This window comes from Bacillus sp. A015 (assembly GCF_053851875.1).
Genome location: NZ_JBSPZB010000023.1, coordinates 1 through 55,609 on the forward strand (window position 1 = coordinate 1; position 55,609 = coordinate 55,609).

Sequence of the window (55,609 nt, forward strand, 5' to 3'; positions counted from 1 at the left end):
ATTAGGCACGCCGCCAGCGTTCGTCCTGAGCCAGGATCAAACTCTCCGAGGTATGCAGAATGCATATCACACATGCGTTGCTACACGATGTAGCGAACTTAGTATGTGATCTTTCCTGCCTCGTCAGCTTGACTGACTACCTATGATGTATCATAGGATTTTTTATAAAAACTCGAATTAACAGGTACGTTTTGTCTTGTTTAGTTTTCAAAGATCATTTTTGTTATCGCTCAGAAGCGACTTTAATATCTTAACATTTCGTTTCGGTTAAAGTCAAGATTTTTTTCAATTTCTTTTTTTAACCTCGCTGCTGTTTTGCGGCAACGAATAATAATATACCACCTTGATTCTTTCCTTGCAATAGTTTTTTTAAAAAAAGTTTCATTTTATGAAAAATAAAAAGCGCCACAGATCAAATGGCGCTTTTATTGATGTATTACCGGTTTCTCATTTGTGGGAAAAGCAGTACATCTCTGATTGATGGGGAATTTGTTAATAGCATGATTAATCGGTCGATACCGATTCCTAGTCCGCCTGTTGGCGGCATTCCATATTCTAACGCTTCAACAAAATCGTCATCCATTAGATGCGCTTCGTCATTTCCTTCTTCACGTTCTTTTAACTGAGCTTCAAAGCGTTCTCTTTGATCGATTGGATCGTTTAGCTCTGTGAATGCATTTGCGTGCTCACGGCGTACGATAAATAGCTCAAAGCGATCTGTGAAGCGAGGGTCTTCAGGGTTTTTCTTAGCTAATGGAGAAATCTCCACTGGGTGTCCGTAAATAAAGGTAGGCTGAACCAATGTTTCTTCTACTTTTTGCTCGAAGAACTCATTGATAATATGACCCACTGTCATGTTTTTCGTAATTTCAATACCGTGATCAGCAGCATGCTGTTTTGCTTCCTCTACAGACATCTCCTGCCAGAAGTCTACACCTGTGGCTTCTTTAACCGCTTCAACCATATGCAGTCTCTTCCATTCAGGTTTTAGATCAATTTCATCTTCTCCATATTGAATCGTTGTTGTTCCTAGTACCTCTTGGGCAATATGAGCAATCAGATTTTCAGTCAGGTTCATGATGTCTTTGTAGTCTGCGTATGCTTCGTATAGCTCGATCATTGTGAACTCTGGGTTATGACGAGTAGATACACCTTCGTTACGGAATACGCGGCCAATCTCGTATACTTTCTCTAGACCACCGACAATGAGACGTTTTAAGTGCAGCTCGATCGCAATACGCATATAAAGCGGCATATCAAGTGCATTGTGATGAGTAATGAAAGGACGAGCTGATGCACCACCAGGGATGCTATGCATTGTTGGTGTTTCAACTTCTAAGTATCCCTTAGAATCTAAGTATCTTCTCATTGATTGAATGATTTTGCTTCGCATGATGAACGTCTGCTTACTTTCTGGGTTTACAATCAGGTCAAGGTAGCGCTGACGATAGCGTTGCTCCACATCTTTTAGTCCGTGATATTTATCAGGAAGCGGGCGAAGTGCTTTTGTGAGAACCTCAAAGCCAGTCGCTTTAATTGAAAGTTCTCCCACATTCGTTTTAAATACTGTTCCTGTCACACCAATGATGTCACCTAGATCTGAGCTTTTGAATAATTCGTAAGCTTCTTCTCCTACACTATCTTTACGAACATAGATTTGAATTTGTCCTTCTAAATCTTGAATGTGGCCAAAGCCAGCTTTCCCTTTTCCACGCTTTGTCATCATACGGCCAGCGATTGTCACTTGAGCCGCTTTTTCTTCTAAGTCTTCTTTTGAAAACTCGTCATATTCAGCAATAATTTTCGCAGATTGATGAGAACGGTCATATCGTTCACCAAATGGATCGATACCCTCTTCTCTCATTTTATTCATTTTGTCACGTCTGACCTGGAATTGGTCATTTAATTCTTCGTTATTAAGCCCTTCATTACTCATTTATATCACTCCAATAATGTATTTTGCAGAGAAAAGCAGAAAAACTGCCAGTACATGCACTAGCAGTGAGCTACAAAAAGAAAGATAGTCTTATCCTACTTTTATTCTTTGAAGCTCTTTTGCCTCGGCTTCGATCGTAAAGTCATCAAGAACTTGTACAAGCCCAGCTCTCGTTTCACTTTGATTGATTTGATTTCTAACGTCTGCGTTGCCTCGGACACCTTTTAAATACCATGCTGCGTGCTTTCTCATTTCTCTGACAGCCACGTGTTCGCCTTTCAGAGCAATGAGTCTGTCTAAGTGAAGTTTGCACACAGACATTTTTTCACGTACGTTTGGTTCTTCTTTCAATTCTCCCGTTTCTAAATAATGAACCGTACGATAAATCATCCATGGGTTTCCTAGTGCGGCTCTTCCGATCATCACAGCATCCACACCGGTTTCATCAAGCATTCGTTTTGCATCTTGAGGGGTTTTGACATCGCCATTCCCGATGACAGGAATGGAAACAGATTGTTTTACCTCTTTAATGATATCCCAATTCGCTGTTCCTTCGTACATCTGCACGCGGGTCCGGCCGTGAAGTGCAACTGCTTGTCCACCTGCTCGTTCAACAGCACGGGCATTTTCAATAGCGAAGATATGGTCTTCGTCCCAGCCCATTCTCATTTTTACCGTAACAGGTTTATCTACAGCTTCTACAACAGCGGAGACCATTTCATAAATTTTGTTTGGATCAAGCAGCCATTTCGCTCCTGCATCACATTTCGTAATCTTCGGTACAGGACAGCCCATGTTGATATCAATAATGTCCGCCGTTGTATGCTGATCTACAAACTTTGCCGCTTCTACGAGTGTGTCCTTTTCTCCTCCAAATATCTGGAGACTCAAAGGCTTTTCCCGTTCATCAATGTATAGCATTCCCATCGTTCTGGCATTATTGATCAGGATCGCTTTGTCACTGACCATTTCAGCGCAGACTAAGCCCGCTCCAAACTCCTTGACTGTGAGTCTGAAGGCAGAGTTACATACACCGGCCATTGGTGCGAGCACCACTTTGTTTTTAATCTCGATATCTCCGATTTTAAACATCTTTCCCCCTCCTTTCTTCCTCGAGTATTGGTGAAAGTTCTTCCACCGTTATATTTAAAGCATCTACTATTTGACCAACCATTTGGTTTGTTGGTAATCGATTGCCTCGCTCAATTTCTCCTAAGACAGAGACAGAGATGCCCAGTCTTTTGGCGAACCCTTCCTGAGTATACCCTTTTAGCTTTCGGTATGCACGAATTCTTCTACCCCACATGTCTTTTTCCATATGCTAACACCTTCTTGGTCTGTTACGGCATTTATTTGTACGTCGCCGATTTCTGGGCAAATCTCACTCATCGGAACAAGAACGAATAAGCGTTCATACATTCTAGGATGCGGCACTACAAGTTGTTCTGTTTCAATATTTTCACGATTATAAAGTAAAATGTCAAGGTCAGCCGTTCGCGGGCCCCATCTCACTTCTCTTGTTCTGCCTAACTCTTGTTCGATTTTCTGAGTAAGTGCCAGCAGTTCCTCTGGACGGAGCGAGGTGGAAATCTTCACGGCCATATTCAAAAAGTCATCTTGGTCCTCGTAGCCTATGGGTGTTGTTTCATATATAGATGAGATTGACTCCACTTGAACATCTGGGTGTTCGTGCAGTTTTTTGACTGCTTCTTTTAAATAAGTTTCCTTTTTACCTATGTTTGAACCTAAAGCGATATATGCTGTATTGTTCATGTGCGTGATCTCGTCATTTCAATTGCAACGGACTGATAGTGTCCTGGAATTGGCGGGTCTGGCTTGATCACCTTCACTGTACATTCCTGAACTGTCGGAAAGTGCTTTAACACTTGGTTTGCAATTCTTTCTGTCAGCGTTTCAACAAGGTTAACCGGCTCCCCTTCTACAATGCTTTTGCAGATTTGGTAGAGCTCTGCGTAGTTGATAGTCTCGTTTAGGTCATCCGTTTGTCCTGCTTTGCTTAAATCAAGTGAAGCTGTTAAGTCCACACGGAATCGCTGTCCTAATTTATTCTCTTCTGCAAACACTCCGTGATATCCATAAAATTCCATTCCGTTTACATATACTTTATCGATGATAAGCGCCTCCCTTATTCAGCATGGCATCCATCATTTTTGCCATTCTTGCAACTTCTTTCACATCATGCACACGGACCATCGCACTGCCCTTTTGAATCCCTAGGCAGACCGTGGCACCCGTTCCTTCTGTACGTTCTTCAGGCGGCAGGTCTAAGACAGCGCCGATGAATCGTTTTCGAGATGTAGCAAGGAGCAGTGGATAGCCGAGATGGCAAAAATGTTCAAGTTCATTCATCACCATCAGGTTGTCTGTTTTATTTTTTGCAAATCCTACACCTGGATCTAATATAATCATGTCATCACGGACACCCGCTTGTTTGACAATTTGAACACTTTCTTTCAAATCTGCAATCATATCTGGAATCAGATGTGTGTAGTTTCGCTCTAGTCGATTGTGCATTAAGATGATCGGAACATTGTGCTTCGCTGCTACATGTGCCATTTGAGGATCCGCTTTTGCTCCCCATACATCATTAATGATGGAGGCTCCAGCTTTCACCGCCTCATCTGCGACATGAGCTTTATACGTATCAATGGAAATAGGCACATCCAATTCTTTTGTGATCTTCTCAATCACAGGTATCACTCTTGAAAGCTCCTCTTGCTCTGAGACAAGTGCCGCTCCCGGCCGAGTCGATTCTCCGCCAATATCGATAATATGCGCTCCATCTTCCATCAGCTGCGCTGCATGAGCCAGCGCTTTATCCATTTGATTAAACTTTCCTCCATCTGAAAAAGAGTCAGGTGTGACATTTAAAATGCCCATGACCAATGTCTTTTCTTCATAACTAAGGGTGTGGCCCTTGGCTTGTATGATTTTAGGCTGTTTTATCACTTGTTGTGTCATTGTGTCCACCTACTCTTTATGTTCTTGACGTTCTTTTGTATATTGCGTTCTCAACTTTGTTGAGATCGTTCGGTTATTTTTGGGCAAGACGATTTCTCCTATACGCCTGAAAGGCACAATCCCCTGAACAGAATTGGTCATCCATGCTTCATCAGCTGAGAGCAGATGTGAGACTGGGTACCGTCCTTCTACCAGCGAGACCCCCAGCGCGTGAAGCGTTTCTATACAATATCGACGGGTTACCCCACTTAAGATACCTGTATCAAGTGACGGTGTATAGATCACATCTTCTTTTCGCCAAAATACATTCGAGGTAATTCCTTCTGCCACATCATCTTCTTTTGTTAAAAAGATGCCTTCTATCGATGGGTCGTTCCCTATTTCTCTTTTAGCCAGCAGGTTGTTCATATAATGATGAGACTTGAGGCGCCTTGGACCTTCTGGTGTGTTTCTCCTCGTTTGAAGAAAGATTCCCTGCTTTTCATCTAGTAGAGACTCCGGCCGGAATGGAGAGATCATCACAAAAACGACAGGCTCTTCATAAGGGTCTGCAGAAAATCCATTGCCTCTGCCCGCAGAGACATTGAAGCGAATCCTCGCACGACCATCGGCTATATGGTTTTGATTCAGTAAGGTATGAATGATGTCGAGTACAAATGGTTTCTCTATTGTGGATTCGATGCAAAGGTCACGTAACGATTGATTGAGCCTTTCAAGATGCCAATCTAACAGGAAGACTTGTCCTGACAGGCTGGTAAATGTTTCGAATACACCGATGCCATATAGAAATCCATGATCAAAAGGAGAAAGAGTCGCGTCTTTCTCCTCTATATACTGACCGTTCAGATAAATGATCATGCGTTTACTTCATGCCCCTCTTTACGATAGGTTTCAATGAAATTCTTGAGCATTTCTTTTCCGAAGGAAGTCATAATCGATTCAGGATGGAACTGAACACTTTCAATTGGCAGTTCTTTATGGCGAATGGCCATGAGCTCGCCTTCCTTCGTGCTAGCTGTTGCGGCAAAGCACTCCGGCAGCGTCTCGTTTTTAACAATTAATGAATGATATCTCGTTGCGACGAGCGGATTTTGGAGTCCAGTGAAGACACCTTTGCCGTCATGTTCGATCTCTGACGTTTTACCATGCATTAACCGCTCTGCGCGAATCACATCTCCGCCAAAGACTTGTGCGATGGATTGATGACCTAAACACACACCGAAGATCGGTATTTTTCCGGCAAAATGCTTGATCGCCTCCATACTAATTCCCGCTTCATCAGGACTGCATGGTCCTGGAGAAATCATCAGAAAGTCTGGCTTGAGCTGTTCGATTTCTTGAATTGTTACTTGATCATTCCGTTTCACAATCAATTCTTCTCCAAGCTCACCTAAATACTGGACCAGGTTGTACGTAAATGAATCATAATTATCAATCATTAATATCATACTCTGCTCACCTCTAACTCAAAATAGTCTCTTCTTTGCTCAACTGTAATGCTTTTTTTACTGCATAGGCTTTTTTAATGGATTCTTTATATTCGTGCTTTGGTACAGAATCAATCACAATACCGGCACCTGACTGCATAAAGGCTTTGCCCTCTGTACAGTACGCAGTACGAATGACGATATTAAAGTGCATATCTTGATTGAATCCAAACCAGCCTATAGATCCAGTATAAAGCCCACGTCTTGTTGGCTCAAGTTCTTCTATGATTTCCATCGTTCTCACTTTTGGAGCACCTGTGATCGTTCCGCCTGGGAATACAGCATGCATGACATCTACTGCATCACATTCAGCACGCAGCTCCCCTTGTACATTGGATACAATGTGCATCACGTGTGAATATTTCTCAATCGCCATAAACTCGTTCACCTGTACGGAGCCGTAAGTGGACACGCGACCAAGGTCATTCCGCTCAAGATCAACGAGCATCACATGCTCCGCGCGTTCTTTTTCATTTTCAATGAGTTCTTTTGCCAGCGCTTGATCCTCAGCGTCGTCCTTGCCTCGTGACCTTGTGCCAGCAATCGGTCTTGTTTCTAGTTGAATGCCTTTTTTCTTAATAAGCAGCTCAGGAGATCCACCAACAATCTGGAAATCTGGCGTGTGCAGATAAGACATATAAGGAGATGGGTTTACCTGACGTAATGTTTTGTATAAATCATACGGGTGAGTATGGAGCTGTTCATCTTGTCTGATGGATAGGTTCACTTGGAACACATCACCGTTTGCGATATATTGCTTAATTTTCTCTACTGCTTCTCCGAAGGTTTCTTCAGTAAAAGGTGCAGCTGGCACAAATTCTGAAGAAGATACGCTGACAGGTGAGTGTACGGATTCTTCTGAAGAGCTTGTCCAGCTTAGCTTCAATTCCTCCAACCTTTGATGAGCTTCACTCACAGGTTCCTCTCCCTCTGTGTGAGTAATGAGCCATAGCATATCTTTTTCGTGATCAAAGACCGCGACATCATTAAACACGAGGAAATACAGGTCAGGTGTCTTGAGATCATCGATTGACAGCATTTTAAAATGCTCGATATATCTTGCATAGTCATAGCTTAAAAATCCAATCGCTCCGCCTTGAAAGTCAGGGTACTCCTCGTTCGTTTCGGTATGGAGGGTTTGAAACCAATCAGCAAAGGCTCTGAATGGGTCACCTTCTTTAAACAGCACCTCATCTTGATAATGGATGGTTGTCATCCCGTCTTTCCCTTTCGCTTTAGCGATCGGGTGAATTCCAGCAATGCTATAGGTTCCGCCGCGTGCACTTTCAAGAAGGACATGGTGTGTTTCACGTGCAGCTAGTTGTTCGTATCTTTTCAAGAATGCATCTTTCGTAAAAGGAATTTTGATGCCCATCGGCCTGCGTTGTGTCATGTTATCATCCTTTTTCATTTTCATTAATCTTATTGTAATGCAATCCATTTTATTTAGAAAATAGTATTTGCTTTCCATCTTCAGATTTCATGAAAAAACCCCAGCAAATGCTGGGGCCTATCGTTTAATCGAATTGATAAAGAGGTGTACTGAGGTAACGCTCACCATTACTTGGGATGATCGCTAACACTTTTTTCCCTTTACCAAGCTTCTTCGCTGTTTGAAGAGCTGCATAAATGGCGGCTCCTGAAGAAATACCGCCAAGAATTCCTTCCTCTTTTGCTGCCTTTCTTGCAAGCTCAAATGCATCTTCGTTTCTTACTTTGATAATGCCGTCATATACTTCCGTATTCAAGATGGATGGAACAAACCCCGCTCCAATCCCTTGAATTTTATGCGGACCTGGCTTTCCTCCTGATAATACTGGGGAATCTGTAGGCTCTACCGCATAAAGTTGAATAGATGGGATGGCTTCTTTTAGGACTTCACCAGCCCCTGTAATCGTACCGCCCGTACCAACACCTGCAATAAACGCATCAAGCTCGCCATCAAACTGTTCAAGAATTTCCTTCCCAGTTGTACGGCGGTGAATCTCAGCATTGGCTTCGTTGTTAAACTGCTGAGGCATGAAATAACCATGCTCTTCTGCCAGTTCTTCCGCTTTTTTGATGGCACCTTTCATTCCTTCTGCACCTGGTGTTAATACAAGCTCTGCACCGTAAGCGCGTAAAAGGTTGCGGCGCTCCTGACTCATTGTTTCCGGCATAACCAAAATCGCATTGATTCCTTTAGCAGCCGCTACCATCGCAAGACCGATTCCCGTGTTTCCACTTGTCGGCTCAATGAGCGTGTCGCCAGCTTTTAATGTACCTTTTGCTTCAGCATCTTCGATCATGGCTAACGCAATACGATCTTTCACACTGCTGCCTGGGTTCATATATTCAAGTTTCAAGTAGACATCTGCACTGTCTTCTTCTACTAAACGGTTTAATTTAACGACTGGTGTATTTCCTATTAGTTCAAAAACTGAATTTGCAATACGAGCCATCACTAACACCTCTATCTCCGAGTAATTTTATTGTATTAATATTAAATTATCAATTTCAAAAAATTTTGTCAATGCTTTTAGTCCTGCTCTCCATCGTAAAACCATGTGACTTTTGCTTCTTTCCACAGGGTTTTGACATTCGCCTTTTCACCTAGATCTTCCATTGCAATCTGTCTTTTGATCTGATCTTTGACTTCTTTATAAGAGAAGGAGCGGCCATTTAATTTTTCTTTTAATTGGATGATGGCATACCCGTTTTTGGTCTCAATCGGCTCTTTCGTCCATTCATCTGGTTGAAGCTTTTGAGCTTCTTGTATGTATAGGGCTGGGATACTCTCTTGCTCTTCTGTCACAAAACCAAGATCTCCGCCGTAGGGTGAGGTGTAGCGGTCGATCGAGCGTTCAGCTGCCACGGCTTCGAAGCTAGATCCGCCTTTTAAATCTTTCAATACGTTTTCAGCCTCGTCCTTTGTCTTAACGACAATATGACGAATACGGTATGAATCATCATATTGATATAAGTCCTTGTTTTTTTCATAAAAGGCTTTTGCTTCTTTTTCAGAAACAACGGCATCTCTCGTTAAGAGCTGTTCTAATAAAATTTGATAACGAATCTGCTCTTTCCATTCCTTTTCACTTGTATGTCCATCTTCGTAGAAATTATTAGAAACCGCTTTAAGCATAAGTAATTCACGATTGATCTCTTTTGAAGACACCTCTAGTTTGTTTTCCTTCGCAAGCTGATTGACTACCTTCTGATTGATCATTTGTTCAAGTGTTGCCTTTCCGTAGCGGTCTTCCATCTTCTTTAACCATTCTTGACGCGTAACCTTCTCTTTTCCAATGGACGCAATTTCTTCACCGTTCTTCCCGTTTGAGGAAGCTTGCGACATTTGCGATTTTGTTAGTACATATGCAATGACAACAGCATTGATCATGAGCAAAACGAGGATAAATGTCCATACCACTCTTGCTTTTAGTCTCATCTTTCGTCTCCTTTCCATCCTAAAAAGAAAACCCGCTGCTGAGAGCTTAGCGGGTTATTTCTTCACGTAGCTCTTCTAGCTCTTCTTTTGTAAATACATACGTTTCGTTACAAAAATGGCATTGAGCTTCTGCTTGTCCGTCTTGTTCAATCATATCTTCAATTTCGGCTTTTCCTAAGCTGATAATGCCATTAGCAAACCGTTCTTTTGAGCAGTTACAAGAGAATTCGACAGGTACAGTTTCTAAAATTTGAGGTTTTTCACCAAGAACTTCTTCTAAAATTTCTTCTGGTGTCATCCCTTTTTCAATGAGTTTCGAAATCGGTTCAATTGTGGATAAACGTTTTTCTAGTCTTTCAATGACTGCATCTTCTGTTCCAGGCAGCAATTGAATGATGAAACCGCCTGCCGCGAGAATAGAGTTGTCTGGATTGACAAGGACGCCTACGCCTACAGAGGAAGGCACTTGCTCAGAAGAGACGAGGTAATAAGTGAAGTCATCTCCAATTTCACCTGAGACGATTTCTGTTTGTCCTGTAAAGTGGTCTTTCAGCCCAATATCTTTCACAACACTTAATGTTCCTGTTGTTCCAACTGCACGTCTGACATCCAGCTTGCCATGTTCATTTAAATCAAAGTGAACTTGTGGGTTTGAGACATATCCGCGAACCTGACCTTTTGCATTTCCATCAGCGATGATGGCTCCGATTGGTCCACCGCCTTCAATTTTGACAGTTAACTTATTCTCGCCTTTGAGCATAGCTCCCATCATGACTGTAGCCGTCATGGTTCTCCCAATCGCTGCTGACGCAGTTGGCCACGTATGGTGTCTCCTTTGTGCTTCGTTGATTGTATCTGTTGTGTTTGCAGCATATGCGCGGACTTTACCGTCATATGCTAACGCTTTAACTAAGTAATCCATTCGATTTAAACCTCCTATAGTACACCGACACGATTACGTTCATAAATTAATTGGAGTCCTTTTAATGTTAAGAACGGATCGACCATATCAATACAGTCTGATTCATTTCCAATCAATGTAGACAAGCCGCCTGTTGCAATGACTTTCGGTGTTTGTTTAGCTTGCTGCTTCATCCGTTTCACTATTCCCTCGACTTGTCCAACATATCCATAAAGGATACCTGATTGCATCGCACTGATGGTGTTTTTTCCAACGATGTGATCTGGGCGGACGATTTCAATTCTCGGCAGCTTAGCCGCTCTTGTATATAAAGCCTCCGTTGAGATGGTAATACCCGGTGCAATTGCTCCACCCATGTATTGTTTTTGTTCATTGATATAGCAGTACGTTGTCGCTGTTCCAAAGTCTACCACAATGAGAGGCGCCCCATATAGGTGAATGGCCGCCACCGCATTGACGATTCGATCAGCGCCGACTTCCTTTGGATTGTCGCACATAATGTTTAGTCCAGTCTTCATCCCAGGCCCTACAATTTGGGGTGTAATGTGAAAGTACTTTTCGCACATTCTTTCTAGTGCAAACATCATTGGCGGGACCACAGAGGAGATGATAATACCTTCTATTTGGTCAAACATCAGCCCTACATAGTCAAATAAAGACCGGATGGACATACCAAATTCATCTTCTGTTTTATGACGGCTTGTTTCAATTCGCCAATGGTAATTTAGATCGCCATTATGATAAACACCTAAAACGGTATTTGTGTTTCCTACATCTATCACGAGTAACAACTTCATCACCACTTTGAATAGTTTCTCAAAAAGATCATTTTTCGACTTTCTATCATACCATACACGAATCGAGTTCCATTTGTAAACAATTCGAAACCGATCCATTCATGAATCGAAATAAAAAAAAGCTGCCGGTGATCCCGGCAGCTTTCACAGAAGGAGATTAGATCTCCTCATCTTCTTTTTTCTTGATGTTCACTTTCACATCATCGTTTTTCCCTTCGTCATCCGCGTATATACGCTCTGGAAGCTTTCCAGTTTCGTAAAGAGATTTAATTTGCTCAGCATCTAATGTTTCAACTTCTAGAAGGGCTTGTGCGATGATTTCTAGCTTATCTTTGTTCTCAGTGAGAATTTGTTTCGCACGTTCGTAGCTGTCCTTGATGAAACGCTGAATTTCTTGGTCAATCTCGTAAGCAATGGCTTCACTATAATTCGGCTCGTTGTTAAAATCACGGCCAAGGAACACTTGACCACCTTGTGCTTGACCGAACTGAAGCGGACCAAGCTTATCAGACATACCGAACTCAGTAACCATTTTTCTTGCAATGCCTGTTGCACGCTGGAAGTCGTTGTGAGCGCCTGTGCTTACTTCACCAAACGTAATTTCCTCTGCAACACGACCGCCGAGTAAGCCGACAATTTTATCAAGAAGCTCTGGCTTCGTTTGGAAATAACGATCTTCTCTTGGAAGCATGACAGCATATCCACCTGCCTGACCACGAGGAACGATCGTTACTTTATGCACCATATCCGCTTCGTCTAGGATAAGTCCAATGACAGTATGACCTGCTTCATGGTAAGCCACGATATTGCGTTCTTTTTTCGAAATGACGCGGCTTTTCTTCGCTGGTCCAGCGATAACACGGTCAGTCGCTTCGTCGATATCACGCATATCGATTTTCTTTTTGTTATGACGGGCAGCAACTAGCGCTGCTTCGTTTAGTAAGTTCTCAAGATCTGCTCCAGAGAAACCTGGTGTTCTGCTTGCAATGGCTTTCAAGTTGACTGTATCATCAAGCGGTTTGTTTTTCGCATGAACCTTCAGTACTTCTTCACGACCAATGACATCTGGGCGGTCAACCGTAATTTGACGGTCAAAACGTCCCGGACGCAGCAATGCAGGATCTAAAATATCTGCACGGTTCGTCGCAGCAATGATAATAATCCCTTCGTTGGCACTAAAACCATCCATTTCAACAAGAAGCTGGTTCAGCGTTTGTTCACGCTCATCATGACCGCCGCCAAGACCTGCTCCACGCTGACGACCAACTGCATCAATCTCATCAATAAAGATTAAGCAAGGTGCATTCTTTTTCGCATTTTCGAACAAATCACGTACACGTGATGCACCGACACCGACGAACATCTCGACGAAGTCAGAACCACTAATGCTGAAGAAAGGAACGCCTGCTTCTCCTGCAGATGCTCTCGCAAGCAATGTTTTACCTGTACCTGGAGGTCCTACTAGTAAAACCCCTTTAGGGATTCTTGCACCAAGCTCCGCAAATTTACGCGGATCCTTCAGGAATTCTACCACTTCTACAAGCTCTTGCTTTTCTTCATCCGCACCGGCCACATCTTTAAATTTCACACGCTTCTTCTCTTCTGTGTAAAGCTTTGCCTTACTTTTACCAAAGTTCATGACTCGGCTTCCACCGCCCTGAGCTTGGTTCAATAAGAAGAAGAACAGGATAAAGATGATGATAAACGGAATGATGGTTGTCAGAACTTGCAGCCATCCATTTGTTTCAGGTGCTGGTTCTACTTTTACATCTGTATTCTTCAGTGCACTGTAAATTTGGTCAACACCTTGACCATCTGGAACATGGGTAATGAAGTATTGATCTTTCTTCGCGCCATCTAATTGACCACGAATTTCATAAACCCCTCTTACAGGCTGGATGGAGATGCTCTCCACTTTTCCCGCACTTAGATTTTGCGAAAATTTGCTGTAAGACATGTTCTCAGGCTTTTGATTAGGGGATCCTAACCAGCTAACAACCCCTATTACAAGTAATAAAATAAGTATATAAAAAATCGTATTACGAAAAACCCGATTCATTCCTTACCTCCTCCCACAGTAAGCACAACTATGTTCAATAGTATCATAGAAAATCATTCCAATACAACCAATAACCTCATGTATACGTATGCTGATTAGCCTTCGTAAACAGATGGTTTTAACACTCCAATATACGGGAGGTTTCGGTAACGTTCAGCGAAATCCAATCCATAGCCGACAACAAATGCATCCGGCACTTCAAATCCAACATAATCTGCTTTGATGTCTGCTTTACGACCGCTTGGTTTATCAAGCAATGTCACAATTTTAATGGAGTTTGCTTTACGGTATCGGAAAAGCTCTACCAGATAGCTCAAAGTTAACCCACTGTCGATGATATCTTCCATAATTAGAATATCTCTTCCTTCAACAGAAGTATCTAGATCCTTAATGATCTTCACTTCTCCAGAAGATACGGTAGACTTGCCATAGCTAGATACATCCATAAAATCGAGCTCTAAATATGTATCAATGTGTTTGATCAGGTCTGCCATGAATGGAAGAGCCCCTTTCAAAACACCAATAGCCAGGGGAAATTTACCATCATAATCGCTGGTTAATGTTGCACCCAGTTCCTTCACTTTTTGCTGGATCTCTTCTTCTGAGATCAAAATCTTTTCAATATCTTGTTTCATGCTTTTGCTTGCCCCCTACAAATTTTCGTGCTGTCTATATTGTAATACAATGAGATCGCTGTTTGTCATATCAATTTCTTCAAAAACGGATTTTTTCAGACCTGGGATCCAGATGATTTGATGATCCGAGTCAGTGACGATCGGCCAGCTGTCTCTTTCTGCAAGAGGCACTTTTTTATCAATAAATATATCCTTCACCTTTTTTGACCCATTCATCCCTTTAAGTTTGATTCGATCACCATTTTTTCGTGAGCGAATGATCAAAGGGAGACGAACATGATCTTTTTGAAGCAAGAAAAAATAGTTCCCGTTCCGTGCATCCTTCGGAACATGATTTGATACCACAATAGAATGTCCATTCGGGAGAAAAAGCTCCTCTCCCATCTCAACCTTTAAGTGATGAGCATAGGACTGATCTAATCCAAGCGATCGTTCAAAGGTAAACATACAGTGATCATAAGACTTGACAGCTTGTAAACCCTTTGGCAAATCTAATGATCCAGACGGTTGTTCCGTATGAGATAACCAGTCCAAAGTCCCTAGAATATGCTGATTTGAAAACGCTGATTGAGTGTTTTCATAAAGATAGTTTAATATTAGTTGAATGCCTCTTCTTTGTAAAGGCAAAGGCAGGTCAAGCAAAGGCTTCGTTTTGATCTCGATTTTCTTAGGCGTGTGACTGATCATCACTTGGTTCATTTGTTCCTTTGTTAATGCCTGCAAGTATTGCTCATCCTCAGTCAGCATCTCACTTACAAACTGAAAGCTTTCATGTACATGAGGCGCCTCTTCTTTTAACACGGGAAGAATGTGTCTTCTTATCCGGTTTCTCAAGTAGTCATCTGTGTGATTGCTTTGATCAATGACATAGGGAACATGTTCTTTTTCACAAGCTTTTAGCACGTCGTCCTTAGAATATCCAATCAGCGGACGAATCAGCCACCCTTCTTGAAAAGGGCGTTTTGCTTGAATACCTGCGAGTCCTATTCCAACAGTCCCTCTCGTCAGCCTCATCATCATTGTTTCTACTTGGTCGTCTCCATGATGTGCAAGCGCTATAAATTGAGCGTTGTACTGCTCCATCACTTGACGAAAGAAAGCATATCTGCACTCTCTTGCAGCTGCCTGTTTGTTTAAGTGATTTTCTTTTGCATATTGGATCACCTGTATGCGGGCCGATTCAAAAGGGATCTCTTGCTCCTTGCAGTAAGCCTCAACAAATGCCAAATCAGCAAAGGATTCTTCTCCTCTGAACATGTGATCTACATGGGCTGCAATCAGCTGAAAGGAACCTTTTCGACGCTTGTTTAGTTCATGCAGCAAGAGCATGGAATCCGGTCCGCCGGAAACCCCGACAATGACTGTCGTATTTTCAAGGAAAACATCATGTTTTTTCAAAAAAGATTCAATTCTATTCACAACTGCCTCCTCACAAAGAGCAGGTAATTTAAAGATATACATATCCTATCACTTTCAGTAGCTCCAAGCAAAGAAGAAGCCTGCTTTTTTACAGCTCTACAACAGGAATAAAACCACATATGCACAGTAAAGGGCGAGTACACTGCACACGATGAGAATGGTTTCAAAAAGCCCGCCTGACTTTTTACGTACTGACGTTCTTTTCCCCGCAGCAACTCGCGATCGTGAAGTCACCTGTTGATTTTGACTAACAGCAGGCTTTGGCCTGTTTTTTTGTGTTTGCTTCTTTTGAGGTGTTTTTCTTGAAGCAAGCAGCTGTCCTTCTTTCAGCATAGCACTTTTCATATCTCCCGCTGATTGGTACTTACCTTGAAGGGCTGCCTTCAACACCCTCTCATATCGCTTTAATAAAGGATGCCCTTCAATCGCTCGATAAAGCTGCTTTTCTGGTTCTGCCCCTTTTTTGAATTCCTTTTTATACGCACAGTTCACCATGACCATACTTATGGCAAATAAATCATAAGATGGTTCTGCCTTTCTTGTACCGAATCCCCAGTAGCCTCGATCAAAAAACTCGGTATACTCCTTGATTGCCCTACCTTCCTTCGTCGTTCCTCCAACGTCGATACATCGAATCGTGGCTGGAGGGCCCGAAACGATGAGATTATCCGGCTTCAAGTCCCCAAATATCCAGCCTTCCTTATGTAAATGAGCCAAGTTAGACAAAAGCTGAATCATTAAGACGACGATCCACTCATCACCTTTTTGTTTAACGAACTCGAGCAGCAGCGGGCCTCTGACATACTCCATCACATAAAACGAACGCTTTTGAGACATGCCAGGATACATAACATCATCCATATCATAAAAAGAAGGCCCCATGGTTTTCACAGGAGCCTTTGAAAAGGATTTTAATACATTGACTTCAGATGCAATAAGCATACTGTCATCACTCACTTTAAGGGCCACTTGCCCATTTGGCGATTCGGCCAGATAGACAACACCGTTCGCCCCTTTTCCCAGCTCTTTTACAATGCGGTAATGATGATGGTGCCATTTCCCTTTAATCACCGTGCCTAGCGGGATGTTAGAAACCGAATTCATCATCATGCTCTTCCTTTGCTTCAAGCAGCCCTTTACGTGAACGAACTGATTTGAAATGCTGGAGTGCTTCTCGGAGTGCTGGTCCAGTCGGAGTAATTCCTCCAGTCGTCAGCTTTGGGAAAATAGATGATAACGAATCGAATCGAGGCGTCCAATTCAACACAATTTCTGCATCTGAGTTTTTCCCGGGAAATACACACATCCCAAACTGATTTTCGCCAATTCTTGAATTTAAACTAATGGAGAGATCGATGAGTGCTTCTTTGACAGTCGGCAGCTTCGGTTTCATGCTTGCACTTGTATCAACAAGCACTAGCACTTGAAGATGAACAGTCTCCCCTAGCTCATCGACAACCTCCATCACTTCTCCACGCTTATCAGGCGGAAGCTCTTCAATTTCTGTATCTTTGCCGAGTATTTGCTGCAATTCTTTATTGACGACACCTTGCAATGTTTGTGTCATCGCCTTTTTTGTAACCATTTGTACCGTTTGAGACAATTGCTGTACGTAGACAACCTGATGGATGCCTCCGCCTGCGAGAGCAATCCCCTCTACTTCTTTCATCGCTTCATGATCTTGTCTGTTTTCTTCCATAATGCCAATGACATTGACTGTAATCCCTTGTTCCTTTGCCAATGAGGCAATCGCAAGTGGATCTTCCCCGTGATTTGAGCAGCCATCTGTAATCAATAAGATTTGGTTTACGTGACCTTTTCGCATCTTCATTCCTCCTGGGATTGTAACTGAATGCTTATATCCCCCATCATCGCCAGAAGAAATTCATATTATACGATATTTTAAGAAATCTCTTGATTCTCAAGATAGAATGTACCAGTCGGAATGGATGCCCATTTTGGCGTGTTGTGGTCGAGCCTAATGACAACAACCGTCATATCGTCGTCAATTTGACCCGCTCTTGTTCGAATGACCTCTTCCATTAATAAATCAGCAATCTCTTGCGGATCTTCTGTTTTAAAGCTTTTCATTTTCCGCTTCACCCATAAATCATGATTTTCAATATGCTTTGGTCCTTCAAAAATGCCATCGCTCATCATAATGAGCAGATCTCCTGCCTTCATCTGTTCGCTCACAACTTCCACTTCGAACTCATCAATAATCCCAATCGGCAAGTTGCTAGCTTGTACCTTCATCACCTGATCACCCCGTTTAATAAAGCTAGGGGTTGAACCAATCTTTAGGAACTTACAGCTCGCATCCTGTAAATCAATGATTGATAAATCTAATGTTGAGTAGATTTCATCAGTCGTCCGTAAAGATAAAATACTATTAATGGTCTTGATCGCCACTTTTTCATTGATACCAGACGCCAATATTTTTTCTAACAGCTTAATCGTTTCATTGCTTTCAAAATGAGCCCTTGCTCCATTTCCCATCCCATCACTAATTGCTGCAGCATATTTACCCGCACCCAACTCCATCATGCTGTAGCTGTCTCCAGATACTAAGCCTCCACCTTTCGCTGCATGCGCTACGCCTGTAGTTACTCGATACGATTTTGCAGAACCAAATACAACATGACAATAGCCTGTTGGATGCTCTGCGCACTGCTCTGCTTTTACTAAAATCTGTTCTTCTAAAATATCTGAGAGCATTGGAGCGATGATTTTTTCACATTCCCCATGACCTTGGCAATAGGGAATTCTCATTTCTATATCGACATTCCCCTGCTCCAAGCTATAAATTTCTACTTGCTGAATTTCAATTCCAAAGTGCTGAAGCGCTTCTATCATCTGCTCTTCCTGAACAAAATGCTGTTCTCTTTCTCGTTTTATTTCCCGGGAAAAATCATCCATCACTTGTGAGACGCCCATCAGCTGTTCTGCCACAAGGCGCCTGCTGTCTTGGACCTTTTTCTTAAGTGTCTGATTTGCTTTGTAGTAAGCGATCTCCTCTTCGATCAATTCCTCGACATGTTTTGATTTTGAGCAGTGCTGGCTAAATTTCTTTTTCAATTTCCGGTTATGCTCATACGTTTTTTCATCAGATTCATGCATAACTTGTTTCATCAGTTCATAGGTTGTATCAAAGTTCTGCACCCAGCATTTATTTTTCTTATAGCACGTTTGACAGGATCGTTCTGTGATCGTACTTAAAAAAAGATCTACATCCTCTTCCTGCTTCTTCTCTTCAGGAATGGAATCGTAAAATGTCGCAAAACTCTCAGACAGCGCATGAAATACATGAGAGAATTGATCTACTTTTTTTGCTGTGACATCTCGTACTTTCCGGGCATATTGCTGCTGTTCCTGTACATGCTCTACAGTACCAGGGATATATTTCGCCACCTTAGAGGTCACTGATTGTGGCGTGAGCAGAAACAGTGCAACAGCAATGAGTGATTCATATAGCGTGGTCATGAGACCTGCTGATCCTTCCCCGTACAATGAAATGAGTAATGAACCCACAATTAAGCCAATGGCTGCTCCTGCTTTCTTCCCCTCTTTGAGCAACCCGCCTAATAAGCCAGAAAAGGCAAGAAGACTCATCTGATAAAGGTTACCGATGTTTGCGAGACCGAGAATTAAACCTGTCACGACACCAACCGTACAACCAATACTGGCTCCACCAATAAAGGCAAATGTAAGCACAACATAACGTGACAAAATATGCTCTGCTTGCATCCCTTGGAAGGTAATGCCCGCTAAGCCTGTTAATACCGACGCAATTAAAATCATAAAACAAATGATTTCTTCGACCTTTAAGGAGTGTTTGATTTTCCTGACTGTAAAAATCGGTAAGCTTTGAAGAAAAATCAATGTCAATATGAAGGCAAGTCCTGCTTCAACGCCTGCCATGACGTAATCGTAGCTTTGCACAGCGCCTTGCTCTAGGTAAACAAAAGCCCCTCGGGTGATCAGCATCGAAAGAACAATCACAACCGGTAATGTTTTCACTGGATCTTTGATGATGAAAGAAACAACTTTTGACATGAGGAGAAACACGATCAATGACGCAAATACAAATAATGCATTTTGAGGTGATATGGTCATCGCCCCAGCGAGTAAAGCAAGACAAGCGAGCATCGCCTTATCTCTTTTAATGAGCCGCATGGAACCAAAGAAAGGCAAAGCAAACGGCATAATCTCAGATAAAATAAAGGCTCGTCCTAATAAAAAGCCGAGAACAACATAAATAAACCCTTTATAGAAAAAAAGAGAATGCGTATGATGAAGAAACAGGTTATTCATCTTTTTCAAACCTGCACTGATTCTTTCAAACCCCGCTCCTGTTAAATCAGTTCTTCTTTCTAGTTTTTCCATCTTCTCATCCCCCACCTGATATTCGTTGTTTGTCATTATAGCGAAGGTGAAAAAGAAATTTTGTCAAAAGAAGTTGTCGTTTCTATAAAACGTTCGACTCTTTATTCGTCAAAGAGGCATACTTTCATGAAAGTCGATTTCTTTCATCAGAATTTTATGAAGGCACAAAAAAACAGCTTTCTTATAGAAAGCTGTTCTGAAGATGACCCGTACGGGATTCGAACCCGTGTTACCGCCGTGAAAGGGCGGTGTCTTAACCGCTTGACCAACGGGCCTTGCTTGATGTTCTACTTAAAAGGATAGCGGCGGAGGGGATCGAACCCCCGACCTCACGGGTATGAACCGTACGCTCTAGCCAGCTGAGCTACACCGCCATAATGAAAAATGCGCTAAGAAGCACAAGAACTATAATACAAAGGATTCGCTTGTCCGTCAATAGAAAGTTTTAAATTAAATGACGAAATCTCAAAAAATGTCGAGTTTATAAAGAAAAAAAGCACCCGCTGAACAGCAGGTGCTTTGTTATAAAAATATATAGAAAGCAGCAACAAGTTAACCTCTTCTTGCTCCGCGCCCCCCACGTTTTGATTCCGTGTTACGTTTTAAAGATGTTAAGCGGTCTTCGCTATCTTTTAAGAATTTGTTCATTTTTTGCTCAAACGATTCCTTCGGACGGAAATCATTTCTGCTCGGTCTTGATTGTTGTTGAGGACGATCTTTTGCTTTTTTAATGGACAAGCCGATTTTACCGTCTTTTTCAACGTTAATCACTTTCACTTCAACTTGTTCACCGACTTTTAAATGCTCATTAATATCTTTTACATAGTTATCGGCTACCTCACTGATATGAACGAGACCAGTTGAACCTCCTGGCAACTCCACAAAAGCTCCAAAATTTGTAATGCCCGTAACTTTCCCTTGTAACTTGCTGCCAACTTCAATCGACATAAAAAAAGTGCTCCTCCTTAGACTTATCAAAAAATCTCATTTGTTCAATTATACATAAACTGAATTTTAAGTGTCAACAAGGCTAATCGCTCTTATTGCCCACATCAAAGATTTTTTCGCCTTTTTTGGACATATAATAGTCCCGTCGTGCCAGTTCGAGTACGTATTCCTTGCTTTTGAGCTTCTTGATCTCATCAGAAATATCTTCCTGCTTTGTTTGTAATTGCTTCAATTCTTTTTCGAGCGCAACCTTTTTCTCTTCTTTTTCTTTTAATGCGGACGATTGCGACCAGAGGGCACTTGTCACCAAAACAGCAAACATGAGCGCGATCACACCAAACACGGTAAGCCTTCTAAGGAGTCCACGGCGTTTGCGTTTTAAGAGCTGAGCTTGCTGTTCCATTTGTTTTTGGTAATCATTTTGAATTTGTGCGATATTTCTTTTTCTCTTGTTCAAGGATGAAGGCCTCCTCTCTTACTTTGTCCAGAATTGTTTCCATTTCGTTTTGATGGTACGAGATAATTTCTTGGTCCCTTGTAAAATTCCTGCTCCTTTTGCGAAAAACAATCTAACGGATGTTCGCCATTTTTCGGGAATCCGATGAATAATGGTCACATTGAGTAACCAGATGAGCGGATAACAAACAATTGATAGCACCTTCCACACGAGCCGAAACGTAAAACGAACAAGACGTAAGAGCGAGTGGAATAAGAACAGTATAGCACTTATGATCAATGTGACAATCCAACGAATCGGCTGGAAGACGATCGACATGACCAGCCTTTTAAGAACTAGAACGGTCTGATAAATACACATCATGATAAACTTGAGAATGTTGATATACAGCTGCTTCATCAATGCCTGATACATCGAGAAACCTAGCGCAACGGCCAGAAAAATATAAAGCCTGAATTCTCCCTCATTTGTTAACAGCAGCACATAAAAGAATAAGAGACCTTGCACCATCCAAAAAAGAAGATCGTGTATGACCAAAAGCCATTTTGCTGTTTTCTCCCGGTTCACAAACAGCTTGTACGTATCAAGCGATGCGCCCAGCCAGATGCCCATCGCCGCCATCGAAAGCATCGTATAAAACTGGACTGTCAGCGTCATTTAAACAGCTTGCTAAAAAATCCTTTAGCTTTCTCCCCGTGCTGCTCATCTACATAGATTAAGTCAAAAACACGCCCTTTGATGGACACAACGCCTTTTTCTACATCTAAGTTTTTCATTTGCAGATTTTCTCCGCGGATGGCGAGAATTCCCATGACCGTCTCAAGCAGAAATTCTTCATTATCAAAGCTTTCCACCTGTTTGACGCCGGTAATATCTAAATGCTTTCTGTTTCGCATTGTGACATTGTGCTCCGCTTCTGATGACAGCTTCGTGCCTTGAGGTTGATTATAATATTGATTCATTTTATACATCCCCCATATCTCATACTTGCATTGTTACTGCATTGTATGTGATAGGAGGGTCATTTAGAACAAGCCCTATTCTGCTGTTTTTTCTTCTTTTAGCACGGTATACATGCCAGCCGCTTCTTCTTTTTTCGTCGTGTCCTTTAACTCGTTGACTTGAACGGTCACAAGTTTTTGACCAAAGCGGATTTGAAGCTCGTCTCCTTCTTTTACGTCAGAGCTTGCTTTCGCCTGCATTCCATTAATGGAAATTCTGCCTTGATCGGCTACTTCTTTTGCCAATGTTCTTCTTTTAATTAATCGAGAAACTTTTAAAAATTTATCTAGTCTCATATGTGTTCACCTCTTTCTATGCGTTTGGCATCGTTCCACAGATCGTCCATTTCCTCTAGCGTCAGATCCTCTAGTGAACGTCCCATATCCTTTGCTTTTTGTTCGATATGTTGAAAGCGCCGCATGAATTTTGTGTTTGCGGAAGAGAGGGCCGTTTCAGGCTCCAGCTGATAGAACCTGCCAATATTGACAAGAACAAATAAAAGATCACCAAATTCATCTTTCATATGCTTCGTTGCACCTTCGTCCGTTTTCTCAGCCACTTCAACAAGGAATTCCTGCTTTTCTTCTTCGTATTTGTTCCAAATATCTTCTACGTCCGTCCAATCGAAGCCCACCTTAGCGGCTTTCTTTTGGAGCTTATATGCTTTTGTTAAAGCTGGAAGCATCGCCGGGATGGATTGCAAAATAGATGCTTCTCCTGACCGCTCCGGCTTCTCCTGCTGCTTGATTTTTTCCCAGTTGGCCACCACGTCTGATGCCTCAGAGACACTCGTATCACCAAACACATGTGGATGTCGACGAATCATTTTTTCTGTAACATGCTGGATGACGTCATCGATTGAGAAATAGCCATCATCTTCACCAATTTGAGCGTGAAGTAAAACTTGCAGCAGCACATCTCCGAGCTCTTCCACCATATGATCTGGGTCGTCTTCATCTATAGCTTCAAGCAGTTCATAGCACTCTTCAATTAAGTACGGTTTGAGCGAATCATTGGTTTGTTTTTGATCCCACGGACAGCCGCCAGGACCTCTTAATGTACGAATGATATCACGGAAAGTGTCAAATTGTTGATAGAGCAGCTTTTCATCTTGAATTGGAGGTACATAAACACTCGTTAAGTTATTTATCGACACATCTCGATCAAGTTCAAATAAAGGAACAGCTGTCATCTGTTCCTGACTGCTCCCAGCCGCAGTCACAATATAGACTTCATAGTCATCAGGCAGCTTCTCCATCAGCGTAAGCTTCACATTCGAAGCTGTCATCTGATCATACACCTGACAAATCAAAACATGCTGGGTTAATTTCAAATCCTCCGCTCTCATATCCCCTGCATCAACGAATTGCAGCCCTTCTATCGGATCAATCTGCAAGGAATTAAAGGTCGCATCAAGAAAGCTTTGTCCACCAGCAACGTACACCTCAATCCCGCGCTCTTTCTGCTGTGCGACAAGCAGCTGCACGGTCTTTTCTGCTACAAACGGATGTCCTGGCACTGCATACACAATATCCTTCTCTGCAGCCTCTGCGAATAGAATTTCTGTGATTTCCTGATACACCGAATCAAACTGATCGTGCTTTTCATAAATCTCATCAAAAAAGGTCAGAGATGGGATCTCCTGCATCAATTCTGCGGTAAGCGGATGATCCTGCGTTCTCATAAATACTTCTGTCGCCTGCTTCAGTTGCTTATATACACCGAGCGTCAGCTGATCCATGTCGCCTGCCCCAAGACCGACGACTGTAATCTTACCTGTCATTTCTATTCCCTCTCATCTGTTTAAAATATAAAATCTTTTCTCCTAATGGAATGAGTCTCCATTCCTCGTCCGTAAATACTTCTAGCTTAAGAATACTATATAAAAAGGCGAAACCACCAATAAAAACTGACGTCAGGCTCTCTAAAACGGAAAACGGGCGTTTTTCAAAGGGAATGACCCAAGAAAACAAAGCCTGATACCCTATTAAGACGATGGCCATGAGAGCCGCTGATAAAAGAATTTTCACTGGAAAAAGCTCTCTCATTGAAATCCATCCTTTACGCTTCAAGTAAACCGCATTGAGCACGGCTGCGGCGAGAAAACCACATACGGTTGACCATGCGGCACCGTGGATGCCAAATAACGGCACAAACGCAAGCGTCAGCACCCATTTCACGAGCACACTGAGGATCACCACAATAGCAGGATACACGGAATGCCCAAGCCCCTGAAGTAAAGCGGTTTGCGTAATGGCAATCGACGTAAATGCGATCGATATACAGAATATTTGCAGCGCATCTGTGCCTAGGTCATTACGAAAAAGCATTGTATTCACTGACGATAGAATACAAATCAGCCCGACCGCTGAACCAATCCCTAGCACCGACGTTGTCTTAAACGATGTACGGACTTTTTGCCGAATCGCTTCGTGGTGCCCTTTCCTCATGGCTGACGATAAAAATGGAACAAGAGAGGTTCCGATACTAATCGCAAACACCGTCCCTAGCTGCAAGAAAGGCTGCCCTCGGTCATACACGCCTTTTGCCGCCTTTGCTGCCGCTTCACTCAAACCCTCGCTGCGGAGCAAAGCATACAGGTGAAAGGCATCAATCATTTGCATCCATAAAATAAGCAATCCGCTTACACAAATCGTCAATGTATACAGGACTAAACTCTTCAAAACATCTTTTTTCCGCAGAGTCGCCTGGTGTAACGCACTGCTTAATGGCGACTGCCTCCGATAGGTCAGCCAAAGAAAAAGAAGCAGGATGAGTGAGGCCGCACTTCCCGCTATAGAGGAGAACACTGCACCCGCTCCTGTTTCATAAAGCGAATAGCCGTGCCTCACGAAATAAAAGGATAAAACAAGCAGGACGCCTACCCTAACGAGCTGCTCAACCAACTGAGAAATAGCGGTTGGGAGCATCATGCCGTCACTCTGAAAAACACCCCTCAGCATAACGGTGAGCGGCAGAAATAGAAAAACAAATGCACTCATCTGGATGAGCAAGATTAAATGGCTGTCCGCCATGAGGTTCGCTATCCTGCCTGCTCCTATGTATAGACAAAGAAATAAGACCAAGCTCAGTAAAGTGATATACATCAACGATACCCTTGTAATGATTCGCCGATTCTCTTCCCCATGCTCACTCAGGAGCTTGGACACCATGACAGGAAACCCTGTTGTTCCGAGCATGATGGCAATGCCCAGAAAGGGGTAAACCTGCTGATAAATATAAAAACCTGTGTCTCCTACGATGTTTTGAAAAGGGACACGATAAACGGCACTTAGTACCTTTGATAGCAAGCCTGCGATGGTCAAAATCACCGCACCTTGGAAAAGCCAATGCGGCTGATTCACAGCATTTTTCATGGATGACTCCTTTATGTTCAATCAAAAAATAGATCTACATTTAAACGCACTCATTATATCATACGTTACTGAAAAACCGTTCCTTTCTAAGGAGAAGACGACACATTACCCGTTTTGTTTCTTTCCATATAAAAAACGCCGATAAAATCAAATGATTTCATCGGCATTCTTTCGTTTGATCAAAATGATATAGAATTATTAGACCTAATGTTCCATTTGACGGGCTAAGAAGCCAGCTGCCGTTTCTGCCGCTTTATGCTCCACTTCTCCCATTGAACGCTCTTTAGAAAATAAGACCACGGCGCCAATTGGGTCTCCGTTTGCAACAATAGGTGCAATGGTATAAGCAGATACGTCATCATCAATACCATCGACTAGTTGGATTTCTTTCTTGCTTTCTTCTAACACAGAATTACGCTGATCCATTGTTCGTTCAAGTAAATCACTGATGGATTTGTTTAAATACTCTTTTTTCGAACTGCCGGATACAGCAATATACGTATCACGATCACAGATCAGGATGGAATGACCCAAACTATCGAATAATGCATCAGCATATTCCTTCGCAAAGTCTCCAAGCTCACTAATCGGTGAATACTTCTTCAAAATCACTTCTCCATCGCGGTCGACAAAAATCTCAAGCGGATCTCCTTCCCGGATACGCAATGTTCTGCGAATCTCCTTCGGAATAACCACTCTACCTAAATCATCGATACGGCGTACAATTCCAGTTGCTTTCATTCACTGCTGCCTCTCTTTCGTTTGATGATGTGTTGGGTGAATGGAACAAAAGCGTCCACTTTATGCAACATTCACCACTTGACCCTGAGTTTAGTATCCGTCACATCAAACGTAATATACACGAGAGACAAACAAAATTTTATGAAGATGGAATGGTTTCTTTTTTCACACTTTGAAGGCCTCGAAGCATGCTAAGAACGATCTCAAGCCATTCCCCGGTCTTCTTCCCTTTCGTTTGGACAGAAATAATCAGCTTGCTGCCTTCCATTCCTAAGCCAATGTCACGTCCATATTTACTGCCAAGCTCAAATAATTTTTGACCGTCGATTTCACTGCTTGCTTTCTCATCTAGGGTGAGTCTGACAATGCCTTTCTCCATCTTGATCAGCTCGACACGTTCCTGCACAGCGTACACCTTGATCGTCGCAATCGTGAACAAATCAGCCACTTCTTGCGGATATTCACCGAATCGGTCAATCATTTCATCCTGAAGCTCTTTTCGCTCTTCAATCGATCCAATGGCTCTAAACTGTTTATACATCTCGATTTTTTGCTTGCCATCAGAAATATATGTGTCAGGGATGTAGGCATCAATTTGCAGATCGATTTCCGGCTCAAATTTTTCTTGAGCTGTCGTGTCGCCTCTTCTTTCTTCAATCGCTTCTTTCAGCATTTGAGAATACAGGTCGAATCCAACAGAATCAATGAATCCATGCTGCTGTGCACCAAGTAAGTTCCCTGCTCCTCGAATCGTTAAATCACGCATCGCAATTTTAAAACCTGATCCGAGCTCTGTGAATTCTTTAATGGCCTGAAGTCTTTTCTCCGCTACTTCAGAAAGAACTTTGTCTTTTCGATAAGTGAAATAAGCATAAGCAACTCGATTCGAGCGGCCGACTCGTCCTCTTAACTGGTACAGCTGAGAAAGCCCCATTTTATCAGCATCGTGTACAATGAGCGTGTTCACATTTGGAATGTCGACGCCCGTTTCAATAATGGTTGTACTGACCAATACATCTGATTCGCCTTCAAGAAAATTGATCATGACCGATTCCAGCTCGTTCTCACTCATTTTCCCATGCGCATAGCTGACTTTCGCGTCTGGAACAAGCATCGAGATTTCATCTGCTTTCCGTTCAATATCCTCAACACGGTTGTAAAGGAAGTACACTTGGCCGCCTCGAGCTAGTTCTCGCTCGATCGCTTCTCTGACTAAAGCACCATTGTACTCTACAACATAGGTTTGAACAGGGAAACGATTTTCAGGCGGTGTTTCAATAACGGATAAGTCCCGTACACCAAGCATTGACATATGAAGCGTACGTGGGATTGGCGTAGCCGTTAATGTCAGTACATCGATATTGGCTTTCATCTGCTTAATTTTCTCTTTATGCGTGACGCCAAAACGCTGTTCCTCGTCAATGATCAACAGTCCTAAATCCTTGTAGACAATGTCTTTTGAAAGAAGTCGGTGTGTCCCGATGACCATATCAATGGTTCCGTTCTTCAGCCCTTTTAACGTTTCTGTTGTTTCTTTCCGAGTACGGAAACGGCTAAGCTGAGCGATTTTGATAGGGTAGTCTTGGAATCGGTCCATAATCGTGTCAAAATGCTGCTGTGCTAAGATCGTTGTCGGTACAAGCAGTGCAACCTGCTTCCCGTCAGCAATAGCTTTGAAGGCCGCACGAATGGCCACCTCTGTTTTTCCATATCCCACATCTCCACAAAGCAGGCGATCCATCGGACGTTCCCGCTCCATGTCTTGTTTGATTTCGTGAATAGAACGAATTTGGTCGTCTGTTTCCTGGTAAGGGAACGCAGATTCAAACTGGCTCTGCATCTCATGATCAGGCGAGAAGGCATACCCTTTGCTTGCCTCACGTTCTGCATACAGCTTAATGAGATCATCTGCAATATCCTGAACAGAAGATTCTACTTTTTTCTTCACGCGTTTCCAGTCACTGCCGCCTAGTTTGTACAGCTTTGGTTCTTTTCCTTCTGATCCTACGTATTTCTGCACCTGATCAATTTGTTCAACCGGTACATAAAGCTTGTCGCTTCCTTGATAATGAATATTTAAATAATCTTTATGAATGCCGCCGATCTCAAGCGTTTCGATTCCTAAATACTTACCGATCCCGTGGTTAATGTGCACCACATAGTCGCCGACTTGAAGCTCTGAATAGCTCTTAATTCGCTCAGCGTTGGTCAGCTTTTGCTTACGCGCCTGCTTCTTCACACGTTTCTTGAAGAGCTCACCTTCTGTGATCACTGCAATTTTTGATAATGGCAGTTCAAAGCCTGTTTGCAGCTCACCTTGTAAAATGTACACTTGCCCGCTTACAAGCTCAGCGTCCGGTTTAGCGAGAGCAGCTTCAATGTCATAATCGTGTAAGACAGACGAGAGCTTCTCTGTTCGCTCTTCATCCGCACCTAAAAAGACAACCGTGTAATGTTGTTTTTTGTAGCGTTCAATTTCACTCGCAAGTACATTCATCTGCCCATGGAAATTCTGCATTTGCTTACTAGATACATTGACGATATTTTGCGGATTTGTCTGCTGGACATGTCTCAAGAACAAGGAATAGTACAGAATGGATCTCGATTGCTGATTGATTAGCTCTTGGAACGGGAAGGAAAGAGATAAATCATGAAGAATATTGCCTTCTTCAAGCAGACTAATCGTCCAATCAGCTTCTTCCTTTTCAAGTTGCTCTTCCATCTCCTGAATTCTGCTAATTTCATCTAGAATGATAATCGTATCCTGCGATGTGTAATCTAGCAAACTAGCAGGCTTTTCATAGAAATAGGACAGGTACTTCGTCATTTCCTGTGTCACGATGCCTTCTAGCAGCTTCTCTCGATCAGCAGAAATATTCTGATGCAGCAGCTCTTTTTGTTGGTCAGAGTTGAATTTCTTTAAGCTCTTCGCAAGTCCTTGGTCAAGCTGTTCTATCGCTCTCACTCGTTCAGGGCCTCTCACAATCAGCTCTATTGCCGGACCTATCTTGATCTCTTGAAGCGTTTCTAGTGAACGCTGAGTATCAGAATGGAAGGTCCGAATTGAGTCCACTTCTGTATCAAACAATTCAATACGAATAGGATGATCTTCCGTTAACGCATAAATGTCGATGATCCCTCCGCGCACACTAAAATCTCCGGGCGCAGCAACCATAGACGTCCGGTCATAACCGATTTGCACGAGTTGTTTTGAAAACGCCTCCAAATCAATTTCTTGACCGAGCTTTAAATGGATCTGACTCTCCTTCCAGAGCTCGACTGGCGGAAGCATTCTGCGCACCGCAGCTGCCGGGGTTACGATAATGGGGTTTTCTCCATTAGCAAGTCGATTCAGGACATCTAGACGCTGTGCTCTAAGCTCAGGGCTGGCAACTGCGATCTCTGATGCAATGAGTTCATTTACAGGATAAAGAAGGACCGAGCGATCCGAGATCACACTGGCTAGATCATCTGTTACCTTCTGTGCTTGATACAAATTGTGGGTCACAATAAACATCGGCCGCTTTAGCTCGTCTGATATGGCGGCTGTAAATAAAGATCTGACGGAGCCTGATAGTCCGGCGAGCAGCTGTTCTTTTAACCCTTCTTTTAGTCCATTAAAAATGGACTGAAAATCATCACTTTGTTTGATAAATGATTGTATGTTTTTCATTTGGCTCCTCCTCCCTGCTTGTTTAAAACAGAAAAACGCTTTGGTCTAATATCTACACCAAAGCTTTTTATTGAATAAAAGTATGATACTGATGGTAATCAGGATTTCTTTCGAGCGCCTCTTGGCAATCCTCACAAATGGTTTGTACATGTAAATCACCATTTTCCCTATAAGAAATCATATCGTTTCTTTCCTCATTTGTTAAGTGATGAAATCCAAGTGCTTCACTTTGAACAGCGGATTCATCTAGACTGCCAACCTTTACACCACAGTGCCGGCAGTAATAATGCAAAGCCATATGTGATCCTCCCATGCTGAGATTTTATGATCAGTATGTGCTTTGCTTATCATTCTTATACCTTCTTGTTGAAATCATTCATCACTTCTAAAAATGGCTTTGTTAAAGCAGCCTCACAGGCTTCAACAGACGCTTGAATGGCTGATGCGATGTCAGGCTGTTCCTCTTCTGAGAAGCGTCCTAGTACGTAATCAACGACCTTCATGCCATTTTGCGGGCGGCCAATACCGATGCGGAATCGGTCAAACTCAGGTGCGCCTAAATGCTGAATCAACGACTTAATCCCATTATGCCCTCCTGCACTTCCCTTTGTACGCAAACGAATCCGCCCAGTTGGTAAATCAAGATCATCATAGATGACTTTTAAATGTTCAAGGGGAATATCATAGTAATCCAAAAGTGGACGCACGCATTCTCCTGATAAGTTCATATATGTAAGAGGCTTCACAAGTAGAACCTTTTGCCCTGAAACAAACCCTGTTCCAAATTGTCCATGGAATTTTGATTGATTTAATGGGATGTCCCATTTTTTTGATAATTCATCTATTGTCATAAACCCGACATTATGTCTTGTTTTTTCGTATTCTCTTCCTGGATTACCCAATCCAACGAATGCAATCATGAGAACAACAACCTCCTTTATCACAATGCACACGCCTAAAAAATGAACCAATATGATTGCCTCATGTAAAAACGTATGAATTCTTTTCATTCTAGCACAAAAGACGCAACCGCGGGAGGGTTACGTCTCTAAATGACCAGTTATTCTCCATTGTTATCCTTTTCTTTAATAGCCTCAGGTTCTTGTGTTTCCTCTTCGCTATCTGGCTCAGGAACCTCGGATTGCTGAGGCGGTAGAATGGATGCAACGACTTCTTCTGGATCGTTATTTATTTGATAGGCTGACTGAACAGGCAGATCACCCACTGTTAGTACATCATTTACATCTAAGTTTGTAATATCAGCTTCAATATGTTGCGGGATATCCTTTGGTTTTGCTGTAACGGATAGTTCAAATAGTGGCTGCTGAAGCACACCTCCATCTTTTACCCCTTTAGACTCACCAATCAGCTGTACAGGTACATCTGCATCAATTTCTCGCTGTAAGTCAACCACTTGGAAATCAGCGTGGACAAGCTCATTTTTCAGCGGATCTGTTTGTAATTCTGTGACCATCACAGATTTTGTTTCACCGCTCACGTCTAATGTGATGATCGTATTCTTCCCTTCATCACGTAAGGTCTTTAATAAATCGATGCTGTCTAATGAAACAGCCAGGTTGTCTGTATTTTTTCCGTATATGACACCAGGAACGTGTCCTGAATGACGGATTTTTTGCAGTGTGGAACGTTTGAAATCAGTTCTTTTATTTGCTTTTAAAGTTGCCATATTCAGCACCATCCTATTTCTTTTTTGTCACTACTTTCATAAATACCCATAACTGAATCATTTTAAACATGTTTGGCTGTCAATTATTACAGCAAAAAGACCCTAAGCTGATACCTAGGGCCTTTTTGATAAGAGAATTAGCTAAAAAGGTAGCTCACAGATTCTTCTTCATGCACACGGATGATGGCTTCTGCAAGCAAAGGCCCAACTGAAAGCGGAATGAATTTACCTACTTTCTTGTCATCTGTTAAGTGAATACTGTTGGTTACAACCAATTCTTTAATTTTAGAGTTTGTGATGCGTTCTACTGCTGGTCCAGACAACACTGGGTGAGTACAGCAAGCATACACTTCAGCCGCTCCATTTTCGACAAGCGCATTTGCTGCTAGTGTAATGGTACCAGCTGTATCAATGATATCATCAATCAGAATCGCCGTTTTACCTTCAATGTTACCAATAATGTTCATCACTTCAGCAACGTTTGGCTTCGGACGACGTTTGTCGATAATTGCGATTGGCGCTTTTAAGCGGTCTGCCATTTTGCGCGCACGTGTCACACCACCGTGGTCAGGAGACACAACGACAATATCATTCAAGTTTTTCTGTTCGAAATAGTTTGTTAAGATTGGCACAGCCATTAAGTTATCGATTGGAATATCAAAGAAACCTTGGATTTGCGGCGCATGTAGATCTAGTGCGATAACACGTGTAGCACCAGCTGTTTCAAGTAAGTTGGCAAAAAGCTTCGCAGTGATTGGCTCACGAGGTTTTGCCTTACGATCTTGACGTGCATATCCGTAATAAGGGATCACAATATTAACAGTTTTCGCAGAAGCACGTTTTAATGCATCAACCATAATGAGAAGTTCCATAATGTGCTCATTAACTGGTGCACTTGTTGATTGAATGACATAACAATCACAGCCGCGAATACTTTCTTCAATATTGATTTGGACTTCACCGTCACTAAAACGTTTAACAGAGCTCTTTCCTACATCAACTCCGATACGATCGGCAATTTCTTTAGCAAGTTCAGGGTTTGAATTCAAAGAAAATATCTTTAAATTCGCATCAGCATAACGATTAGACATGGTAAACCTCCGGGTATTTGGATTATTTTTTATGAATATTTTTCACATAATCTTCTTTATTGACTTGTCTTGCTCTAGCAATAGACAATGCATCCTGCGGCACATCTTCTGTAACCGTTGAACCGGCTGCAACATATGCCCCTTTTCCGACAGTGACTGGTGCGACGAGATTTGAATTACAGCCAATAAAGGCGCCGTCTTCAATCTTTGTTATGAATTTGTTCTTCCCATCATAGTTGACTGTAATTGATCCACAGCCAAGGTTTACATCAGTGCCGACCTCTGCATCTCCAATATAGCTTAGGTGGGATGCTTTGCTGCGGTCACCGAAAACCGTTTTCTTGATTTCGACAAAATTCCCGATCTTCACTTCATCGCCAATTTTCGACAACGGGCGAATATGCGCAAACGGCCCAATTGTCACATCTACTCCAACCTCACTATCGCAGACGACAGATTGCTTAATCACTGTTCGATCTCCGATGATGCTATCAACAATTTCAGTGTTCGGCCCAATGGTGGCGTCTGCACCGATTTTTACATTCCCTTTGATGACCGTCCCAGGATAAATGATTGTATCTTCACCGATGACAGCATCTGGCGAGATATACGTGTTCTCAGGATCAATCAAGGTCACACCATTCTTCATATGCTGATGATTAATACGTCGCTTCATGAATTGCTCTGCTTGTGATAGAGCAATACGATCATTTACTCCAAGTGTTTCTTCAAAATGCGGTGTTTGATAGGCTGCAACTGTTTGTCCTTCATTCTTTAAAATTTCAATGACATCTGGCAAATAGTATTCGCCCTGTGCATTTTCATTCGACACTTGCTCAATCACACGGAAGAGATCTTCATTTGCGAAGCAATAGGTCCCTGTATTAATTTCATTCACTTGACGTTCTGCATCATTCGCATCTTTATGCTCCACAATCTTCACAACAGCACCTGTTTCGTCACGAATAATACGGCCATAGCCTGTTGGGTCATCCGCATGTGCTGTTAAAATAGTGACCTTCGCTTGATGTTTTTGATGCTCGCTTAACATGGCTTCCATTGTTTCCGCTGTCAATAATGGCGTGTCTCCACAGATAACAATGGTTGTTCCCTTTTCCTGCGCGAGGAACGACCTTGCTTGTTTGACGGCATGTGCTGTTCCCAGCTGTTCTTCTTGAAGTGCATATTCACTTCTATCCCCAAGCTGTTCCTTGACGTCCTCTGCTCCATGACCGACAATCGTCACAAGTTTGGCTAAAGAAAGCTTTAACGCTTCATCTGCCACATGCTCGACCATTGGCTTTCCGCAAACTGGATGAAGTACTTTGTATAGCTTTGACTTCATTCTCGTTCCTTTTCCCGCTGCTAAAATCACTGCGAACCGCTTATCCATTGATTGGCCTCCAATATCCCTATTATCCATAGAAAAATATATCCTAAATAAGAACTGATTTCAAGGATACATGAGGAAGTACAATAATTTTCTAATGGATGAAACACAGAAAAAACAGAAGAAAAAACGCAAAAAAGACAGCATTTAAAAGAAAACATTCCATTTTCTCTTAAAGCTGTCCTTTTGGATTCACATATGATTAAGAAGCTCCAGCTTCTTCATATTCAATTGTTTCTTCTTCTTCGCCTAAGCGATGATATTCATTTAAAACAGCATCTTGGATTTTACCCCGAGTGCTTGAGTTAATTGGATGTGCAATATCACGAAACTCTCCATCAGGCGTGCGTTTGCTAGGCATTGCAACAAACAACCCATTATTTCCATCAATCACACGAATATCATGAACAACAAATTCGTGGTCCAGCGTGATGGATGCAATCGCCCTCATGCGACCATCGGTATTCACGCGGCGTAATCTTACGTCAGTAACTTCCACAGTAGTTCACCACCTTTTCCCAATATAAAAGCATTACTTAGGTATTCAACGATTGTGGTGATTCTCCTGCTCTTTTTTTAAACTTTTTTGAAATATCGGGATATTTATACATTTTTTGTCAATTTAATGACGGCGCTTACATCTTCTCCTTGAAAAAAGACATCATGATGATGCCTTTTCCTGCATATGATGAAACCAAACGGCTATCAATGAGGCTGCCTGTTTATTTCACTAGTGCAACAACTTCAATTTCTACAAGTGCATCCTTTGGAAGTCTTGCTACTTCTACACATGAACGAGCTGGCTTATGCGTATGGAAATACTCACCGTACACTTCATTCACTTCAGCAAATTGTTCCATATCTTTAATGAAAACAGTTGCCTTCACGACTGTTTCAAATGAAGCACCTGCTGCTTCAAGTACGGCCTCGAGATTACGGAAAACTTGATGTGTTTGGTCTTTAATATCTCCGTTTACGAAATCTCCAGCTGGCGTTAATGGAATCTGGCCTGAGCTGTAAAACATGTTATTGACAATCATTCCTTGAGAGTAAGGTCCAATGGCTGCTGGTGCATTTTTGGTTTGAACAACTTTTGTCATATCAATCTCTCCCATTCAAATACATGTTTGATCAAAGCTTAAGCTTTGGAATGAAAAAACTCGTGGAAATTGCCTTCATTGATCTCAATGATCTTCTGCTTCATATCAATGGTGGACAGCTTTAACAACGATATATATTCATCGACAAGACGTTCATCTACGCCCTCATCTTCTAAAAGAACACCGATCCCTGCAACATTTGCATTGAATTCCTCAAGCAGATTCATCATGCCGTTAATGGTTCCGCCCGCTTTCATAAAGTCATCAATGATCAGGACATTGGATCCTTTATCTAAGCTCCGCTTTGCAAGTGACATGGTTTGAATTCGGTTAGAAGAACCTGACGCATAATTAATACTCACAGTTGATCCCTCGGTTACCTTATTATCTTTTCTAACGATCACAACAGGCACATTTAAATAACCTGCAACAGAATAGGCAATTGGAATACCTTTCGTCGCAACGGTCATGACGACATCAATCGCACGGTCCGCAAAGATGGTCGCAAAAAGCTTACCGATTTTCGCAAGAATCGATGGATTGCCTAAAACATCGGTTAAATATAAATAACCGCCAGGAAGTACACGTTCAGGAGTCGATAAAGCCTCTCCGATATCGTTTACTACTTCGTCTGCTTCTTTTAGGTGAATCTTTGGAATATATTTCACTCCGCCAGCAGCTCCAGGGACAGTAAGCAATGTGCCTATTCCCTGCTGTTCGAAGGTCTGTTTAATAATCGTTAAGTCTTCACTAATGGAGGACTTCGCAGATTGATATCGCTCTGCAAAAAATGTTAACGGTACTAGTACGTGCGGGTGGGTTAACAAATAATTTGTTAAGTCCACCAATCTGCCGCTTCGACGAAACTTCATGAACTTACCCCCAGAACCCGAATAATTTATGAATAATATAACTTAATATACGGATTTAATCAAGGTCATTTTGTTCGCCGATCATGCGGACAGCGTAAACTTGATCACAAAATCCTCTCAGTCCGTTATATATTCTTTGTACCTTCGATTCATATTGAATCAAGCCAAATACAGTTGGGCCGCTTCCACTCATTAAAACAGCATCTGCACCGAAACGCTTCATCTGTCTCTTAATCATATCTACTTCTGGATACATCTTTAATGTCACAGATTCCAAAACGTTACCGAGTGAGCCGCACATCCCTTTATAGTCTTTCGCTTCAATTGCTTCTATCATACGCTGTACATTTGGGTGTTCTACTTTGCCTGCGTCATATTGTCTGTAGACTTCAGCTGTAGATACCCCAATCACCGGCTTCGCTAAAATAACCCAGCAATGCGGAGGTGTCGCAATATGCTTCAGTTTCTCTCCACGTCCTGTCGCTAGCGCTGTCCCTCCGTGTACACAAAAAGAGACATCTGAGCCGATCTCCGCTCCAAGCTCAGCTAGTTCATCTAACGTGAGATTTAACTTCCACAAGCGATTTAAGCCGCGCAGAGCCGCTGCCGCATCGCTGCTGCCCCCAGCTAGACCTGCTGCGACAGGAATTGATTTTGTAATGACAATCGATACTCCTTTTTGAATACCGAATCTTGTTTTTAGTAATTTAGCCGCCTGATAGGCCAGATTACGCTGATCATCTGGCACAAATCGATTATGAGATGATACACGGATTTCATCTTTGTCCAGCTCCGTCAGCTCTAGTCGATCTGCAAGGTCTATTGTTGTCATCACCATCTCCACTTCGTGATATCCATCTGGCCTTTTTCCATGAACATCAAGTGAAAGATTAATTTTTGCCGGTGCTTTTTCTAAAATACGCAAACATTTCACCTACTTCTCCATCTAAACATAAGTATCAATATTGTATCACATTTGATGGATCTGATGAATATTGGCTTTTACGCCCAGCACACTGACTTTTGCATCAAAAAAAGCCAGAGACACCCGAGGTATCCCTGACCGTTTATCTATCGTTGATTCTCATCCTGAGCCATGTGCTGTTGAGCTAATTCAATGGCACGTTTGACCATGTTACCTGCGTCACGCGCACGAATCTCTCCCCAGCCTCCATTTTTGACGGTATCATAAAATCCAAGATCCTTCGCCAGTTCGTATTTGAACTCATCTGACATAATGCCTCGGCGTCTACCCAAACGAAACAGCCCCTTTAGTCGAGAATTCGAATCAGCGCCACTGCTTCGTGGCTTTCTTATTTTGTATCGAATCTTTCCTTTTACCCCTTTCAAATAATGGACAGGCGCCCATACAGAAAAAAAGGCAAAACAAAAAGCAGTAAACAAGAAGTTCACTGCCCATTAATAGGCGACTGAGCTAGCGGTATCATCGAACGTTAATTCGACCGTCTCAGTCAGTATATCTGCATAACTGTAAGAAACTCTTTCAAACGAATTCTCATCTTGATCTAATTGAATCACAAAAACAGAAGGGTACGTTTCAGCTAAAATGCCCGAACGCTCAATTGTTTTACGGCGGCCTCCGTTAGCCTTTAACGTCAAACGTTTACCTAAGTTACCATCAAGCGATCTTTTGATGTCGGACAAAGTCTTCGCCATTGCATCCACCTCACTGAGATAATTATACAACAACGGCTCGTTTTTGTCAAATAAAAATTAAATTATATCAACGAACACGAGCCATTGTCAACAAAATAATTTTGACAAACTTCTACCTTTTCTTCTCCCTATTTTTCTCAAATTCCGGTGAATTATGTATCCGTTTGAAATTTCTTTTTGAATATAAAAAAAACCAGACTGAAATCAGTCGGGTTATGTCGATTCATGGTCTCTTTTATATGGCATACCAACCCTTAAAACACCCTTCGTTTCGATTCCTCCGAGACCTTTTTCTCTTGTTAATGTATTTCGGAGCACATCCCACACGTTGATTCGATCTACAAATGGAGTGAAGCTGATCTTCGCAACAATATAGACGGGGTCGAGCGCATGGATGTTGACACGTGAAGGTGAGCTTGCAAAATTGGCACCTGCTTGGATCAATGATTCAAAATGAGATTGACAGGCACCTGCAAAGATCACAAGCTGATCTAAATGCGGAATTTTCCTTCTTGCTTTTTGAACCGTTTCAACGAAATGACGAGAATGGCGATAGGCACCGATATCATGTACACCGCCCTTTTGTTTGGAATACGCATCATGTCCTGTGATGACCAAGATATCAGGTCGATATTGATCAATTAACGATTCAATCATGCTTGGCATTTTCTTCTCGTGGCAATGCACGCCATACACAGGCACACCAATTCGTTCATATACGTCTAAGCATTTCTTTAAGTATGAAGCATCTCCATCTAAATGAAGAACCTTTCCGGGCATGTGGAAATACTGCTCTTGATGCTGATATTGTCCAGAAGTATAATACTCTTGTTTTTCACGCAGCAGCTGATAATCCTGTCTGAGTAAATCGAGCGATTCGTTAATTTTCCGTTCGTCGTCCTTCTCTCTTGTCAGCTGCTCCTCTTTTTGAATCAAGACCAAGTCAGACATCTTTGCATCAGCAATCAGCCTCACTTCATTCCCATGCAAAATGGCGGTGGCCTCGTGCTGATCTGTCTCATCAATTCGAATGATACGAAACATAATATCCATTTGATAGGATGCCCTCGTCACCATATCTCCTATTTGAAATTGCATGCTTTTCACTCCACAATCAGGCTCATATCCTGTTGGTATCGTCTTGCGTTGAACATGTTCATGTGTGCTGTTCTTTCTAGCCTATGCCCGAACGGATAAAGTGGTGAAAAACAAAAGAAAAAGCCCTTAAAATAGGGCTTTCAGATTGTTGACAAAGGGCTAAAATGAACTTTATTTTAGCCCTTTGTCTTCTTTTCAGCGTGATTGAAAACCTTTGAAGTCTAGGAAGGACGAGCACCGGAGCGGAGCGAATTTGACATTCGTGAGCACCGGCGCGCAGACCTGACAAAGAATGCGAGGGTTTGTCTACACGCTGAAAGCCCTTAAAATAGGGCTTTTTGTAAAACGTTAGATAAACGGGCAAATTCCTCAATGGATAATGACTCACCGCGTCGCTTTCCATCAATGTCAGCTGTTTCAAGGGCTTCTTCAATGATGGCTTTATGTTTTTTACCATCAGGCAGATTGTTCAACAGATTATTCATCAACGTTTTCCGGCGCTGGCCAAAGCTCGCACGGATGAGCTGAAAGAAAAATGCATCATTTTCTACTGAGACAGCAGGCGTTTCACGAACTGTTAGTTTAATAACAGCCGAATCAACATTTGGCTGGGGAACGAAAACGGTTTTAGGCACAACCATGACCGTTTTCGCTTCCGTATAAAATTGAACCGCAATAGAAAGCGAGTTGTATTCCTTTGATGAAGGGACAGCTGCCATACGATCTGCGACTTCTTTTTGCAGCATGACCACAATCCCTTTCAATGGAAGGTTTTCTTCCAGAAATTTCATAATAATCGGTGTCGTCACGTAATAAGGAAGGTTGGCTACAACCATCACTTCTTTACAGTCAGCAAAGTTTTCTTCGATGACCTTTCCTACATCCGCCTTCAATACGTCTTGGTGAATGATGGTGACATTATCATACGGAGAAAGTGTATCGTTTAAAATGGGTAATAAACGCTGGTCGATTTCGAAAGCGGTCACTTTCTTTGCTCGTTTAGCGAGCTGTTCTGTCAATGCGCCGATACCAGGTCCAATTTCAATAACGCCGGTCTCATCCGTAATCTCTGCATGATCGACTATACGATCTAAAATATTTGTATCAATTAAAAAGTTCTGCCCTAAGCTCTTTTTAAAAGAGAAACCGTACTTCTTTAGTATTTCCTTCGTTCTGACGGGTGTCGCAATATCTTTATTCATCGGCTTCCTCCTGCATGACGGTCTTTAAGGCCGCAATAAAATCATGTTTGGTTATTTGAAACATATGAAGGCGCTTTTGCAGCTGCTTCGCATTGGTATATCCTATATTTAAAAGCACACCTAGTCGTTCGCGGCGGCGTTTCGATGCATCGCCTCCGATAAGACCTGCGTCAAATAAGTCGTCTAATGTAATGTCACTTTCCGATTCTTCCATTTCCTCATGGACATGGGCAAGGCATTCCCGAATACTGTCCAAGGAAGCGTGCTCGACGCCAATCCCTTTGTCCCGCTTCGCTTTCGCAAGATGTTTTGGCAAAAAAGCGTGCTTACAACCTGGAACCGCTTCTGCGATGGTTTTACGGATCTTTTCACCAGGAAAATCAGGGTCTGTTAAAATAATGACACCCCTCGTCTCCTGAGCAAGACGCACTTGTTGAATGACTGTATCGCCAATGGCAGATCCGTTTGTTTCGATCGTATCTGCATCAACGGCCATCTTCACTCTGGCAGTGTCATCACGACCCTCCACCACAATGATTTCTTTGATTTTCATTTATTCCTCCGCTTGCAAAAACAATAAACATTTTTTGGTCAAAAAACGAAACCTTTCATGCTGTTTTTGCGTCTAATTAATTAGAAAACAGTGCTTCTATTATAACCAAAAAAACAGAGGGTGCGCAAAGCCCTCTGTTCATATAAATGATTTGATGTGTTTATTTGAGCACTCTAATTTTTACTCGTTTATTTCCCCATTGATAAGCTGCCGACTTACTTGGGACGAACACATCAATTTTATTCCCTTTTATAGCAGATCCAGTGTCTGATGCAACGGCATATCCATAGCCTTCCACATACACTTTAGAGCCTAGCGGAATGACACTCGGATCAACTGCTATGACCTTTGCACCCGGATTTGCTTTTAAATTAAAACCTGTAGACGTTCTGCCCGTACATCCAGCACAGCTCGCTGTATAGGCTGTTGACGTCACGTAGAATTCTTTTCCTGATGATTCATTGCTTCTTGAAACTGCAGGGGATGCTTTAGGTTCCTTTTTGGACACTTGAGTACCAATGGCCACTAAACGATCCTTGCTATCTTTTTCAGTTACTTCTTTGATTAATTCTTTAGACACCACTTTGCCGTTTTCTTTCACAATGGCATAGTGCTTCTTCAATTTACCTTCTTCACCTTTTTTAAGCACCTTCTCTTTTCCTTTTTCAAGAGAACGATCCTTTTTATGTTTGGTATCAAAAGCAATTTTCTCTTCCACTACATCGGTGACTTTTTCCACCCGAGTGATCTGGATATCTGCGCTTTTTTTAGAAATGTTACTATGTAACGCAGGTTTGATCTTATCGTGCTTATTGAGCCTCAGCTCTTGTTGCTTTAAAAAGTCAGCGACCGTAGTCGAAGTGGTCCACACTTTTTTATCCTTTCCTCCATCCTTTAAGCTGACCTGGAAGGCCTGCTGAACCACAAGATTCATATTCTTTTTAATCTTGTCATTCTTTCCTGGAGTCACTTGATCGTGCTTCCCAATATCTATCTTCTCATTCTTCAATAATGCTTCAACCGTCTGATCTGTTGTCCATATCGTTTTCTCTTTCCCATCTAGGGTCAGATGAACCGGTATAGCCGCATCATACACAATGTTCATGTTGTCTTGAATCTTTGTATTTAGACTTGGAGAGATATGATCCTCCGCCCTGGTCCTTATCCCAAGGACTGAAAGCAGCTGTGCTACTGTCTCTTCATGTGTACGAATTGTCTTCTCTTTACCATTGATTGAAATGGTAATAGACTGCTTAGTGAACTCATGTGCACCGTAAGCCGTCCCAGTTCCAACTAAAAGTAAGCAAGCGACTAGTAATAAAACCTTGCCTTTTCCTAGCTTGACAGAAAACAGATTTTTCATTTTTTGTACGATGAAAAACGCCTCCTTCTCCTCGGAGAGATTATATAGAGTATCTCAAAACCTGTCAACCCTTCCACCCACTGTACAAAAATACTCGATTGTAAACCTATTATGGGAGATTTATGGAAGGAAGGGAAGAAAGACTTATCGACAACTTATCCTATGAGGAGCAGCAAACGTGTAGAACTTTTTCGTTATGTTTCACAATTGGACAGGCTTAAACAAGGTTTGACATCATATACTGTCAGTTTATACGGAAAACTTTTTTCGCATTTTCTGTTGTCAATTCAGCAAGCTCTTCAAAGCTGATTTCTCGTAATTCGGCAATCTGTTCTGCGATATATTTCACATAGCTTGGCTCATTTCGTTTCCCTCTAAATGGCGCTGGTGTTAAATATGGGCAGTCTGTTTCAATCAATAGTCGATCACTTGGTATGTCCTTTACAACTTCCTTCGGTTTTTTGGCATTTTTAAATGTCACGGGTCCACCGAATGAAATATAAAAGTTCATATCCATACACGCTTTTGCAATTTCTAGGCTTCCTGTAAAGCAGTGCATAATACCACCAACCTCCGCCGCTCCTTCTTCCTTTAAGATCGTCACGACATCTTCCGTTGCGTCACGGTTATGAATGATGATTGGCAGATTCACTTCCTTCGCAAGAGCAATTTGACGTCTAAAGACTTCTTTTTGTACATCTTTTGGCGACTTGTCCCAATAGTAATCCAGACCCATTTCTCCAATGGCAACGACCTTTTCATGTTGAGATAATTCTTTGATCCAAGCCAAATCCTCATCTGTCATATCAATGGCATCGACAGGATGCCAGCCGATCGCTGCAAAAATGAAATCATACTCTTCAATTAACTCCATCGCTCTCGTTATGGTTGGGCGGTCAAACCCGACTACCACGATTTTCTCTACCTTTTCACTTTTTGCTCTTTCGATCACCTGCTCTAAGTCTTCATTGTATTGTTCCGCATTTAAATGGGCATGTGTATCAAATAACATCGTTGATTGCTCCTTTCGACAATTCTCCTAAAAAACAAAAGGTGTTCGACGAAATGTTACACGTGGAACACCTTTGTTGATTTATAAAATTTTTGTTCCATTCGCTAGAGATTGATCCACTTCAAGGACCTGCAATTTCCCACCAGTTTCCCCAGTTAAAATCATTCCCTGGGAAATTTCCCCTCTGAGTTTAACTGGCGTGAGATTCGCTACGCAAACAAGCTTCTTCCCTACCAATTCATCTGGTTGATAATGCTTGGCAATCCCTGAGACAATTTGTCTTTTTTCAAATCCAAAATCAAGCTGAAGCTTTAAGAGACGATCCGCTTTTTTAACTGGGGCTGCTTCCAATACTTGTGCTACCCGAAGATCAACTTTCGAGAAATCATCAAATGCAATTTCTGCTCCCAGTTCAGGTAATTCCGTTTCTTCTATTTCAGCTTTCTCTTCTTCTACCTTAGGCGCACTTCCCTGCATTTTCTCTTTAATGTACGCCACTTCTTCTTCAACCTCTAAACGCGGGAACAATGGCTCTCCTTTTTGTACCGTTGCTTTTTGAATCGCACCAAAAGAAAGAGTGCTGTCCCAGCTTTTAAGCTTCTCTTCTTCAATTCCAAGCTGGAAGAAGATTTTCTCAGGTGTTTTTGTTAAGAATGGTGTTAACAGCACTGCTGTGATTCGAAGTGATTCTGCCAAATGATACATGACAGAGTGCAATTCTTTTCGTTTCGTTTCATCCTTCGCTAACACCCATGGAGCTGTTTGATCAATATATTTATTGGTTCTGCTGATCAATGTCCAAACATTTGTAAGAGCCACCGAGAATTCAAGGTTTTCCATCGATTCTTCATAAGCTTTTACCGTTTGTTCAGCCACAGCTTTAAGCTCCTCATCAAACTCATTGACAGGACCCTTATAACTGCTTAATGTACCGTCAAAATATTTTTGCACCATCGCAACTGTACGGTTAAGCAAGTTTCCTAAATCATTGGCAAGATCATAGTTTACACGTTCCACGAATCCTTCTGGTGTAAACACGCCATCCGCACCAAATGGTACTTCGCGAAGTAGATAATAACGAAGGGCATCAAGGCCATAGCGATCAATTAATGTGACCGGATCTACCACGTTCCCTTTTGATTTAGACATTTTGCCATCTTTCATGAGCAGCCAGCCGTGTGCGAAAATTTGTTTCGGCAGAGGCAGATCAAGTGCCATCAGCATAATCGGCCAATAAATTGTATGGAAGCGCACAATTTCTTTCCCTACAAGGTGCACGTTGGCAGGCCAATATTTTTTATATTTTTCATCCTGATCGGTTCCATAGCCAATCGCTGTTAAATAGTTGAATAACGCATCAATCCATACATAAATCACGTGTTTCGGATTATTAGGTACTTTAATTCCCCAATCAAAGGTTGTTCTTGATACAGCTAAATCCTCTAAACCTGGTTTAATGAAGTTATTGATCATTTCATTCTTTCTTGATTCAGGCTGAATGAACGATGGGTTCTTTTCGTAGTAGTCCAGTAAACGATCCGCATACTTACTCATACGGAAGAAATATGATTCCTCTTTAATCAATTCAACAGGGTGACCACTGTCGGGGCTTTTCCCGCCAATGACTTCACCTTTCTCATTTCGCTCAACATCAACAAGCTGTGTTTCCGTATAGAATGTTTCATCAGGAATACTGTACCAGCCCTCATATTGATCTAAATAGATATCTCCTTGATCAAGCAGCTTTTGGAAGACTTGCTCAATGATTTTCGTATGCCTTTTTTCCGTTGTACGAATGAAATCATCATTTGAAATGTCGAGTTTCTTCCATAATGATTGAATGTCTGCAACGACGGGATCTAAATACTCAATCGGTGTAATATTTTGTTCTTCAGCTTTTTGCTGAATTTTTTGTCCGTGCTCATCTGTACCTGTTAAATACATCACATCATAGCCTTGAAGACGTTTATAACGAGCCATGGCATCCCCTGCCACTGTCGTATAAGCATGTCCAATATGTAATTTTCCGCTCGGATAGTAAATAGGTGTTGTCAGATAAAACGTTTTTTTCTTTTCCGGCATGTCGGAACCTCCTGCGTGTGTGTAAATGTCAAAAGCTCCCGCCCAATGGACGAGAGCGGTTATAATCACTTCATTAAAATGTGTCAGATCATTTCATTATGTTTTGCACTTGTGCTTTCTCTATGATACCATCTTAGCCTTTAAGATCAAGCATATATACATAGAACAAGATGAAATGATCGGAAAAAGATGAGTTTTTCGAAAAAACGACAAAACGCTCGACATTTTGTCGAATATTGTCGTATGAAATATACTTCCAGATTTATAATTGGCTAATTTAGGGCAAAAGTCTTGTCAATCTATTCTCATCATTTATCATATTTTCATAGATGAAGTCCACAAAATCCTTATACACCAATAGTTTCAAGGTCCTTTGACTTTAAGAGTCATATTTTACAAACAATAGTAAACAAAATGATTGACGATTTATGGAAACCTTGTTATGCTAGGAATGTAAGGAATTTGTCGAATAATGACGAAGATAATATTATATTAAGAATAAGAACTTTTTGGGAGGAGAATGAAGATGAAATCTACAGGTATTGTACGTAAAGTTGACGAATTAGGACGCGTGGTGATTCCAATCGAACTTCGTCGTACACTAGGAATCGCTGAAAAAGACGCTTTGGAAATTTATGTTGATGATGAAAAAATTATCCTAAAAAAATATAAACCAAACATGACTTGCCAAGTAACAGGTGAAGTATCAGACGATAACCTTAAACTTGCTAATGGTAAATTAGTTCTTAGCCGTGAAGGTGCAGAGCAAATCATTAACGAAATCCAAAACCAACTTCAATCACAAAAATAAGTTTCATATAAAAAGGTTCTTGCACCGTTTGCAAGAACCTTTCTTTATTGTTCAATATGATAGGCATCGTATATCGTGCGCTTTGGCACACCACGTTCGACTGCTGTACGTTTAATGGCGTCCTTCGACGTCAATCCTTCCTCTATGTAATGAATCACGTGTTCTTTTTCAGATAAGGGCTTCCACCAGGCTTCTTCATTCAACTCTTCTTCATCCTGGTCATTTCCTTGTACCACAAGACAAAATTCGCCGCGAATTTGTTGTTCCGTAGCCCATGTCAGCACGTACTCTAAATCTCCACGAATAAACTCTTCGAATTTTTTTGTCAGCTCTCGCGTAATCGCTATGTTCCGGTTCCCCCACACTTCCTTCATCACGGTCAGCGTTTCTTTTAACCGATGGGGCGCTTCATAGAAAATAATCGTTTCTTGGCGTTTCTTCAATGCTTCCAGTTGTTTTTTCTTTTCTTTTTTTTGACGATCAAGAAAACCGTAAAAGAAAAATGGCTGTGGCGCGATCCCTGACGCAATGAGCGCCGTTAATGCCGCGTTTGCACCAGGTAGCGGAATGACATAGCCTCCGATGCTTGTAAAGTCTCGAACCACTTCAGCTCCTGGATCAGAAATAGTCGGTAAACCAGCATCGCTCACTAATGCGATATTTTTCCCTTCTTTTAACCATTCGATTAACTTGTAACCACTGCTGTCTTTGTTATGCTCATGATAACTCGTTAACGGTGTATCAATTTCATATACATGACAAAGCTTTTTCGTTTGTCTCGTATCTTCTGCAGCAATATAGTCTACATCTTTTAACGTTTGTATCGCTCGGAACGTCATATCTTCTAAGTTTCCAATTGGGGTTGGTACAAGATAAAGAATACCCATTTCGGATTGACCATCAAAGCTCTTCTGTGTCTTTTTCATGTGCCGCCTCCTTTTCCATTCGCATTTCTTCTATATAAATGTCTTTCTTTTGACGTGTCCAAGTTTTGAAACGATATTCTTGCTGCATGGCTTCTCTTTTGGTTGAAAAACATTCATGGTAATAAAGCTCAACCGGCCGTCTCGCTCTTGTATATTTTGCTCCCTTTCCACTATTGTGGGTAGTCAGCCTTTTTTGTAAGTCATTTGTATACCCAGCATACAAACTGCCATCTGCACATTTCAATACATAAAAGTAATGATTATGCTTCTCCATATAGTATCGTCCTGATTTCTTCTGTATACTCTTGGTCTTCCCCATAAACAAAGAGGGGCGGCAAGATTTTCAAATCTGGCTTTCCATCTTTCATGCCTTCTACTAAGATTGTATTGGCTTCTTTCCCCTGTTTAGGATAAACAAATTGAATTCGCTTTGGCTCAATACGGTATTTCTTCATCATTTCAACAATCTCAAGCAATCGTCCTGGGCGGTGAACCATTGCCAGTTTTCCCCCTTGCTTCAGCAAAGTGGAAGAAACACGAATGACATCTTCTAATGTACAATGAATTTCATGCCGTGCAATCGCCAAATATTCATTTTCATTGATTTCATCCTTAGAGGGTGTCTTAAAATACGGCGGATTACATGTGATCACATCTACTTTGTGGTTGCCATAGCGTTCTGGCATATCATTCAAATCACCATGTATCAATTCAATCTGATGCTCTAATTGATTATGCTCCACACTTCTTTTTGCCATATCAAACAGACGTTCTTGAATTTCAACACCTGTAATAGAGGCCTTAGATCGAGTTGAAAGCAGCAATGGCACGATGCCATTTCCCGTACAAAGATCGATGATTTCCCCCTTTTGGATCGGCACATACGCAAATTTTGCTAATAATACCGCATCCAATGAAAAGGCGAACACAGTTTTACTTTGAATAATTTTCATATCTTCAGCGAGCAAGTAATCTAAACGTTCATCTTCTCTTAACGAAACCATGATGTATCCTTTCTATTCCTGTGAAAAAGGCTCCCGATTCAGCGGAAGCCTTTTCTCATTTTTTATTTAAAAATGACAGACAGAACAAACAGTCTCCCTCTTTACGAATGCTCCCATAATGTACATTACAAATATGGAAGCCTTCCTGATATAACCGAGCAAGGTTATCATGACCTTCTCCTATATCAGAATGACTTGGCTTCTGGGCAAAATCATTCTCCGCCTCAGACGATTTGTCTCGATCGGATTGATCCAGACGTTCACGCAAGTGCTGATTCTCCATCTGAAGCTGATGATTTTCTTCAATCACTTCACCGATATGATTTTTCAAATCTCCTAGCTGTCGATAAAGAGAACCGATTTGTTCTTCTAAATTGATCACCGTATCAAATAGTTCCTTTTTATCCAAGGTGGCACACCTCGTTACTCAGTTGTTTGTGCAGATACAACGCCTTCTTGTAATAATTCTTCCCAAGTATATTCTACCACTTTTTCTTGCCCGGTTAATTCAACTTGCAAAATTCGTTCTAAAATGTTGAGCCCTACTACCTTTGCAGAGCCATTAGACGTCTGAATCGTTTCACCGATATCCGGTAATTGTTCTTTCGCTGTTTCATACTCATCATTCTCATATTTCAAGCAGCACATCAAACGGCCGCAAAGCCCTGAAATTTTCGTAGGGTTTAACGACAGGTTTTGATCTTTTGCCATTTTTATGGACACCGGTTCAAAATCTCCTAGAAATGTTGAACAGCAAAGCATTCTTCCACAAGGACCTATGCCGCCCAGCATTTTTGCCTCATCTCTTACACCGATTTGGCGAAGTTCAATTCTCGTCTTGAAAATCGATGCAAGATCCTTCACCAGCTCACGAAAATCTACTCTGCCGTCCGCTGTGAAATAGAAGATAACCTTGTTTCGGTCAAATGTAAATTCAACATCGACTAGCTTCATTTCCAGGCCGTGTTCACTTACCTTCTGAAGACATGTATCAAAGGCTGTCATCGCAGCTTCTTTGTTTTCCTCAACGATGAGCCGGTCTCGTTCGTCTGCTACACGAATCACCTTACGTAGAGGAAGGACCACGTCGTGTTCATCTACTTTTTTATTCGCGATGACCACTTGTCCGTACTCAACCCCTCTGACCGTTTCTACAATGACACAACTATCATTTTCTATATGAAATCCATTAGGATCGAAATAATAGATTTTGCCCGCTTTTTTAAAGCGAACACCAATTACGTTGTACAAGCTTATCCCTCCTGCAACATCAACACCAATTGCTCCATTAGCCCTTGGGCATTCACGTTGGATTGAAGTCTCTTTTTCGCTTCTAATACAGCAAGGATCTGGTTCGTCACCATCTGCTGTGTGGAATGCAGCGCGTGCTGCTTCATTGTCTGGAATAAGTCTTGATAAATGACTTTATCTTCATTTCCTATTTGAATCGACAATACATCACGATATATAAATAAAAGCATATCCAGACCTGTTTCTTGAAGGTCTTTCTCTTTGAAAAAAGGCATCCATTGATCTTGTATATAAAAAAATGCATGTTCTTTTCGCTGGTGTAAGACTTCATACAATTTTATCACTTTCCCTCTAGACTCTGCAAACTGATCATTTCGACTTAATTCGAGTGCTTCTGCTAAATTATTAGTTAAATTCGACAAAAGCCTTGCAAGATGCTGAGATACGCCTTCTTGTAAAAGCTGCTGCTCCAAGGATTGTGGCTGCAGCGGCTGAAAGCTAAGCATCTGACATCTTGAAATAATCGTATCCAGCATTTTATGCGATTGCTCAGTGATTAAAACCGCCATCGTTTCCCGATTAGGCTCCTCTAGGAACTTTAATAAACTGTTCGCGGCATTGACCGTCATTTTGTCCGCATGAAGAATGATATACATTTTCCGGTGCGATTCTACACCTGCTTTTGTAAATTCCTCCTGCAAAGCCTGCACTTGCGCTTTCTTAATCGATTGGCCGTCAGGCTGCACTAAATGTAAATCTGGATGGTTTCCAGACTCAATCCTTTTGCAGTTTTGACAGGATTCACATGGTTTCACTCCTGCTTCCAAGCAAAAAAAGCTCTTAGCCAAAAGCATGGCAGCATCTAGCTTTCCTGTCCCTTTTTTCCCTTCAAATAAGTAAGCATGGGCAAGTCGGTCTTTATCAATACTATTAAAAATCAGCCGCATGACGCGCGGCTGCAAATCATTCATGTCATCCCAGCTAATTGCCATGTTATCACTCACTATGTGTAAAGGTTAATCAATAAACCTTTTATTTCTCCAATACGTTCAAGCAAATCAATAGAGGGTTTTTCTTGATCCATCATATCCTCTGTTAATTCAATAAGCTTTTCATCTAATGCTTTGACTAAAGCAAGTGTTCGCGTGTTGCCATAAAGGTCAAAGCTCCTTGACGTCTCTATATTTAATCCATTATCGACGGTCTCTTTCACAAAACGCTTCACAAGTCCTTTAAACCTGGCCAAATCCTTTAGGTTTCGTGACTTTGTCAGCTTTTTACCGAACACCTCGATATCACTCAGCATGACCGTCAGTTGTTCTAAGCGCATTTTGCCGCTTTGCGTCTCCATAGAAGCTTTAAAAGAAGCAGATGACTGGCTTCCTTTAATCGCTTGAAGTTCACGCTTTTCTAAAAGCAGCCGCATATCTTGATTAATTTTCACAGCAACCCATCCTTAAAATTGATGAAATTGTTCAACTGGCAGAATAAAGACAGTAGCTCCACCAACTTCAACCTCAACAGGGTATGGTACGTATGAATCTGCATTTCCACCCATTGGTGATACAGGCGCGATCATTTGATCACGTTTACGGCAATTTTCCTTTATAAGCTGTAATGCCTTATCCACTCGGACATCCTCACAACCAATGATAAAAGTCGTATTTCCAGACTTTAAAAACCCACCAGTTGAAGCTAATTTTGTCACGCCGAATTGATGTTCAGTCAATATTTTCAACAACTTGCTGCTATCTTGGTCCTGTACAACGGCAACAATTAATTTCATTTGATTGGCCTCCTTCGTTTTAGGCACAGGTGACATGCCGATGTCTTCCTCTATATTATAACAACGATTGGGAATCAGGTCATATTTGATTTTTCTTTAATGTGTCCTGAATCAATTGAAGCACTTCTTCATAGACATCCTGCATCGGCTGAGACGCATCCACTACACGGAATCGTTCTGGTGATTGCGCAATCAGTAATTCATAGCCTTCTCTGACCAGCTGGTGGAAATTCAGGGTCTCCATATCTAATCGATTTTTTTCTCTTCCTTGATTGGCGTCGATTCGCTTTAGACCTTCCTCTGGTGTAATGGAAAAGTAAATGGTCATTTGCGGCATTGTACCATTAATGGCAAAATCGTTAATTGATTTTACTTCTTCAATCCCAAGCCCTCTCGCATAGCCTTGATAAGCAAGGGAGCTATCGACAAAACGATCACATAAGACCGTGTCTCCGCGCTGCAATGCCGGTTCTACCTTCTCAGCCAAATGCTGTCTTCTTGCTGCTGCATACAGCAATGCCTCTGTTTTTGCGTCCATTTTTGTATTTTTTTCGTTTAAAATGACTTCACGAATCTGCTCTGCAATTTCGATGCCTCCTGGCTCTCGTGTCGCCATCACTGCATATCCTTGGCGCTCCATTTCTTCGTACACTTTTCGTATCACTGTCGTTTTTCCAGCACCCTCTGGCCCTTCAAACGTAATAAACATACCACTCATAGTGTCTCCTCTTCTATATAAACATATAATTTTCTCTGGTGAATCACCTGACTTGCTTGAACATGAACGTGATGTCCAAGCAAACGGCTTAACTTCGAAATTTGATCCGCTTCAATACGCTCTCCCTTAATCATCAAAGGAATGCCAGGCGGATAGGGAATCACCGATTCTGCACTGATCCGGCCTGCTGCTTTTTCGAATGGGACGGCTTCTATGTCTTGTCTTTGCTGATCGACCTCTATGAATCGCGTCGTCTTTTGAAGATGCTCTTTTTTTTCAAGCGATAAATGACTTTGCTGAAGAGCCTGCTCTATGGCTGTAAAAGGAATGTCCTTCGATTGGCCTAGACCAAAAACGAGTAAGACTTGATGTTCATCCGCAAGTTCTGGGTGAACATCAACCGATTCAAGCACCTTTTTTAGTTCATAGCCTGTCAGCCCTTTTGTTGAACGAATGACGCATTTTAATGGATCCGTCGATAACGAGTCAGACTCGACCACTTCGAGATTGGACATCCTGTTGAACTGTTCTTTCAGCTTTGCCAGTCCTCTCATGATTCCGTCCAATTTCCCTTTTCCCTTGACCTCCTCAACATAAGCTCTCGCCACATCTAACGTAGCCATAATTGGATAAGAAGGTGAACTGCTTTGAAGCATCGTTAACAATGTCTTCATACGCTTCGCATCTATTCGGTCCCCTTGAAGATGAAGATAAGAACCCATCGTCATCGCCGGAAGGGTTTTATGTGCTGATTGTACCACCACGTCAGCTCCGTAGGAAAGGGCAGATGGAGGAAAGGCGCCGCCTAATACAAAATGCGCACCATGCGCCTCATCAACCAAAACAATGATTCCCGCTTCATGACACATTTGAATCAGCTTTGATAAATCAGCTGCATGTCCATAGTAGTTCGGATACGTCAAAACGATTGCCCGGCAGTTAGGATGTTTTGCAATGGCTTTTTTGACTGTTTCATCAGTAACATGGGTTGGGACGTGCAAGCATGAATCGATCTCAGTTTCTAACATAATAGGCGTTGCTCCTGCAAGCTCAATCGCATGGAAAACAGACTTATGACAATTTCGCTGAACAAAAATCTCATCTTCAGTATGACATGCAGCCATTACCATCGCTAGATTTCCGACCGTTGTGCCATTCACTAGGAAAAAGCTTTGTTTTGCCCCATATAGCTTTGCCAATAATTCCTCTGCCTCTTGAATCACACCAGTCGGGTGGTGGAGATCATCTAGACCTTCAAGCTCCGTCACATCCAGCTGAAGAATTGATGCATAATAGGACCGTGCCTCATCAAAAAAGACATCTCCATTGTGATGTCCTGGAACGTGAAAAGAATAAGGCTTCTTTTCCGCATGTTGTGATAATGCTGTATATAAAGGTGTTTTCAAACAAATCGACCCTTTTCACTTAAACGATATCTTATTTCTATTATAACGTTCAAACAAGTGAACTGAAAGATGGATTCTCATTCCTTTATTGGTTTATGATTCGCCAGCTTCTGCTCCGCCTCGTACATGTTGCTTTTTAATTGAGCTCTCTCTTGGCTCCCATGTTCTTTCACCTGTAACGTTTCCTGTAATGTTTCGGCTAATTGGCGTTGAACCTTTTTCAACGTATCTATAGGCGTTAATGATGCGTCTTCAAGAAGCTGTCCTTGCTGCTTTGATACCTTTTCATATGTTTGTTGGATTCGCTGCTCAAGTGCTGAATTGGCTCGCTGCTGAATATGAGTTAATGCAATCGACATTTGGTTGATCCATAGAGGAATAGATGCGGAGATGGTTGATTGAATATGATTGGCTAATGTATGATTTGTATGCTGAATCATCCGAATTTGGGCATTACATTGCAGTGCAATTTGCCGGCTTAACAGCAAATCATACTTCCGTTCTTTCAATCTCTCCACGTATTCTTCCTCATTTACTTCCTGACTCATCAATTGCTCCTCTAATGTCCGATCATTAGAATGTTTCGCTTCTGATAGGACCTGCTTCTCTAAATGTGTCAATTTCGCTTCAACTGCCGCAACCTGTAGCGTCATCTCTTGGAAATATGATTGATTTTCTTCAAATAAACGCTCTAATAACTTATGGTCGGAGATTAATACGCCTCTTGCGTAACGAAGCCTTGCTGATAATCTCTCTATTTGAACTTCTGCTTGTTTAAAACGAGAAATGATCTCCTGAGTAGAACGATTCCCCCGATGAAACAACCTCAAAAAAAGGCCCTGCTTCTTTGGCAGTAAATCCTCTGGCTCCACTAAATGTAGTTGCTGCAAAAAAGCTTCAAGCACATCTCCTATTTGATCGATATCTTTTTTCTCAACATATTTCATCATGTGTTGTGATTGTTCCAATAATCGTTCCTGCACACGTGTACCATAGAAAAGCAGCTTTTGCGGATTGTCAGGGATCTTTTCAGCCCGCTGTATGGCCTCTTGTTTTTCCTCATCAGATAAGGTATCAAACACCCGAAACTGAAGATCTGTGGTAGATGCTGATGGTGGTGTGACTTGATCTTCTGGTTTCATCGAGTCTGACTCCTTTCATCTATTTTTTGATCATTTTATCGGCCACTTCAAGTTCAATGTGAAGGGCTTCTATGTCTCTTCCTAATACTTGCTGCAAATCATTCGTCAATTGCCTTTGCAGCTCTGTCAGTGTGACTCGAGTTTGGCTCAGTGTCATTTCAAGCTCATGACTGCGATTAGGCTGATTATACAGTAGTGTATATTTTTCGGTTAGTTCAACGACAGAATCCAAACTTTCGAAATAAAATCGTTGTGCATCATAAAATCGGTTCGGCTCTTTTTTTGTAATTTTATAGATTCGTCGTGCAAGCCGAAGGATTTCATAATTATGTTTGATCGTCTGCATGTTTTTCACAGCAAATAAAGCTTTCTTCAAACGAACCAGCTTTTGCCCTGCTTCTTTTAAGTGCTGTTTAATATATACATAATCACTACGAGACAGTCCGTGCTTCTTTAAAAACAACTGGAAAGCAACCCATCTGCTTCCTGCAAACATCGCGCCCCACCCAATCATCGAATACAGTATCGATAATCCAACATGATGGTGGAAAACCCCAATACTGACGGTTAAAATCACAATCGAGAAAAGAGTAGAGAGGATGGCCCATATAAATGTGAAAAAGATTGATTTCATGTTCATCGACTCCTATGAATAATCAGGCTCTCTGTTTATCTTATTATTTATTACGGTTGTTGTCCAAACTAAGTTCCAAAAAACAGGCCCAATCCTCGATAGCTCATAAAAAAAGACCATCTAGTGGTCTATGAATACAAAGGCGGCGTATGAAGATTTTTAAGCTTTCTTACATAATCGGCATAGCTAGGATCCGAGGTCGATGTAGAAATTAACTTTCGCTCACAGTCTCGGCACAAAAACTGATGATATAAATATATTCCCTTTGTCTTTTTCTCTTCACAGATCAAACAAATCGCTTCTCGCTCTTTTTTGCTCATTGTGACACCTCCACTTATAGCTTCAGTATGCCCTAGCGCTTTCAATTGTATACAAAATTAAGAAAGTTTTAGATGGTAGTTTAGTATATGTACCCATCCCAGATCGAGTGTTTGTTCCTTTTCTTAAAACACAAAAAAGACCAGTTCCGTCTGGAACTGATCCTTAGAAAGGCTTGGCGGCGTCCTACTCTCACAGGGGGAAACCCCCAACTACCATCGGCGCTGAAGAGCTTAAC

The 55,609-nt window shown here is 41.8% G+C and carries 58 protein-coding genes, 2 tRNA genes and 1 pseudogene; 1 reads left to right on the top strand and 60 read right to left on the bottom strand.

Annotated features, from left to right (window positions below; translation table 11 throughout):
- Window positions 1–436: 436 nt before the first annotated feature.
- The 47 genes and pseudogenes from lysS to metG all read right to left on the bottom strand — a co-directional run bounded on the left by lysS (window position 437) and on the right by metG (window position 45,375).
- The gene (lysS, locus tag ACSLGF_RS16190; protein WP_456007163.1) at window positions 437–1,936 is read right to left on the bottom strand and encodes a lysine--tRNA ligase; all 1,500 of its coding nucleotides are present in this window, start codon (window positions 1,934–1,936) and stop codon (window positions 437–439) included.
- Between the two features lie 90 nt (window positions 1,937–2,026).
- Entirely contained in the window at window positions 2,027–3,028 is a 1,002-nt protein-coding gene (dusB, locus tag ACSLGF_RS16195) for a tRNA dihydrouridine synthase DusB (protein WP_456007165.1), read from the bottom strand.
- Window positions 3,021–3,254, bottom strand: a complete 234-nt coding sequence (locus tag ACSLGF_RS16200) for a helix-turn-helix domain-containing protein (protein WP_456007167.1) — start codon at window positions 3,252–3,254, stop codon at window positions 3,021–3,023. Before ACSLGF_RS16200 ends, dusB begins: the two co-directional genes overlap by 8 nt.
- Window positions 3,206–3,709, bottom strand: a complete 504-nt coding sequence (gene folK, locus ACSLGF_RS16205) for a 2-amino-4-hydroxy-6-hydroxymethyldihydropteridine diphosphokinase (protein ID WP_456007168.1) — start codon at window positions 3,707–3,709, stop codon at window positions 3,206–3,208. Before folK ends, ACSLGF_RS16200 begins: the two co-directional genes overlap by 49 nt.
- Window positions 3,706–4,068, bottom strand: a complete 363-nt coding sequence (folB, locus tag ACSLGF_RS16210; protein ID WP_099728309.1) for a dihydroneopterin aldolase — start codon at window positions 4,066–4,068, stop codon at window positions 3,706–3,708. The genes folK and folB overlap by 4 nt, the downstream gene beginning before the upstream one ends.
- On the bottom strand, window positions 4,061–4,918 hold the full coding sequence (gene folP, locus ACSLGF_RS16215) for a dihydropteroate synthase (RefSeq protein WP_456007170.1): 858 nt from the start codon (window positions 4,916–4,918) through the stop codon (window positions 4,061–4,063). The genes folB and folP overlap by 8 nt, the downstream gene beginning before the upstream one ends.
- A gap of 9 nt (window positions 4,919–4,927) precedes the next feature.
- A complete protein-coding gene (gene pabC, locus ACSLGF_RS16220; protein ID WP_456007172.1) occupies window positions 4,928–5,776 on the bottom strand; it encodes an aminodeoxychorismate lyase in 849 nt (282 codons plus the stop codon).
- A complete protein-coding gene (gene pabA, locus ACSLGF_RS16225) occupies window positions 5,773–6,366 on the bottom strand; it encodes an aminodeoxychorismate/anthranilate synthase component II (protein ID WP_256499211.1) in 594 nt (197 codons plus the stop codon). The genes pabC and pabA overlap by 4 nt, the downstream gene beginning before the upstream one ends.
- Window positions 6,367–6,379: 13 nt before the next feature.
- A complete protein-coding gene (locus ACSLGF_RS16230) occupies window positions 6,380–7,798 on the bottom strand; it encodes an anthranilate synthase component I family protein (protein WP_456007174.1) in 1,419 nt (472 codons plus the stop codon).
- A gap of 124 nt (window positions 7,799–7,922) precedes the next feature.
- The gene (cysK, locus tag ACSLGF_RS16235; RefSeq protein ID WP_456007176.1) at window positions 7,923–8,846 is read right to left on the bottom strand and encodes a cysteine synthase A; all 924 of its coding nucleotides are present in this window, start codon (window positions 8,844–8,846) and stop codon (window positions 7,923–7,925) included.
- Window positions 8,847–8,923: 77 nt separating this feature from the next.
- Entirely contained in the window at window positions 8,924–9,832 is a 909-nt protein-coding gene (locus ACSLGF_RS16240) for a peptidyl-prolyl cis-trans isomerase (RefSeq protein ID WP_456007177.1), read from the bottom strand.
- Between the two features lie 46 nt (window positions 9,833–9,878).
- Entirely contained in the window at window positions 9,879–10,754 is an 876-nt protein-coding gene (hslO, locus tag ACSLGF_RS16245; protein ID WP_099728316.1) for an Hsp33 family molecular chaperone HslO, read from the bottom strand.
- 14 nt (window positions 10,755–10,768) lie between these two features.
- Entirely contained in the window at window positions 10,769–11,545 is a 777-nt protein-coding gene (locus ACSLGF_RS16250) for a type III pantothenate kinase (RefSeq protein ID WP_099728317.1), read from the bottom strand.
- Window positions 11,546–11,708: 163 nt separating this feature from the next.
- Complete coding sequence (ftsH, locus tag ACSLGF_RS16255) at window positions 11,709–13,610, bottom strand: ATP-dependent zinc metalloprotease FtsH (protein WP_456007179.1); 1,902 nt, start codon at window positions 13,608–13,610, stop codon at window positions 11,709–11,711.
- Between the two features lie 95 nt (window positions 13,611–13,705).
- Window positions 13,706–14,245: a hypoxanthine phosphoribosyltransferase gene (gene hpt / locus ACSLGF_RS16260; RefSeq protein ID WP_008357399.1), complete on the bottom strand. Its 540-nt coding sequence runs from the start codon at window positions 14,243–14,245 to the stop codon at window positions 13,706–13,708.
- A pseudogene (gene tilS, locus ACSLGF_RS16265) lies at window positions 14,242–15,664 on the bottom strand (tRNA lysidine(34) synthetase TilS). Before tilS ends, hpt begins: the two are co-directional and overlap by 4 nt.
- Before the next feature lie 96 nt (window positions 15,665–15,760).
- On the bottom strand, window positions 15,761–16,768 hold the full coding sequence (locus ACSLGF_RS16270) for a protein kinase domain-containing protein (RefSeq protein WP_456007233.1): 1,008 nt from the start codon (window positions 16,766–16,768) through the stop codon (window positions 15,761–15,763).
- Window positions 16,752–17,489, bottom strand: a complete 738-nt coding sequence (locus tag ACSLGF_RS16275; RefSeq protein ID WP_456007181.1) for a VWA domain-containing protein — start codon at window positions 17,487–17,489, stop codon at window positions 16,752–16,754. The genes ACSLGF_RS16270 and ACSLGF_RS16275 overlap by 17 nt, the downstream gene beginning before the upstream one ends.
- Before the next feature lie 77 nt (window positions 17,490–17,566).
- On the bottom strand, window positions 17,567–20,050 hold the full coding sequence (gene spoIIE, locus ACSLGF_RS16280; protein ID WP_456007183.1) for a stage II sporulation protein E: 2,484 nt from the start codon (window positions 20,048–20,050) through the stop codon (window positions 17,567–17,569).
- A gap of 203 nt (window positions 20,051–20,253) precedes the next feature.
- Window positions 20,254–20,325: transfer RNA gene (locus ACSLGF_RS16285), tRNA-Glu, on the bottom strand.
- Window positions 20,326–20,350: 25 nt separating this feature from the next.
- Window positions 20,351–20,424 (bottom strand) — tRNA-Met (locus ACSLGF_RS16290).
- Window positions 20,425–20,602: 178 nt separating this feature from the next.
- Window positions 20,603–20,998 (bottom strand): S1 domain-containing RNA-binding protein, encoded by a 396-nt coding sequence (locus tag ACSLGF_RS16295; RefSeq protein ID WP_008357409.1) that lies wholly within the window; start codon window positions 20,996–20,998, stop codon window positions 20,603–20,605.
- 82 nt (window positions 20,999–21,080) lie between these two features.
- Window positions 21,081–21,455 carry an FtsB family cell division protein gene (locus tag ACSLGF_RS16300; RefSeq protein WP_456007185.1) on the bottom strand — a complete coding sequence of 125 codons (375 nt, stop codon included), beginning with the start codon at window positions 21,453–21,455 and terminating at the stop codon, window positions 21,081–21,083.
- Window positions 21,456–21,473: 18 nt separating this feature from the next.
- Window positions 21,474–22,112 (bottom strand): spore cortex biosynthesis protein YabQ, encoded by a 639-nt coding sequence (gene yabQ, locus ACSLGF_RS16305; RefSeq protein WP_456007187.1) that lies wholly within the window; start codon window positions 22,110–22,112, stop codon window positions 21,474–21,476.
- Window positions 22,109–22,417 carry a sporulation protein YabP gene (gene yabP, locus ACSLGF_RS16310; RefSeq protein ID WP_034665732.1) on the bottom strand — a complete coding sequence of 103 codons (309 nt, stop codon included), beginning with the start codon at window positions 22,415–22,417 and terminating at the stop codon, window positions 22,109–22,111. Before yabP ends, yabQ begins: the two co-directional genes overlap by 4 nt.
- A 75-nt stretch (window positions 22,418–22,492) precedes the next feature.
- The gene (locus tag ACSLGF_RS16315) at window positions 22,493–22,753 is read right to left on the bottom strand and encodes an RNA-binding S4 domain-containing protein (RefSeq protein WP_456007189.1); all 261 of its coding nucleotides are present in this window, start codon (window positions 22,751–22,753) and stop codon (window positions 22,493–22,495) included.
- Window positions 22,750–24,240: a bifunctional methyltransferase/pyrophosphohydrolase YabN gene (gene yabN / locus ACSLGF_RS16320; protein WP_456007191.1), complete on the bottom strand. Its 1,491-nt coding sequence runs from the start codon at window positions 24,238–24,240 to the stop codon at window positions 22,750–22,752. Before yabN ends, ACSLGF_RS16315 begins: the two co-directional genes overlap by 4 nt.
- Window positions 24,230–25,834 (bottom strand): putative polysaccharide biosynthesis protein, encoded by a 1,605-nt coding sequence (locus ACSLGF_RS16325; RefSeq protein ID WP_456007193.1) that lies wholly within the window; start codon window positions 25,832–25,834, stop codon window positions 24,230–24,232. The genes yabN and ACSLGF_RS16325 overlap by 11 nt, the downstream gene beginning before the upstream one ends.
- 204 nt (window positions 25,835–26,038) lie before the next feature.
- Window positions 26,039–26,575: a stage V sporulation protein T gene (gene spoVT / locus ACSLGF_RS16330; RefSeq protein ID WP_003217990.1), complete on the bottom strand. Its 537-nt coding sequence runs from the start codon at window positions 26,573–26,575 to the stop codon at window positions 26,039–26,041.
- A gap of 139 nt (window positions 26,576–26,714) precedes the next feature.
- On the bottom strand, window positions 26,715–30,248 hold the full coding sequence (mfd, locus tag ACSLGF_RS16335; RefSeq protein ID WP_456007195.1) for a transcription-repair coupling factor: 3,534 nt from the start codon (window positions 30,246–30,248) through the stop codon (window positions 26,715–26,717).
- A 67-nt stretch (window positions 30,249–30,315) separates the two neighbouring features.
- Window positions 30,316–30,546 (bottom strand): anti-sigma-F factor Fin family protein, encoded by a 231-nt coding sequence (locus tag ACSLGF_RS16340; protein WP_003217967.1) that lies wholly within the window; start codon window positions 30,544–30,546, stop codon window positions 30,316–30,318.
- 55 nt (window positions 30,547–30,601) lie between these two features.
- Window positions 30,602–31,168: an aminoacyl-tRNA hydrolase gene (gene pth / locus ACSLGF_RS16345; protein WP_456007197.1), complete on the bottom strand. Its 567-nt coding sequence runs from the start codon at window positions 31,166–31,168 to the stop codon at window positions 30,602–30,604.
- A 140-nt stretch (window positions 31,169–31,308) separates the two neighbouring features.
- Window positions 31,309–31,935 (bottom strand): 50S ribosomal protein L25/general stress protein Ctc, encoded by a 627-nt coding sequence (locus tag ACSLGF_RS16350; protein ID WP_456007199.1) that lies wholly within the window; start codon window positions 31,933–31,935, stop codon window positions 31,309–31,311.
- A 137-nt stretch (window positions 31,936–32,072) separates the two neighbouring features.
- Entirely contained in the window at window positions 32,073–33,026 is a 954-nt protein-coding gene (locus ACSLGF_RS16355) for a ribose-phosphate diphosphokinase (protein ID WP_003217907.1), read from the bottom strand.
- 22 nt (window positions 33,027–33,048) lie between these two features.
- A complete protein-coding gene (glmU, locus tag ACSLGF_RS16360) occupies window positions 33,049–34,419 on the bottom strand; it encodes a bifunctional UDP-N-acetylglucosamine diphosphorylase/glucosamine-1-phosphate N-acetyltransferase GlmU (protein WP_456007201.1) in 1,371 nt (456 codons plus the stop codon).
- A 199-nt stretch (window positions 34,420–34,618) separates the two neighbouring features.
- The gene (gene spoVG, locus ACSLGF_RS16365; RefSeq protein WP_008357439.1) at window positions 34,619–34,915 is read right to left on the bottom strand and encodes a septation regulator SpoVG; all 297 of its coding nucleotides are present in this window, start codon (window positions 34,913–34,915) and stop codon (window positions 34,619–34,621) included.
- A gap of 223 nt (window positions 34,916–35,138) precedes the next feature.
- Window positions 35,139–35,516, bottom strand: a complete 378-nt coding sequence (ridA, locus tag ACSLGF_RS16370) for a 2-iminobutanoate/2-iminopropanoate deaminase (RefSeq protein ID WP_099728328.1) — start codon at window positions 35,514–35,516, stop codon at window positions 35,139–35,141.
- 38 nt (window positions 35,517–35,554) lie between these two features.
- The gene (gene purR, locus ACSLGF_RS16375; RefSeq protein ID WP_456007203.1) at window positions 35,555–36,388 is read right to left on the bottom strand and encodes a pur operon repressor; all 834 of its coding nucleotides are present in this window, start codon (window positions 36,386–36,388) and stop codon (window positions 35,555–35,557) included.
- A gap of 55 nt (window positions 36,389–36,443) precedes the next feature.
- Window positions 36,444–37,313, bottom strand: coding sequence for a 4-(cytidine 5'-diphospho)-2-C-methyl-D-erythritol kinase (ispE, locus tag ACSLGF_RS16380; protein ID WP_456007205.1), 870 nt, complete (start codon window positions 37,311–37,313; stop codon window positions 36,444–36,446).
- A gap of 146 nt (window positions 37,314–37,459) precedes the next feature.
- A complete protein-coding gene (locus ACSLGF_RS16385) occupies window positions 37,460–37,645 on the bottom strand; it encodes a small, acid-soluble spore protein, alpha/beta type (protein ID WP_012008653.1) in 186 nt (61 codons plus the stop codon).
- A 162-nt stretch (window positions 37,646–37,807) separates the two neighbouring features.
- A complete protein-coding gene (gene veg, locus ACSLGF_RS16390; RefSeq protein WP_003217979.1) occupies window positions 37,808–38,065 on the bottom strand; it encodes a biofilm formation stimulator Veg in 258 nt (85 codons plus the stop codon).
- A gap of 213 nt (window positions 38,066–38,278) precedes the next feature.
- Complete coding sequence (gene yabG / locus ACSLGF_RS16395) at window positions 38,279–39,163, bottom strand: sporulation peptidase YabG (protein ID WP_456007207.1); 885 nt, start codon at window positions 39,161–39,163, stop codon at window positions 38,279–38,281.
- 323 nt (window positions 39,164–39,486) lie between these two features.
- Window positions 39,487–40,365, bottom strand: a complete 879-nt coding sequence (gene rsmA / locus ACSLGF_RS16400; protein ID WP_456007209.1) for a 16S rRNA (adenine(1518)-N(6)/adenine(1519)-N(6))-dimethyltransferase RsmA — start codon at window positions 40,363–40,365, stop codon at window positions 39,487–39,489.
- Complete coding sequence (gene rnmV, locus ACSLGF_RS16405; protein WP_034324499.1) at window positions 40,358–40,918, bottom strand: ribonuclease M5; 561 nt, start codon at window positions 40,916–40,918, stop codon at window positions 40,358–40,360. Before rnmV ends, rsmA begins: the two co-directional genes overlap by 8 nt.
- Window positions 40,919–41,078: 160 nt before the next feature.
- Window positions 41,079–42,281 (bottom strand): ubiquitin-like domain-containing protein, encoded by a 1,203-nt coding sequence (locus ACSLGF_RS16410; protein ID WP_456007211.1) that lies wholly within the window; start codon window positions 42,279–42,281, stop codon window positions 41,079–41,081.
- A gap of 244 nt (window positions 42,282–42,525) precedes the next feature.
- On the bottom strand, window positions 42,526–43,293 hold the full coding sequence (locus tag ACSLGF_RS16415; RefSeq protein ID WP_456007213.1) for a TatD family hydrolase: 768 nt from the start codon (window positions 43,291–43,293) through the stop codon (window positions 42,526–42,528).
- Window positions 43,294–43,374: 81 nt separating this feature from the next.
- On the bottom strand, window positions 43,375–45,375 hold the full coding sequence (gene metG / locus ACSLGF_RS16420) for a methionine--tRNA ligase (protein WP_456007215.1): 2,001 nt from the start codon (window positions 45,373–45,375) through the stop codon (window positions 43,375–43,377).
- 520 nt (window positions 45,376–45,895) lie between these two features.
- Between metG and ACSLGF_RS16425 the strand changes: the two genes are divergently transcribed.
- A complete protein-coding gene (locus ACSLGF_RS16425) occupies window positions 45,896–46,186 on the top strand; it encodes an AbrB/MazE/SpoVT family DNA-binding domain-containing protein (RefSeq protein ID WP_087975202.1) in 291 nt (96 codons plus the stop codon).
- Window positions 46,187–46,230: 44 nt separating this feature from the next.
- Here ACSLGF_RS16425 and rsmI read toward each other — a convergent pair whose 3' ends face one another.
- From rsmI to ACSLGF_RS16490, 13 genes are all read right to left on the bottom strand, one after another.
- A complete protein-coding gene (rsmI, locus tag ACSLGF_RS16430; RefSeq protein ID WP_456007217.1) occupies window positions 46,231–47,112 on the bottom strand; it encodes a 16S rRNA (cytidine(1402)-2'-O)-methyltransferase in 882 nt (293 codons plus the stop codon).
- Window positions 47,087–47,386 carry a GIY-YIG nuclease family protein gene (locus ACSLGF_RS16435; protein ID WP_099728336.1) on the bottom strand — a complete coding sequence of 100 codons (300 nt, stop codon included), beginning with the start codon at window positions 47,384–47,386 and terminating at the stop codon, window positions 47,087–47,089. The genes rsmI and ACSLGF_RS16435 overlap by 26 nt, the downstream gene beginning before the upstream one ends.
- On the bottom strand, window positions 47,373–48,116 hold the full coding sequence (locus tag ACSLGF_RS16440; protein WP_456007219.1) for a tRNA1(Val) (adenine(37)-N6)-methyltransferase: 744 nt from the start codon (window positions 48,114–48,116) through the stop codon (window positions 47,373–47,375). The genes ACSLGF_RS16435 and ACSLGF_RS16440 overlap by 14 nt, the downstream gene beginning before the upstream one ends.
- A gap of 55 nt (window positions 48,117–48,171) precedes the next feature.
- Entirely contained in the window at window positions 48,172–48,525 is a 354-nt protein-coding gene (gene yabA, locus ACSLGF_RS16445; protein WP_087978476.1) for a DNA replication initiation control protein YabA, read from the bottom strand.
- Between the two features lie 14 nt (window positions 48,526–48,539).
- Window positions 48,540–49,367 carry a PSP1 domain-containing protein gene (locus ACSLGF_RS16450; RefSeq protein ID WP_456007221.1) on the bottom strand — a complete coding sequence of 276 codons (828 nt, stop codon included), beginning with the start codon at window positions 49,365–49,367 and terminating at the stop codon, window positions 48,540–48,542.
- Between the two features lie 2 nt (window positions 49,368–49,369).
- Window positions 49,370–50,359 (bottom strand): DNA polymerase III subunit delta', encoded by a 990-nt coding sequence (gene holB, locus ACSLGF_RS16455; protein WP_456007223.1) that lies wholly within the window; start codon window positions 50,357–50,359, stop codon window positions 49,370–49,372.
- 11 nt (window positions 50,360–50,370) lie between these two features.
- Window positions 50,371–50,811 (bottom strand): YaaR family protein, encoded by a 441-nt coding sequence (locus ACSLGF_RS16460; RefSeq protein WP_456007225.1) that lies wholly within the window; start codon window positions 50,809–50,811, stop codon window positions 50,371–50,373.
- A 12-nt stretch (window positions 50,812–50,823) separates the two neighbouring features.
- Window positions 50,824–51,153 carry a cyclic-di-AMP receptor gene (locus ACSLGF_RS16465; RefSeq protein WP_456007235.1) on the bottom strand — a complete coding sequence of 110 codons (330 nt, stop codon included), beginning with the start codon at window positions 51,151–51,153 and terminating at the stop codon, window positions 50,824–50,826.
- A 79-nt stretch (window positions 51,154–51,232) separates the two neighbouring features.
- Window positions 51,233–51,871, bottom strand: a complete 639-nt coding sequence (gene tmk, locus ACSLGF_RS16470) for a dTMP kinase (protein WP_410612240.1) — start codon at window positions 51,869–51,871, stop codon at window positions 51,233–51,235.
- The gene (locus ACSLGF_RS16475; protein WP_456007227.1) at window positions 51,868–53,277 is read right to left on the bottom strand and encodes an aminotransferase class I/II-fold pyridoxal phosphate-dependent enzyme; all 1,410 of its coding nucleotides are present in this window, start codon (window positions 53,275–53,277) and stop codon (window positions 51,868–51,870) included. The genes tmk and ACSLGF_RS16475 overlap by 4 nt, the downstream gene beginning before the upstream one ends.
- Before the next feature lie 77 nt (window positions 53,278–53,354).
- A complete protein-coding gene (locus ACSLGF_RS16480; RefSeq protein WP_456007229.1) occupies window positions 53,355–54,419 on the bottom strand; it encodes a toxic anion resistance protein in 1,065 nt (354 codons plus the stop codon).
- 19 nt (window positions 54,420–54,438) lie between these two features.
- Window positions 54,439–55,053 (bottom strand): 5-bromo-4-chloroindolyl phosphate hydrolysis family protein, encoded by a 615-nt coding sequence (locus ACSLGF_RS16485; protein WP_456007231.1) that lies wholly within the window; start codon window positions 55,051–55,053, stop codon window positions 54,439–54,441.
- Between the two features lie 128 nt (window positions 55,054–55,181).
- Window positions 55,182–55,373: a sigma factor G inhibitor Gin gene (locus ACSLGF_RS16490; RefSeq protein WP_017359334.1), complete on the bottom strand. Its 192-nt coding sequence runs from the start codon at window positions 55,371–55,373 to the stop codon at window positions 55,182–55,184.
- Window positions 55,374–55,609: the final 236 nt, after the last annotated feature.

What these genes read in the sequence shown, in the direction of transcription:
- lysS (WP_456007163.1), bottom strand. Translation starts at nt 1,936, where the DNA reads ATGAGTAATGAAGGGCTTAATAACGAAGAATTAAATGACCAATTCCAG.
- dusB (WP_456007165.1), bottom strand. Translation starts at nt 3,028, where the DNA reads ATGTTTAAAATCGGAGATATCGAGATTAAAAACAAAGTGGTGCTCGCA.
- ACSLGF_RS16200 (WP_456007167.1), bottom strand. Translation starts at nt 3,254, where the DNA reads ATGGAAAAAGACATGTGGGGTAGAAGAATTCGTGCATACCGAAAGCTA.
- folK (WP_456007168.1), bottom strand. Translation starts at nt 3,709, where the DNA reads ATGAACAATACAGCATATATCGCTTTAGGTTCAAACATAGGTAAAAAG.
- folP (WP_456007170.1), bottom strand. Translation starts at nt 4,918, where the DNA reads ATGACACAACAAGTGATAAAACAGCCTAAAATCATACAAGCCAAGGGC.
- pabC (WP_456007172.1), bottom strand. Translation starts at nt 5,776, where the DNA reads ATGATCATTTATCTGAACGGTCAGTATATAGAGGAGAAAGACGCGACT.
- pabA (WP_256499211.1), bottom strand. Translation starts at nt 6,366, where the DNA reads ATGATATTAATGATTGATAATTATGATTCATTTACGTACAACCTGGTC.
- ACSLGF_RS16230 (WP_456007174.1), bottom strand. Translation starts at nt 7,798, where the DNA reads ATGACACAACGCAGGCCGATGGGCATCAAAATTCCTTTTACGAAAGAT.
- cysK (WP_456007176.1), bottom strand. Translation starts at nt 8,846, where the DNA reads ATGGCTCGTATTGCAAATTCAGTTTTTGAACTAATAGGAAATACACCA.
- ACSLGF_RS16240 (WP_456007177.1), bottom strand. Translation starts at nt 9,832, where the DNA reads ATGAGACTAAAAGCAAGAGTGGTATGGACATTTATCCTCGTTTTGCTC.
- hslO (WP_099728316.1), bottom strand. Translation starts at nt 10,754, where the DNA reads ATGGATTACTTAGTTAAAGCGTTAGCATATGACGGTAAAGTCCGCGCA.
- ftsH (WP_456007179.1), bottom strand. Translation starts at nt 13,610, where the DNA reads ATGAATCGGGTTTTTCGTAATACGATTTTTTATATACTTATTTTATTA.
- hpt (WP_008357399.1), bottom strand. Translation starts at nt 14,245, where the DNA reads ATGAAACAAGATATTGAAAAGATTTTGATCTCAGAAGAAGAGATCCAG.
- ACSLGF_RS16270 (WP_456007233.1), bottom strand. Translation starts at nt 16,768, where the DNA reads ATGAATTCGGTTTCTAACATCCCGCTAGGCACGGTGATTAAAGGGAAA.
- ACSLGF_RS16275 (WP_456007181.1), bottom strand. Translation starts at nt 17,489, where the DNA reads ATGCGAAAAGGTCACGTAAACCAAATCTTATTGATTACAGATGGCTGC.
- spoIIE (WP_456007183.1), bottom strand. Translation starts at nt 20,050, where the DNA reads ATGGAAAAACTAGAAAGAAGAACTGATTTAACAGGAGCGGGGTTTGAA.
- ACSLGF_RS16295 (WP_008357409.1), bottom strand. Translation starts at nt 20,998, where the DNA reads ATGTCGATTGAAGTTGGCAGCAAGTTACAAGGGAAAGTTACGGGCATT.
- yabQ (WP_456007187.1), bottom strand. Translation starts at nt 22,112, where the DNA reads ATGACGCTGACAGTCCAGTTTTATACGATGCTTTCGATGGCGGCGATG.
- yabP (WP_034665732.1), bottom strand. Translation starts at nt 22,417, where the DNA reads ATGAATCAATATTATAATCAACCTCAAGGCACGAAGCTGTCATCAGAA.
- ACSLGF_RS16315 (WP_456007189.1), bottom strand. Translation starts at nt 22,753, where the DNA reads ATGAGACTAGATAAATTTTTAAAAGTTTCTCGATTAATTAAAAGAAGA.
- yabN (WP_456007191.1), bottom strand. Translation starts at nt 24,240, where the DNA reads ATGACAGGTAAGATTACAGTCGTCGGTCTTGGGGCAGGCGACATGGAT.
- ACSLGF_RS16325 (WP_456007193.1), bottom strand. Translation starts at nt 25,834, where the DNA reads ATGAAAAATGCTGTGAATCAGCCGCATTGGCTTTTCCAAGGTGCGGTG.
- spoVT (WP_003217990.1), bottom strand. Translation starts at nt 26,575, where the DNA reads ATGAAAGCAACTGGAATTGTACGCCGTATCGATGATTTAGGTAGAGTG.
- mfd (WP_456007195.1), bottom strand. Translation starts at nt 30,248, where the DNA reads ATGAAAAACATACAATCATTTATCAAACAAAGTGATGATTTTCAGTCC.
- ACSLGF_RS16340 (WP_003217967.1), bottom strand. Translation starts at nt 30,546, where the DNA reads ATGGCTTTGCATTATTACTGCCGGCACTGTGGTGTAAAGGTTGGCAGT.
- pth (WP_456007197.1), bottom strand. Translation starts at nt 31,168, where the DNA reads ATGATTGCATTCGTTGGATTGGGTAATCCAGGAAGAGAATACGAAAAA.
- ACSLGF_RS16350 (WP_456007199.1), bottom strand. Translation starts at nt 31,935, where the DNA reads ATGGCAACTTTAAAAGCAAATAAAAGAACTGATTTCAAACGTTCCACA.
- ACSLGF_RS16355 (WP_003217907.1), bottom strand. Translation starts at nt 33,026, where the DNA reads ATGTCTAATCGTTATGCTGATGCGAATTTAAAGATATTTTCTTTGAAT.
- glmU (WP_456007201.1), bottom strand. Translation starts at nt 34,419, where the DNA reads ATGGATAAGCGGTTCGCAGTGATTTTAGCAGCGGGAAAAGGAACGAGA.
- ridA (WP_099728328.1), bottom strand. Translation starts at nt 35,516, where the DNA reads ATGACAAAAGTTGTTCAAACCAAAAATGCACCAGCAGCCATTGGACCT.
- purR (WP_456007203.1), bottom strand. Translation starts at nt 36,388, where the DNA reads ATGAAGTTTCGTCGAAGCGGCAGATTGGTGGACTTAACAAATTATTTG.
- veg (WP_003217979.1), bottom strand. Translation starts at nt 38,065, where the DNA reads ATGGCGAAGACTTTGTCCGACATCAAAAGATCGCTTGATGGTAACTTA.
- yabG (WP_456007207.1), bottom strand. Translation starts at nt 39,163, where the DNA reads ATGCAATTTCAAATAGGAGATATGGTGACGAGGGCATCCTATCAAATG.
- rsmA (WP_456007209.1), bottom strand. Translation starts at nt 40,365, where the DNA reads ATGAATAAAGATATTGCGACACCCGTCAGAACGAAGGAAATACTAAAG.
- rnmV (WP_034324499.1), bottom strand. Translation starts at nt 40,918, where the DNA reads ATGAAAATCAAAGAAATCATTGTGGTGGAGGGTCGTGATGACACTGCC.
- ACSLGF_RS16410 (WP_456007211.1), bottom strand. Translation starts at nt 42,281, where the DNA reads ATGAAAAATCTGTTTTCTGTCAAGCTAGGAAAAGGCAAGGTTTTATTA.
- ACSLGF_RS16415 (WP_456007213.1), bottom strand. Translation starts at nt 43,293, where the DNA reads ATGTTATTTGATACACATGCCCATTTAAATGCGGAACAATACAATGAA.
- metG (WP_456007215.1), bottom strand. Translation starts at nt 45,375, where the DNA reads ATGCCGGAAAAGAAAAAAACGTTTTATCTGACAACACCTATTTACTAT.
- ACSLGF_RS16425 (WP_087975202.1), top strand. Translation starts at nt 45,896, where the DNA reads ATGAAGATGAAATCTACAGGTATTGTACGTAAAGTTGACGAATTAGGA.
- rsmI (WP_456007217.1), bottom strand. Translation starts at nt 47,112, where the DNA reads ATGAAAAAGACACAGAAGAGCTTTGATGGTCAATCCGAAATGGGTATT.
- ACSLGF_RS16435 (WP_099728336.1), bottom strand. Translation starts at nt 47,386, where the DNA reads ATGGAGAAGCATAATCATTACTTTTATGTATTGAAATGTGCAGATGGC.
- ACSLGF_RS16440 (WP_456007219.1), bottom strand. Translation starts at nt 48,116, where the DNA reads ATGGTTTCGTTAAGAGAAGATGAACGTTTAGATTACTTGCTCGCTGAA.
- holB (WP_456007223.1), bottom strand. Translation starts at nt 50,359, where the DNA reads ATGGCAATTAGCTGGGATGACATGAATGATTTGCAGCCGCGCGTCATG.
- ACSLGF_RS16465 (WP_456007235.1), bottom strand. Translation starts at nt 51,153, where the DNA reads ATGAAATTAATTGTTGCCGTTGTACAGGACCAAGATAGCAGCAAGTTG.
- tmk (WP_410612240.1), bottom strand. Translation starts at nt 51,871, where the DNA reads ATGAGTGGTATGTTTATTACGTTTGAAGGGCCAGAGGGTGCTGGAAAA.
- ACSLGF_RS16480 (WP_456007229.1), bottom strand. Translation starts at nt 54,419, where the DNA reads ATGAAACCAGAAGATCAAGTCACACCACCATCAGCATCTACCACAGAT.
- ACSLGF_RS16485 (WP_456007231.1), bottom strand. Translation starts at nt 55,053, where the DNA reads ATGAAATCAATCTTTTTCACATTTATATGGGCCATCCTCTCTACTCTT.
- ACSLGF_RS16490 (WP_017359334.1), bottom strand. Translation starts at nt 55,373, where the DNA reads ATGAGCAAAAAAGAGCGAGAAGCGATTTGTTTGATCTGTGAAGAGAAA.